We start from the raw sequence: 57,671 nt of genomic DNA, 5'->3' as shown, positions 1-57,671 counted from the left end.
CGACCAATGCAAGTCGCAGACATGGAAGTGACGCCGACCGTGGGCGTGATGGCCGGGGAAAAACGCGTTGGTGGCTACGCCAGCCTGAGCGCAGGCAACCAGCAATTGGGGTACCTGACCGCCTCGCAGTACCAGAATACCGCGGTATCCGAGTTCTACCCGGCTAACAACAGCACCGCATTTGGCTATAGCCGACAGTTCGGCCCGACCCGCCTGGGCTACAACTACAGCCGCTATAGCAACAGCGAACGACATCAGTTGCAGAGTACCTGGAACTGGCGTGGCAACGGGGTTTGGGCGGTGATCGCCATGGGTGTGCAGAAAGGTGGCTATGACAACAGCAGCAACAATTACGGGCTGTACCTGAATACCACCATCATGCTGGACCGCAATACCGGCACCCTGAACGCCGCCTACAACAACGGCAAACTCTATACCGGTGGGAGTTACACCCGTGAATTTGAGGACAGCACCGGTACCACCACCGCCGGTATTGACTTCAGTGACGTTGGCCGCACCAACGCGGTTGGCTTGAACGCCCGCCGCAACGGCACCCGTGGGGATGCTTCTTTACGCGTTGGGGTCGACGACCACATCACCAGCGGCAGCTTCAACTACAACGGCATGTTTGCCGCAAGCCAGGATGGATTTGCCTTGGGGCGCACCAGCCCGAGTGGTGCCGCTATGCTGGTTCGTACCCCAAAACTGGGTGACGCGAAATATGGCTTCAAAGTGGAAGGCAATCCGGTTGGTGGTGGCAGTACCTATGCGGTGCCATTGGCCAGCTATCAGGACGTGACTTTTGCCCAGGCGCAGTCGGTAGATGCTGACATGGACATGAATATTCGTCTGCCCGCCAACGTGGTACGCGCTCACCCTGGGCAGGTGTATCCGGTACAAGCCGAGGTGGAAATGAACCTGCTGTATAACGGCTTCCTGGTCAACAACCATGGGGGGCCGGTGAGCGGCACGGTAAGCGAGACAGGTGATACGGTCTATCCGAATGGCTTGTTCTCACTGGCGTCCACGACGTTGATTAAAGAAATCACCGTGACAGGTAAGCAGGGGCGATACCGCTGCGACATGACCAAACCAAAAGATAAACGCTATCTCTGTATAGCAGGTTGAAACGAATCTCCCTGAGGATGTCGCCTGCGGGAACAGCGAAGAATTGACGGGAATGAATAAGGAAAACCATGATTAAACAATTGCAGTCTGCGGTGGTAGTCAGCCTTCTGGCTCTAAGTTACCTGGCTCATGCTGATGGCCAACTGATGGTGATGCCTGCGCGCAGCACCGTTGAGGGGCAGCAACCCCGTACCGTACAGGTCAGCAACCTCGGCGATAAACCACTTTATCTGAAGGTGGATCTGATGCGTGTCGAGAACCCTGGTGAAACCCCGGAGCGCAAGACAGCCATTGGTGATATCACCGTCCCTGAAATGATGGCCAGCCCGGCCAAACTGACGCTGGGGCCGGGCCAGAAACGCGATATCAATCTGGTCGCGTTGAAAGCACCCGCCAGAGAGACGCTCTACCGGCTGTATATCGTCCCGGTGTCCAGCATCAAGGTGGTAGGAGATGAAAACAAAGAAAAAATTAGCGCCCCACTGACCTTCGGTGTGGCTTATGGCGTTTTGGTCCATCACTTGCCTTCTTCAGGGGGACAGACCCGGGCCTGGAGCCATCAATGCACAGCAGGCGGTTTGCAACTGACGTCCAGTGGTAGCGTGCACTCGTTATTCAATCAACTGCAAGCGACCCCGGCAAACAATATGGCAAAGGAACAAAAAGTGTTCCCAGGCACACCATTGGTGTTCCCGGTAAAAACCCTGAAAGGAAATGCCGATGGCCAGCCGTTTGACATCCGTTGCCCGTGAGGTCACAGCATTACTGCTGTGCATCCTCCCTTTTGGGGTGGCACAGGCACTGATTGATATCAGCCCGAAAATTGTTGAGATGCAGGGTGAACAGGCAGTGGTACAGGTCAGCAACACCGGCGATTCGCCGGAATTTGTTGGCATCACTCTGTTTGAGATCGGTAATCCCGGCGTGCCTATCGATGAGGAGCAGTTGATACCTCTGGGGATGAGCAAAGATCCTTATCTGTATGCTGCACCATTCAAACTCTCGCTGGGACCACGCCAGCAGAAACCGGTGCAGTTAACGGCGCTAAAAACGCCGGAAAGAGAGAGGGTGTACCGCCTGGCGGTTATTCCCCAGCAAAAAGCCAGCATTAGCGGTACCCGAGACAATGTAATGTTGGTCAGCCTGGGGTTTAACGGCCTGGTACGCCAGTTGCCGGTTAAGCAGGTTGCTACCTGGCAGCACAGTTGTGAAGCCAGCAGTCTACAGTTGCAGGCCACCGGCACGGTGCGAGTAGCATTCAGCGAACTGAAGCTGAATGGCCAAGCCGTGGATGATTTTAATGTCTACCCCGGCACGCCAAGGCAAATGGCAGGGAGCACATTGAGTGGTAATGTGCAGAACAAGCCCTTCAGCCTTCAGTGCAGCAAATGAGAGCAGACAATAAAGGGATGAACAGCATGAAGTTATGGCAGCAGGCAATAATGGCAGTCTTACTGCTGACAGGGAGCACGGTATATGCTGCTGACACCACGCTGGGCAGCGTGCCCATCAGCATTACCCTCACCAATCTGGTTCAGATCACGGTAGAGAAACCGGGCGGTGGTTGGTATGACATGTTAACACTCAGCAACAGCGTGGGCAGTGACATCACGCGCTATCAGGCTCAGGTACCGGTTCAGGTGAGCATCCGCAATGGACAAGACTTTAGGGTCTCATTGGTTAATCCGCTAATAATGAATCATGAAACCGACGCCGCGCTGGCTTTTACCACCGAACAAGTCGGGTTTGGCAGCAACGCAACCACGCTAAAACCACTGGGTGCTACGCCGGTAGATTTCAGAAATCCTACACAGGTAGGAGGCATCTCGACGGGCAGCTATCTGCTTTCCGTCTCCGCTCGCCAGCCTACAGGTGTGCTGGGGAAAATATCGGGCAATTACGTCGGTAAACTGATAATGATGTTTGAAGTTAAAGTTTAAGGAAAACTAAAACGCCCTTGCGAATACAGCAATGGCGTGAGTTGAAAAATCAATTGAAAGCTTACGCGCTAATCGCGAGAGAGATATGAAAATAATAGTAACCTTATCCCGCTTGATGGCTTGCTCTCTGCTGGCATTAAGCACGCACGCAATGGCGATTACCTATAATCAAACCATCACTGACTGCTCTATTACCAAACTGGGCACGAATAAATGGCAGGCAAAATTCAACTACGTAGTAACACCTGTGGCAGGGGCAAGTACATCTATTCGAAGCAACTTTTATGTAGAGGTCCCCACAACGATAGGTTCTAACCTTGCGGTTAATGCACAAGGTAACTCAACGACTTCTTTTAGTAATGTCTCCACCCAGGCAAGTATCGGTAACAATATAGGCACTCGTCTATTAAGTTTTTTTGGTATTCCTAACGCTAGCATAATTCAATTCAGTTCGCCTGTTTCCATCGACTTCACTACGGATACTGCGGGAGCTTATCCTGGTTTACGAGGCCGTCTTACAACCGAAAACATGAGTGGTTCTGGACAGAGTGGTGGGGCTCAGACCAGTGTGGTTTATATTTCAGCTATTGGCTGCATGCTTTCCATGACGGATCTACCTAGGACTGAAGATGTTGATATACCAGAACCAGTATTCAGCATGAGCTCAGCCGTGTGGCAACTAGACACTCTTGATTTGAGCAATTTACCCGATATTACTGTAGCGGGAAACGGTTATGCCGCATCAGTTAAGAATATCGCCAGCAATAATCTGTGTATCAACTATGTAACGGCAGGAGTAAAAAATAAAACCTATGCGTTAAGCGTAACAAATACCTCAAGCATACAGGGGGGACGTAGTTTATTTTCCCTACAAGGCACGGCTAGCCAGTTGTTTTATAACCTGCAGTTGGCCAGCAACGACGGGATGGCCGCAAACAACTTCAGTTTCCCGACGGCAAGCGCTAAATACATCACATTGACGCAGACTGCCAGTAGTACTCCTGATCGTAGCCAGATGTGTTGGACGCCAAAGATCAACCTGTTTAAAAGCGCGGCGACGAAAGAAGGGATGCACACGGGTAGCCTAAATTTTATCATCAGCCCCAAAGCATAACTCAATATTCACTTTATCTAGTTTTTATTGATTATTAACAAACCCCAGATGGGGAATCGGAACGATTTATCCTCATGTCACTTCAAGTTGCGGCTAGTCACCACTGCGGCAACTTGAAGGACGACGGGTAAAGCCATTGATTATTCAACCTCACTAGACCAAGGATAGATCTTACATTCCCTTTGCAGTTTATCTATCATGGTCCTGGCATGCATCGTCAACGGTAAACGATGAGAATAGATAAAACTGTAGGACGCATCGGGCAACTGCTCTTCGATCGGAATCATGCACAACTGCTGGCTTAGATAAGGTACCCGAAGCATCTCTTTCGCGGCCACGGTCAAAAAGCCAGCATTCATTACCATCTGCAACGTGATGGCCGCTGTGTCCCCCCGAATAATGGTCTGCGTGTTCTCTTCCCCTTCGGGGAACAGCAGTGCATCAAGTTCACCGAAGTAACCTATTTTCGCCGTGGGTAAATACCATTTGGCCTGTTTGAGCTGACTCAGCGAGGTACTCTTGGCCAATGGATGATCTCGGTGTGCCACCACGGCAAAAGGAGTGGTAAAGAATGGCTCTTCAATAAATTCGCTAGCCAGGATCGTTTCCGGCGACGTTGCACCGATGACGAAGTCTAATTCTCCCCCTCGCAGGGCAGGTAATAGCTCAGAAATTTGGCCTTCTGTGAGATTGATGTTGACCTGCGGAAAGCGTTTATTAAAACGCTGGATTGCCGCTGGCAACATGGTAAAAAAGGGTAACGACGAACTCCCCAACTCAATGGTTCCCTGAGAGGTGGCACTAAGCTGCTTTGCTTCATTGACTGCGCGCTCTAACTCTTTCAACACCAATTGAACTCGGGGCTCAAAAAGTTTACCTGCTTCGGTCAGTACCACGCCACGCGGCCCACGCATCAGAAGTGGAGTGCCTAACATTTTCTCAAGTTCATTCATTGATTGTGTCAATGCAGGCTGAGTCTGATGCAGGGCTTTGGCTGCAGCCCGAAAACTCCCGTGTTCGATAATCGACTGGAACACTTTAAGCTGGTTAGGTTTGGGCAGATTTTTCATAATGATGATATCTGTTTCTCACTATATTATTGATTTTTATATTCCATTATAGGGACATAAAACCCTCTTAAGACAAAACCGGTCAGGGAACGACGCTGCTATTAATTCGTTTTTATCTTAGTTAAAAACAGGCAATGACAAGATAAAGCGAGATATTGATGACTTATCCTGATGCCGATATGGCAACGTCCCACAAGATTGGTGGGTAATGAATTAAGGCACAGGCCGTTAATGCATCAGTAACGAACTACCACCAGCATTATGCTGTTTTCCTTCCCTTTTATATCCATGAATTTATCTTACTTTACGACTCGATTTGCTATATCGCTTACAGACTAATTTGACCCAATACCCTCTCCCAAGGCGAAGCGCTCTTGTTATATTTTCTTTTCCCCATCAGATTCACCAAGGGGCATAATGAACGAACCCCCAGCTTGGCCAAGGCTGCACGTTTATGATGGCTTACTGTTCTGAAATTTAGTTTCAAGTCGTCAGCTATCTTTCTCGCGGTGTCACCATCCAGCAGCATGCGCAGAATCTCTAATTCACGCGGTGTAAGCATTGTGGAACGTTTTCCGAAACCTGACTCTTTATTCACGGTCGTGCTCAGCAATTCCCTACTTAACTCATCAATCGTTATTGCCTTATCCAGTATCATACTGACGTTTCTCAACCCACTAAAGTAACATTTTAGTGGGTTGACATCGGCTATATCACCTATCAGTATCACTTTGCTGTTGGGATGCATTTTCGGCAAACGTTCTCCAACAAGTTGCAACAGTGAGGTCAGGTTATAATCACGGTTACAGACCGTTAGGATGACTAAATTCACTACTGGCAAGACATTTAAAGCGCCCTCGCATTCTAAAAAACTACCGCTACTGTCTACAATATCAAGAGAGACCGATAAATCCGTCTCTTTAATTAATGCTTCCAACCCTGCTCGCATAAAATTACAGGAACATTGTACAACGACCTTTTGCCTTCTCATTACTTCCTCATGGTTTTTTGGATATGATGCTTTTGGTAAGATTTTCTTCTTAAAACACCAGACGCGTTGATCTAGCTGTTACGATGTTTTGCTGTGAGATTGCCTCTCCCTGCAATGAATGGCATCTGAACATTTTGCAATGCTAATAGCTTTAGTTAAAGGTGATACCTATAGATATTAACAAGTGTAATCCCATCCTTATTTTCAGCCAGTATAGGATTTTACTTGATCGTTGTGAAGGAAGTATTTTCTATCGGTGATAATTTAAAGTAATAAACCCACCCTATAATAATAATCTTCAGGGGTATTAGAAAGAGTTATGAGTGCACTACCGTTGTTTTATAAGGTTTTTATTGCTTAAAATAACTTATTTTTATCACCCATAGAAAAAACTATATTTACAGAGGCTATATTTAATCCCTATAGTACACCTCGTTGAAAGGGCACTTCACTTAAAAGAGAACATCATTTCTTTCTTTATATAGGAAAGGTTAAACACAACCTTCTTATTACTGATAAGCCTGTGAGAGGTAACTCTATTTGGAAGAGCTACCACATCTTATTCAACAACTAACGTACTTATTCACAGCGTCTTTTTATAAACACGGCGCTTTGTTAACTGTAATTAAGGAATGTAAATGAACAAATTTATCCTGTCTGCTATTGCAGGTGTCATGCTCTCTTCTGGTCTGGCACAGGCTGCTTCTGGCGGTACCATCAATTTTCAGGGACAGTTAAGTAATAACACCTGCGAGGTCGTTGTCGACGGCCAAGCTAGCAACCCAACGGTTACCCTGCCAATTGTTAGTATTAGTCAACTAGGAAGTGCGGCACAGACGGCCGGGCTCACCGGTTTCACCCTGGCACTGGCCAACTGCAGCGGTAGTTTGAAAACCGCCTCCGCTTTCTTTGAAGCAGGCGCAGCGGTAGATGTGCTTACCGGCCGCCTTAAAAACACCGGTACGGCACAAAACGTCAGTTTGCAATTGCGTGACGGCACCAGTGCTTCTCAAGCGGTGATCAAAGCGGGTAACGCGGATCAGATCAACGGCAACTCATTTGTTAACGTCGAGGCTGGTAGCACTAACTTGCCCTATTTTGTTGAATATTATGCTGAAGGTGCAACCACCCCAGGCACCGTCGTCAGCAGTGTTGTTTACTCTATTCAGTACAAGTAATGCCTTGAGGGAGGGGCTCCCCCTCCCAAATAATCTACTTCAGGAGACTTTATGCGTTTTCCCTTTCAAAGCATTTTACGAGTAGCTGGCTTGGCCGTGGTGGCCCTATTCAGTACTCATAGTTTGGCAAGTATCGTGATTAATGGGACACGAGTTATTTACCCTTCGGATCAAAAAGAAGTCAGCGTCAGACTTGATAATACGGGTAATTCTCCCGTCTTGATCCAAAGCTGGTTGGATACGGGTGATATTAATGCCAAACCGGCAGCGATTAAGGTTCCCTTTATACTTAGTCCCCCAATAAACCGAGTTGAAGGAGGCAAGGGCCAGACGCTACGGATTAGTTACTCAGGGGGGTCGTTACCCATGGATAAAGAGTCGGTATTTTGGCTCAACGTACTGGAAGTACCCGCCAAGAAACAGGCAAAATCTGATGAAAACTACCTGCAAATGGCGTTTCGCTCACGCATTAAAGTGTTTTATCGCCCAGCAGGATTGGCAGGTAACGCGAATGATGCCGCTCAGGCAGTCACTTGGAGCGTAAAAGGCAGTAGCCTGCAGGCGTTCAACCCAACACCCTATTATGTGTCTTTTGTCAGCCTAACGGTAAATGGCAAAAAAATTGAGGGCGAGATGGTAGCACCGAAATCAACCCTAACCTTGGCAGTATCTGCTACTAAGGGGAATACAGTGAGCGGTGAATTTGTTAACGACTACGGCGCCATTAATTCATTTAACGCCGAAATTAAATAGTCTTGGTTTGAGTTATACGCGTAATTTCTTTAACTAGGCATCCATCAATATTCGGCAAGCAATCTTCAAGAGAGTTATCATGTTAAAAGCTTCACCCCACGGCTTGAAGAGTCAATTATCACCTTTAGCCCTGGTTATTTTGTCGACTTTTTTTGTTGGTAGTGCAAATGCTAATACTGTTGCCATAGCACCTCAGGAAGCCACCCAGGGTGTTGAGTTTGATGCTTTTTTTCTGAAAATGGATGACGAGGCGTCGGTTGACCTAAGCCGTTTTACCCACGGTGCCTCTGCACTACCAGGGATATACCGCACAGCGATATATGTCAACAATGTGCTAGTCGATAATAAAGAAATTGAATTTAAGTCACGTGAAGACAAATCTGTTTATCCATGCTTGACCACTGAAATAATAAAAAACATCGCCTTTGATTATGAGAAATTGCCGGCGGAAATGTTAAACGCTACGGATACTGGTGTGCAATGTGTCGATCTACAACGTAAATTACCTGACGCCCAAGTTAATTTTGACAGCAGCGAACAGCGCCTGGATTTACTGATCCCTCAGATTTATATGTTGAAATCAGCACGTGGTAGCGTCAGCACGGAATTGTGGGACAGCGGTATTGCTGCCCTGATGTTCGGTTATAACGTGAATGGATATTCCAGCGAGTCACAAGGCAAAACCTTTAACTCACTGTATGCCGGGGTGAATGCAGGGCTGAATATTGACGCCTGGTATTTACGGCATAACGGTGCTTACAACTGGATGGAGAACGGGCCTGCGCAATATAGCAACCGCAACACCTATTTACAGCGGGATATTCCACAAATCATGGGCCGCGCAGTCATTGGACAAGCCAATACGCACGGGCAGCTGTTTGACACCTTGCCGTTCACCGGCCTGCAACTGACCAGTGATGAACGTATGCTACCAGGCTCACAACGCGGCTATGCGCCAGATATCAGAGGGATTGCGCGTACCAATGCCAGAGTAACGGTACGCCAGAACGATCAGGTGCTCTATGAAACCACTGTCACACCCGGTGAGTTTCTGATCAACGATCTATACCCAACCGGGTATGGTGGCGACCTGGAGGTGACGGTGCGTGAAGCGGATGGCACTGAGCAACGCTTCCGGGTGCCCTATGCATCTGCGGCGCAACTGTTGCGCCCGGGCTCATCACACTACGCCGTTACCGCTGGCAGTTTACGCAGCGACAATCTGCGTAGTAACCCCGGGCTCTATCAGTTGACCTATCAGCGTGGGTTGACCAATACCATCACCGGTTACACCGGTTTGCAGGCAAGCCAGGGCTATACCGCATTGCAGTTAGGCGCTGCCGTTGGTACTCCCATCGGAGCCGTGGCTTTTGACGTCACCCAGGCGAGTGCTCAGGTAGAAAATAAGGCAGATGAGCAGCTTGGCAAAACCTTTAAGGGGCAGAGTTATCACCTCAGTTACAGCAAAGTGATTGCTGAAACCAATAGTAACCTGTCGCTGGCGGCGTCCCGCTTCTCCTCTGATGGTTATCTGGATTTTATGACCGCCATGGAAAGCCGTGATGCAGTAACCAGGGGAGACTCTCCGGAATCGGTATCACGTGCTAAAAATCGTTTCACCGTCACGGCAGGACAGGGGCTGGCTGAAGGCTGGGGGCAGTTGAATATAAGTGGTTCAATGCAGAACTATTGGAATAGAGAAGGTAGCGAGAAGCAATTTCAGGTGGGTTACAGCAACCAATACCAGCGCTTGAGCTATAGCATCAGTGCCAACCGCAGCTATTCCAGCCTGGGAAATAACCAGAATAATTATCTGCTCAGCTTTAGCTTGCCGCTGGGTCGTGAAGACAGGATGCATACACCTCAGTTGCGCACGGACCTTTCCCACGACAGCAGTGGCCGTTACGGTCAGCAGGTCAGTATTACCGGTACGGCAGGTGAGCAGAGTCAAATGGGTTATGCAGTAACGGCGATGAATGCCAACCAGGGAGTGGGTACCAGTGGCTCGGTCAGCGGTAGCTATAACAACTCAGCAACTGCGGTAAACGGTAGCTACGGCATCGGCAAAGGTTATCGCAGCATGGCAGCAGGTATGAGCGGGACGGTGATCGGGCATTCCGGCGGCGTAACCTTAACCCCCTATACCTCGGAGACTTATGCCCTGGTTGAAGCCAAAGGGGCGGAGGGGTCTGGCGTGTCGTCTTATCAGAACGTGACCATCGATTCCCGTGGTTATGCGCTAGTACCGTATCTGAATGCCTATCAGTTGAATGACGTCAGCATCGATCCGAAAGGCTCTTCTGCCAATGTTGAGCTGGATAATACCCGGCAGAGAGTAGTTCCTCATGCAGGTGCGGTAGTCAAAGTGAAATATGAGACCAAGAAAGGGACCCCTATCCTGATCGATGCCACATATCTAGGTGAACCATTGATCTTTGGCGCTGAGGTATTTGATAGCAAGGACAACAGTGTCGGTTCCGTGGGGCAAGGCGGGCAAGTACATGCGCGCGTGGCGCAGGATAAAGGGCAGTTGACAGTGAAATGGGGTGAGGGGCGTGCAATGCAATGCAGCCTGGGTTACCGATTAATACCACAGGCAAAGAGCAATGCGCAGAACGCTATTCAGCAGTTTAACTCGGTGTGCCAACCCAGCGCAGCACAGCCTCATAACAGCAGCGATAAAACTCTTGTATATAGCGGTTCGTAAGGTAGAGAAATGAGTAGATTAATCAATAAAATGAGTCTGGTAACACTGCTGCTGGGTATGGCGGCAATCTATGCGCATTGCGCGAGTGCGGCAACCTGTTCGTTTGCTGCAGGTAATAATAGGTATATCGCAACGGTGCCTCTGCAAACTCAGAATATTACCATAGGGCCAGATACGCCGAATGGAACCGTACTGCTTTCACATTATATCGGTGGTAACGCTACAGCAGGAAACTCACCTTCTCCCACGTTTACTTGTACTTCGTCACCAACCAGTTACAGCGTACTGGCAAGATACGTGACTACCAGCACGCCAAAACCTCTATCAGCCTGGAATGGTTCACCCTATCCAGGACAGGTTTATGAAACAGGTGTACCTGGTATAGGGGCTGTCGTGTCTTATTGGGGAAGGGCATTTCCAACTGACAGACAAACCATCCCTGTTGGCAGTAATGTGCCCTTTACGGGAACGGTTGGTACAGAATTTGATCTGACATTGATTAAGATTGGGCCGGTGTCACCAGGTACGATCAGGGGGAGTGATTTACCTAGCGTCGCTGTGCAAGCGACCCCAACTGGGGGCTCTCCACTGAGTTTAAACGCGATCAATTTTTCAGGTAGCATCAATATAGTGTCGCAAACTTGCCAAACGCCGGATGTGAATGTAGCGATGGGAACCGTCAATATCGCTCAGAACTTTAAGGGGCCAGCTTCTGCCTCTACCTGGCAAGATGCATCAATACGTTTGACTAATTGCCCACGCTTCCACGGCACTAAGTTTCAGTTAAGAACTTTTACCCGCGAGGGGAGTCCAACAAACAGTTCCACCCCTAATTCACTGGAGCTTAAATTGGCACCCAATACCGCTATTATTGATAGTGCCAAAGGGATTTTAGGGATTAAGACTGGAGCGGAAAGTGCTACGGGGGTAGGTATTCAAATGGCTTATGGTAGTGTCAATGATGCATCCCCTACCCTGGTCAATTTTGCTGGTAGCAGAAGCTTTAACATGGTCAATAATGATGCGACCACGCAGACGTTGCCATTGGTGGCTAGATACATACAGACCGGCGATCAAATAACACCGGGGAAAGCGGATGCGGCAGTGACCTTCATGATTAATTATTATTAAGCCACATAGGATTATCTTGGGCCACGTAATCGCGGTATGTGCCGAGTTGTAGGGATAACTGCCCCCAGTTCAAAGTGATTAGCCTTAAAATTACGGGTAATCCAGGTTGCGGAAACCATTGGCATTCGCGGGATGCTGGTGAATGCGTTATCCGTTGAAGTCAGAGAATTCTATCTACGAGTGGGATTTGAACCTTCCCCCCTCGATCCGATGATGCTGATGATAACGTTGGGGGATTTGATCGAGAGTCTTTAGTGGGGGAAAGTAACGGGATAATACGACCTAAGGTGAGGGGCGCTCGCAACTGATTTTTTGAAGCTTTATTGCGCTCCCTCCTCAGCGGACTACTCGGCGTAAGCGGGTTGAAAAACAGTGCGCCCGATCTGACACGCTGCATCGAGGTAAGCCTTTGGCTCCCCCAGTTCTGGCAGCAGTAGCATTTCAGATGTCTTAACCGAAGCGCCACAATAATCAAAAATACCGTGCGTTATCTGTGCGTTAAAGGCATCGGTAAAGCCGTGACGGTCATAAACGCCCTTGCTTGCCGCCCCAAGAGCAACCAAATGCACCGGTAAATGCCCCAATTTCTTGACCACCGCCCCATCTGCCGTCTCTTCATAAGCCCAGCCATTGGAAAATACGCGGTCTACCCAGCCCTTCAGTAAGGCAGGCATACTCCACCAGTAGATTGGGAACACCAGAACCAGGGCATCCGCGCTATCGATACGCTTCTGCTCGGCCAGAATATCCGCGGGAACGGTGGCCATTTTTAAAAATGCGGCGATATCAGCAGCACCGTACACCGGATCGAAACCTTCCTGAGTGAGATCGGCAATTTCAAACGTATTGGCAGGATCGGCGGCCGCTATCCCTTCGGCAATGGCGGCTGCAACGCCATGGGTTAATGACATATCGAGAGGATGGGAAACAACGATGAGTGCGTGCATTGGGGGTGGCTCCTATTGTCAGGGCGAGGTATAAAACGTACTCTATATACCAACAGTAAGTTACCACCGGTAAGTTACCTTTAGTATATAACGCTGTCAACGGGTAAACATGGCTATGGTCTCCAAACCACATTCGCGAGTTCGGCTATCGAGAGAAGAGCGTTATCAGCAGTTGCTGGCAACCGCATGGGAAATCATTCATGAAGAAGGCACCGAAGCGCTGACGCTCGGCCATCTGGCAGAACGCTCGGGCGTCACCAAGCCGGTCGTGTATGACCATTTCACCAACCGTTCGGGCCTGTTTGCCGCGCTATATCAAGAATTTGATTATCGTCAAACCGCGCGGATGGATGAAGCCATCCAAAATACCCAACCGGAGCTGGAGGCCTTAGCCTCGGTGATTGCCACTTCCTACATTGAGTGCGTGCTGCTGCAAGGCCGTGAAATGCCTAGCGTCATGGCTGCACTAGCCGGTACGCCCGAGCTTGAGAAAATCAGGAATGATTACGCCGTGGTGTTCATCGAGAAATGCCGCCAACTCTTTGCCCCCTTCTGCTGCGATAACCAGCTTCAGGACGCCGCACTATGGGGTATGCTCGGCTCTGCGGAAGGGTTGTCCTACGCCACCAGCTGTGGCGCGATTACGGCAGCCCAGGCAAAGGAAGAGTTATTCAGCATCATTATTTCGATGGTGCAGCGAAGTGGCGATCGGCCCGATATGGCTATGCCATAATAAGCACAGTGTTGCCCCTCATCATGGAAGAGAGTTATGCCGACGATCGTTACCCACGCCGCAGTGCCGTTATGTCTTGGTTTAGGGTTGGGCCAGAAAATCATACCGCCCCGCTTGCTGCTCGCGGGCGTGATACTGTCTATGCTGCCGGATGCCGACGTATTAGCGTTTAAATTCGGCGTGGCTTACGGCAATCAGTTTGGCCATCGCGGTTTCACGCATTCACTGCTGTTTGCGTTCCTGATGCCTAGCTTGGCACTGCTGTTCTACCGCTGGTTCAAGACTAACCCCGTCAAGACCTGGTTATTCCTGTTTATCTCGCTGTTATCCCACAGTTTGCTGGATTCGGTGACCACCGGGGGCAAAGGCGTCGGCTGGCTGTGGCCATGGAGTGATGAGCGTTTCTTTGCGCCTTGGCAGGTGATCCGCGTAGCGCCGTTTAGCCTCGAGAAATACCTGACTCCTGCTGGGCATGCGGTGATCATGTCGGAATTACTGTGGGTTTGGTTGCCAGGTGCCATCTTGATGACCGGCATGATAGCGCTGCGTAAGTTCATGCAGCGCCAGTGAGAGATTGATTAGATAGGCGGGCGCAGCATGCAGCGCCCCGCTGTGAGCCGGTTAAGGTTTGTAAGCGGCTTAACCGACAAAATCAATTCTGGTCAGCATCAACGTCCCTTGCTGTAGAGTAAACTCCACACGCATTCCCCCTTCACAAACCTCTGACAGCCCAGGGATCATCAGGTTTGAGCCAGTGCCGATAAATACAGCGAGCGTTCCACCCTCAAAATCCCCCGATCCGACCGAATCGCAGGTGCCTTCAACCAACACTTTCTTAGTCCCATCATTGTAATAGAACTGCCCGTCCTCCTCGGCTGGGAAGTATTTTCTGGCTTGCTCCAAAGGGGTTAATGAGTTCACCCGGAAATCAGTCACCTGCTTTTTAGCGAGATTGACACCCAGCAGCGGTATTTCCTTCAAGCCATCCCTGATTTGCTGCGCATAGTGGTCAAACAGTGCAGGGGTAATGCTCTGTTGATGTTCATCAGGCGTTCCTGCCAGAAAGGTATCAGCGACGTTCTCAAGCGGGAAGACAATATGCGCCTTTAAATAGGCCATATCCGCCGTCTTGACCGCCTGTTGGAATAGCTGGAACTGAGTGAGCATCTCAACCTTGATGCCATCATCGATCTCCTGAACGAGTGGCTGATTCACCGCTTCCAGCAACTTTTGTTCGGTGATCGCCGCGGCAGGCCCACTGAAGTTACACTTCTCCACGGTCTTGCTTTCAACCATCAGCGACTGCCACTCTGCCTTGCCATCTTTGGCCATAATGGCATCGTAGTAATTCATCCCTTGCCGATCCTGGCTCTCTTCCCCTTCCAGCCGCCCGCAGAAATAGGCCATCTTGCCGGTTGTGCACAGGTGAGAAACCACAAATCTGGGTTGGGTAATAGCCCCTTGATAACTGCGCCGGACCGCATCAAGCAACGGCTTACGCTCGGCATCATAAAGACCGACGTTTTGGCACCCGCTCGCAGCGGGTTCATCTTGAAGAGTACTATGGCATTGGGCCTGCGCTGGTGAGTCGACATAAGAGTCAAAATTGCTCACCGTCGTCCAGAAGCCTTCCGCTGACTGCTGCAATTCTCGATCGTAGACCACCGTCTTGCCGTTAATTTTGGCGCTACCGCTGCCATCATTGGTTTTGGCAGTGGCACAGAAATACGCCTGCGAGCCGGAAACGCTCAGTTGTTTAACCACAAACTGGATATCGGTGGGATAGCCGATATTGGCACGCATCTGATCCAGAATGACACGCCGTAGCGGATCGTTGGCATCCAGCGTCTGCCCTTGAACATAGGGGGATAACAACACCAGCAACAGCGCATATCTTTTCATTGGGTAAATCTCATCCTGAGCAGACCTTACAGAGAGCGCTAGTATTGGAACAATTTGGCCATCATTCAATAAAAAACCCGCCAACGGCGGGTTTTGAGAGAAAAAGAGGGAGTTACTTAAGCCTGATTGGCAGGGGTCACTTTACTGGCCAGGAACTCCTGTTCGTAGGCCAGCGACTTTTTACGGTCGAACTGATGTTCCCATTTGGCAATCACCAACACCGCCAGCGCATTGCCCACCACGTTCAGAGCCGTACGCGCCATATCGAGGATACGGTCAACGCCGGCGATAAACGCCAAACCTTCCAGCGGAATACCTACGCTGCCCAAGGTCGCCAACAGCACCACAAAGGAGACACCCGGCACACCGGCAATCCCTTTTGACGTCACCATCAGCGTCAGCACCAGAATGATCTCTTGCCCCAGCGACAGCTCAATACCGTACAGCTGTGCAATAAAGATGGCGGCAATACTCTGGTACAACGTAGAACCGTCCAGATTGAAAGAGTAGCCGGTAGGTACCACAAAGCTGGTGATGGATTTTGGCGCGCCGTAGGCCTCCATCTTTTCGATAATACGCGGCAACACGGTTTCCGAACTGGCCGTTGAGTAAGCCAGGATCAGCTCTTCTTTCAAGATGCGGATCAGCGTCCAGATACGCAGGTTACACAGCCGTGCAACGGCCCCCAGAACCACCAAACCAAAAAAGGCAATAGCGAAATAAACCAGCACTACCAGTTTGGCCAACGGCAAGAGCGAAGCGAAACCGAAGTTGGCAACCGTGACCGAGATCAGACCAAACACCCCAATAGGGGCGTAACGCATGATCATGTGTGTCACCTTGAACATGCTCTCGGCCACCGCTTTGAACACCTTCAGCAACGGCTCTTTGGTCTCTTTCGGCAAGGAAGACAAGCCCAGGCCAAATAGCACCGAGAAGAAGATGATCGGCAGCATGTCGCCTTTGACCATCGACGAGAACACGTTAGAAGGAATTAACGAAAGGATGGTGGCCACCAGGCTATGTGAGCCGCTTTGCACCTGTTCCGTCGTTTTTTCATACTGTGAGATATCGACCGCGGTCAGCGCCGACATGTCGATGCCGTGCCCGGGTTGAAAAACATTAGCCAATGTCACACCCACGATGATGGCGATGGTGGTGATCACTTCAAAATAGATAATGGTTTTCAATCCAATACGGCCCAGCTTTTTGGTATCACCAATACCGGCAATACCGACGATGAGCGTGGAAATAACAATAGGCACCACGATCATCTTGATCAAACGAATAAAGATATCACCGGCGGGGCTCAATATATTACTGACCATCCAGTCACGCGATTCCGTTTGATTATGCAGCACTGCGCCCAAGATAATACCCAATACCAACGCGATCAGGATTTGCCAGGCCAGGCTGATTTTTACATTTTTCATACCCAAAAAGTCCTCAAAGACTCCGTACCAACGTGTTAAACACACCTAGGCTCCGGAAGGAATACTTAATCATTTATTACAGGCTTATGTTTGTGAACCTCTACGCCAACTGCCCTTGGTGTAACGCAGTATAAATCTGTACCATCTGAAGGCGGGCTTCTGCAAGCCTTGTTTCATCTCGATTTTGTCCGTTTCACCAGCAAAAAACCAACAAACAAAAAACGAATCGCAACATAATTACTTGTTCTAAAAAACATAATTTTAGCTTGAGCAGAACAACAGCCCATTGGATAGGACGATTTTTAATCCAAATAAAAGTGCGTGATTTGTCATTGCATTTGCATATTTAGTCTGAAATTATGTTTATATATTGTTAACAAAAGGTTTTGTAAAAGAAAATAAAGTCCTCACATGCCCCCTTTAACAGACTAAGATAACTCTCAATATGATTCACAGAACTAATAAATGATTGCAAAATCATTCACCAAACATCTTATTTGTATTTTCAAGAAAACAGACATAATAAAGACAGATAAAATAAGCCTCCGATAGGTTGCTGCTAACAATGGCGCTAAGTATTTATAGCTGCCATTAATAAGATCAGATCTGCTGTAAAATATAACCTTGGCCTTATTGTTTCCGGCACCATCAAGCCGATATCTCGCGCTATATTTTTAGTTATCTAAAAACTTTTTTAACAGAAATACGCCCATTCCCGTCTTTTCACCGTCAACCAAACAGTTACACAACACAATTACGACAGTAACTATTACAAATCAACATCTTCGTTGCGTGATCTGCCGCCCAAAAAAGAAACAAACCCTCATGGCAAACTATACTTAACCATCAGTTGACATATCATTAACAATTCTAAGGAGAAAAACCATGAGCCAACTGCACAAACACGCCATTCCTTCTGCAATTGCAGATCGTGCCCTGATCAATCCGGAGCAATACCAGCAGTATTATCAACAATCTGTACAAGACCCAGCGGCATTCTGGGGCGAGCACGGCAAGATCCTCGATTGGATCAAGCCCTATACCTCAGTGAAGAACACCTCCTTCGATCCCGGCCACATCAGCATCCGCTGGTTTGAAGACGGTACCCTTAACCTGTCAGCGAACTGTCTGGACCGCCACTTGGCCGAACGCGGCGACCAAACCGCCATCATCTGGGAAGGTGACGATCCTACCCAATCAGCCAAAGTGACTTACAAACAGCTGCATCACGATGTCTGCCAGTTCGCCAACGTGCTGAAAAAGCTCGGGGTGAAAAAAGGCGATGTGGTGGCCATCTATATGCCAATGGTGCCTGAAGCCGCCGTCGCCATGCTGGCCTGTGCGCGCATTGGCGCCGTGCACTCGGTGATCTTTGGGGGCTTTTCCCCAGAGGCCGTAGCGGGTCGTATTATCGACTCCAACGCCAAACTGGTGATCACTGCTGATGAAGGGCTGCGTGCTGGCCGCGCGGTACCGCTGAAAAAGAACGTCGATGATGCGCTGAAGAACCCAGGGGTGAAAAGCGTCAACAACGTGGTGGTTTTCCAACGCACCGGCAAGCCGGGGTACTGGCAAGAAGGGCGCGATCTCTGGTGGCATGAGCTGACCGAAGGCGTATCTGCCGACTGCCCACCGGAAGAGATGAACGCGGAAGATCCGCTGTTTATCCTCTATACCTCAGGCTCAACCGGCAAACCGAAAGGCGTGGTGCATACCACTGGGGGCTATCTGGTTTACGCCGCACTGACCTTCAAATACGTCTTTGATTACCATGATGGCGACGTCTATTGGTGCACCGCCGACGTGGGCTGGGTTACCGGCCATAGCTACCTGTTATATGGCCCATTGGCCTGCGGTGCCATTACGCTGATGTTTGAAGGCGTGCCGAACTACCCAGGCGTAAACCGTCTGTCGCAGGTAGTGGATAAGCATCAGGTCAATATCCTGTATACCGCACCAACGGCAATCCGCGCCCTAATGGCCGAAGGCGATAAAGCAATCGAAGGCACCAAACGCGATTCGCTGCGCATTATGGGTTCCGTGGGTGAGCCGATCAACCCAGAGGCCTGGGAGTGGTATTACAACAAGATTGGTAACGCCAAATGCCCGATCGTTGATACCTGGTGGCAGACCGAAACCGGTGGCTTCATGATCACTCCACTACCGGGTGCTACCGAGCTGAAGGCTGGCTCTGCCACTCGCCCATTCTTTGGCGTGCAACCGGCATTGGTCGACAATATGGGCACCCCGCAGGAAGGCGCCTGTGAAGGCAACCTGGTGATCACCGATTCTTGGCCGGGTCAGGCGCGGACCCTGTACGGTGACCATGACCGCTTCGAGCAAACCTACTTCTCTACCTTTAAAGGTATGTACTTCAGCGGTGACGGCGCACGCCGTGACGAAGATGGTTATTACTGGATCACCGGCCGTGTCGATGACGTGCTGAACGTTTCCGGCCACCGTCTGGGCACCGCCGAAATTGAATCCGCATTGGTATCTCACCCCAAAATTGCCGAGGCCGCGGTGGTGGGTATTCCGCATAACATCAAGGGCCAGGCGATTTATGCCTATATCACCCTGAATCATGGGGAAGAGCCAACGCCGGAACTGTATGCCGAAGTACGTAACTGGGTACGTAAGGAAATCGGGCCAATAGCCACGCCTGACATTCTCCATTGGACCGACTCTTTACCAAAAACGCGGTCTGGCAAAATTATGCGGCGTATTCTGCGCAAAATTGCCGCCGGTGATACCAGCAACCTGGGGGATACCTCAACGCTGGCGGATCCGGCTGTAGTCGAAAAACTGTTGGAAGAGAAACAATCAATGAAAGTTCCATCCTAATCCGCGCTGCCTCCGGCCGTTCATCTGCCATACGCAGCTGAACGGCCTGTATACCTGAAAGCTTTCAACTGCAGTAAAGCCGATCCCAGACATTTGGCTGGGATGGGTCAAGGTGGCCCGCAGAGCGCCAATTTGCCAGCTGGAAGGGTATCGCGTGGCGTACTTGTTCAATACCTATTGGAGAAACTCGGATGAATGAAGATATTTATCAAAGGATTGAAGAAAACCCGCGCTTTCAGGAGCTGGTGCAAAAGCGCAGCCGTTTCGCCTGGCTCCTGTCACTGATCACACTCGCGCTGTACGTCGGCTTTATCTTGCTGATCGCCTTCGATCCTCAGTGGTTGGGGACTCCACTCGGTCCCGGATTAACCATTACCCGTGGGATCCCGGTTGGCGTGGGATTGATCGTGATTTCTTTCGTGTTAACCGGGATCTATGTTTATCGTGCCAACGGTGAATTCGATCGCCTGAATGCTGAAATCCTGCGCGAGGTGAAGCAATGAAGCGCCTACTTTCAGCTACCGCACTGTTGGCCCTGCCAGGCCTAAGCCATGCCGATGCCATTGGTGGTGCAGTACAGCGCCAACCGCTGAACATCCAGGCCATCATCATGTTCCTGCTGTTCGTCGGTGCCACTCTTTACATCACCTACTGGGCTTCCAAACGTACCCGCTCTCGTCAGGATTACTATACCGCTGGCGGGCGCATCACCGGGTTGCAAAACGGCCTGGCTATCGCCGGCGACTTTATGTCTGCGGCATCGTTCCTCGGTATCTCCGCGCTGGTTTATACCTCCGGCTATGATGGGCTGATTTATTCCATCGGCTTCCTGATTGGCTGGCCAATCATTTTGTTCCTGATTGCCGAGCGGCTGCGCAACCTTGGCCGATATACCTTCGCCGACGTGGCCTCTTACCGCCTGCAACAGAAGCCGATCCGCTCACTATCGGCCTGTGGTTCCCTGGTGGTGGTGGCGCTGTACCTGATCGCCCAGATGGTGGGCGCGGGCAAATTGATCCAGCTGTTATTCGGCCTCAATTACCACGTCGCCGTTATCTTGGTCGGCATATTGATGGTGCTGTATGTCCTGTTCGGTGGCATGCTGGCGACCACCTGGGTGCAAATCATCAAGGCCGTGCTGCTGTTGGCCGGTGCCAGCTTTATGGCGCTGATGGTGATGAAATCCGTCAACTTTGACTTCAATACCCTGTTTGCCGAAGCCGTGAAGGTGCATCCGAAAGGGCTTGCCATCATGAGCCCGGGTGGACTGGTCTCCGACCCTATTTCCGCCCTCTCCCTGGGTCTGGCATTGATGTTCGGTACCGCCGGTTTGCCACATATCCTGATGCGTTTCTTCACCGTTAGCGATGCCAAAGAAGCGCGTAAGAGCGTGTTCTATGCCACCGGATTTATCGGTTATTTCTATATCCTGACCTTTATTATCGGTTTCGGTGCGATCCTGCTGGTCAGTGCCAATCCGGCCTTCAAGGATGCCAGCGGCGCATTGCTGGGCGGTAACAACATGGCAGCGGTGCATTTGGCTAACGCGGTGGGAGGGAACTTCTTCCTTGGCTTTATCTCTGCGGTAGCATTTGCCACGATCCTGGCGGTGGTTGCCGGGCTAACCTTGGCAGGGGCTTCTGCGGTTTCTCACGATCTCTATGCCTGCGTCATCAAAAATGGCAAAGCAACCGAGCGTGATGAGCTGAAAGTTTCCAAAATCACCGTGGTGTTGCTCGGGGTGGTGGCTATTGCGCTGGGGATCCTGTTTGAGAAGCAGAACATTGCCTTTATGGTGGGGCTGGCATTCTCCATTGCAGCCAGCTGTAACTTCCCAATCATCATTCTTTCCATGTACTGGTCACGCCTGACCACGCGGGGAGCAATGATCGGCGGATGGCTTGGTCTGTTAACCGCAGTGATCCTGATGATCCTGGGCCCAACTATCTGGGTACAGATCCTCGGCCATGCCAAACCGATTTATCCTTACGAATATCCTGCGCTGTTCTCTATGCTCGTCGCGTTTATCGGCACCTGGTTCTTCTCTGTGACCGACAATTCGTTGGTTGGGCAGCAAGAGCGCGTGAAATTCCGCGCCCAGTTTGTACGTTCACAAACCGGGCTGGGGATTTCGCAGGGAAGTGCACACTAAGGCGTTCATTTGGGCTGAGGTTGACTCGGCCCTGCTTTAAAGAGTTAGCCTGCTGGGTCTTCTGGCAGGTTAATTTGTCAGAGCGAGTCATACCCTTACCCTCACCCTAACCCTCTCCCACAGGGAGAGGGAACCGATCGAGCTCGCGGATCTCTCTGTGTAATACTTCATCTTGAATCGCCACGGATAATCTAGACACTTCTGAGCCGTTGATAATATTGATTTTCATATTCCGTCGGTGACATCTGATCACTCGAACCATGCCGACGCTTACTGTTATAAAACATTTCGATGTAATCAAAAATATCACTGCGGGCTTCTTCCCGCGTTCCGTAGATCTTTTTCTTTATCCGTTCACGCTTCAGTAGCTGGAAAAAACTTTCTGCAACTGCGTTATCGTGACAGTTACCACGACGGCTCATACTGCCCTCCAGTCCATGTGATTTCAGGAATGACTGCCATTCATGGCTTGTATACTGACTACCTTGATCAGAATGAACCAGCACCTGTTTTTGAGGATTACGCCGCCACACGGCCATCAGAAGCGCATTCAGGACAATATCTTTTGTCATCCGGGGTTGCATTGACCAGCCGATAACTTTGCGCGAAAACAGGTCAACAACCACGGCCAGATACAGCCAGCCCTCGTGGGTTCGGATGTAAGTTATGTCCGTTACCCAACGTTCATCCGGTGCTTCCGAGTTGAACTGCCGCTGGAGCCTGTTGGGTGTCACGATACTGGCCTCCCCTTTACGAGCTCTTGGGCTTCGGTATCCGACCTGAGCCTTTATCCCGGCACGCTTCATCAGCCGCCAGACCCGGTTAATCCCGCACTGTTGCCCGCTATCTCGCAGGTCGAGATGGATCTTACGATAGCCATAAACGCAACCGGACTCCAACCAGAACTGTTTGATTTGTCCTGTCAGCCTCATATCTGTCTGATGCCGTGGTGAATGTGGCTGCTGAAGCCAGGTGTAAAACCCACTTGGATGAACATCCAGCACCCGACAGAGCAGACGAACAGGCCAACAACAGGTGTTATCACGGATAAAGGCGTACCTCAGTCGGACAGCTTTGCGAAGTACGCCGCGGCTTTTTTTAATATGTCCCGTTCGTCAGTAACTCGTTTCAGCTCTTTTTGGAGTCGGCGGATCTCGGCCTGAGCATCTGACTGTTCTTTGTTGGTGGAAGAGTCAGGCCCGTACTTCTTTATCCAGGCGTAAAGGCTGTGGGTGGTGATGTCGAGACGTGTTGCAACGCTGGAAACAGAATGGCCACGATCAACAACCTGTTTGACCGCTTCAATTTTAAACTCTTCAGGATAACGCTTACTGCTCATGTGCACCTCTCTTTAGGCCATTTTAAATGACTCTGAGGTGTCTGTTAAACCCGTGGCGATTCACCTTTCTACTTACTTCCAACGTCCTGAAGCAGTACGGGCAAACCCAACCTCTCCCCACTTTCCGAAGCAGTACGGGCTCATCCACAACGCCGGACAGCTCCCTCTCCCCGCGCACGGTGTTCAGGATGTTCTCGTCTGGTACTCTGGGAGAGGGTGGGGGTGAGGGGTATTTCTGTTTTCTGCGCATAGCAAAAAGGCCATCCTTGCGGATGGCCTCTTGGCTTAATTGATGCCTGGCAGTGTCCTACTCTCGCATGGGGAGACCCCACACTACCATCGGCGCTACGGCGTTTCACTTCTGAGTTCGGCATGGGGTCAGGTGGGACCACCGCGCTATTGCCGCCAGGCAAATTCGTTTCATTTCAACCGCTTCACTCTCGTGTCGCCATCGAAACCAATCTCGGAACGTCGCTGAAAATTGTCGTCTACTCTAAAACACCTTCGGTGTTGTAAGGTTAAGCCTCACGGATCATTAGTACTGGTTAGCTCAATGCATCGCTGCACTTACACACCCAGCCTATCAACGTCTTAGTCTTAAACGTTCCTTCAGGGACCTTAAAGGCCCAGGGAAGACTCATCTCGAGGCAAGTTTCGCGCTTAGATGCTTTCAGCGCTTATCTTTTCCGCACTTAGCTACCGGGCAGTGCCATTGGCATGACAACCCGAACACCAGTGGTGCGTTCACTCCGGTCCTCTCGTACTAGGAGCAACCCCTCTCAATCTTCCAACGCCCACGGCAGATAGGGACCGAACTGTCTCACGACGTTCTAAACCCAGCTCGCGTACCACTTTAAATGGCGAACAGCCATACCCTTGGGACCTACTTCAGCCCCAGGATGTGATGAGCCGACATCGAGGTGCCAAACACCGCCGTCGATATGAACTCTTGGGCGGTATCAGCCTGTTATCCCCGGAGTACCTTTTATCCGTTGAGCGATGGCCCTTCCATTCAGAACCACCGGATCACTAAGACCTACTTTCGTACCTGCTCGAGCCGTCACTCTCGCAGTCAAGCTAGCTTATGCCTTTGCACTAACCTCACGATGTCCGACCGTGATTAGCTAACCTTCGTGCTCCTCCGTTACTCTTTGGGAGGAGACCGCCCCAGTCAAACTACCCACCAGACACTGTCCTCACCCCGGATTACGGGGCCGAGTTAGAACATCAAACATTAAAGGGTGGTATTTCAAGGTTGGCTCCATGCAGACTGGCGTCCACACTTCAAAGCCTCCCACCTATCCTACACATCAAGGCTCAATGTTCAGTGTCAAGCTATAGTAAAGGTTCACGGGGTCTTTCCGTCTTGCCGCGGGTACACTGCATCTTCACAGCGAGTTCAATTTCACTGAGTCTCGGGTGGAGACAGCCTGGCCATCATTACGCCATTCGTGCAGGTCGGAACTTACCCGACAAGGAATTTCGCTACCTTAGGACCGTTATAGTTACGGCCGCCGTTTACTGGGGCTTCGATCAAGAGCTTCGCCTTGCGGCTGACCCCATCAATTAACCTTCCAGCACCGGGCAGGCGTCACACCGTATACGTCCACTTTCGTGTTTGCACAGTGCTGTGTTTTTATTAAACAGTTGCAGCCAGCTGGTATCTGCGACTGGCTTCAGCTCCGAGAGCAAGTCTCTTCACCTACGCGCCAGCGTGCCTTCTCCCGAAGTTACGGCACCATTTTGCCTAGTTCCTTCACCCGAGTTCTCTCAAGCGCCTTGGTATTCTCTACCTGACCACCTGTGTCGGTTTGGGGTACGATTTGATGTTACCTGATGCTTAGAGGCTTTTCCTGGAAGCAGGGCATCAACTACTTCTGCACCGTAGTGCATCGTCATCACGCCTCAGGGTTGGTAGCGTTCCGGATTTACCAGGAACACCCCCCTACACGCTTAAACCGGGACAACCGTCGCCCGGCTAGCCTAGCCTTCTCCGTCCCCCCTTCGCAGTAACACCGAGTACAGGAATATTAACCTGTTTCCCATCGACTACGCCTTTCGGCCTCGCCTTAGGGGTCGACTCACCCTGCCCCGATTAACGTTGGACAGGAACCCTTGGTCTTCCGGCGAGCGGGTTTTTCACCCGCTTTATCGTTACTTATGTCAGCATTCGCACTTCTGATACCTCCAGCAAACCTCACAGTTCACCTTCAACGGCTTACAGAACGCTCCCCTACCCAACAACGCCTGAGCGTCGCTGCCGCAGCTTCGGTGCATGGTTTAGCCCCGTTACATCTTCCGCGCAGGCCGACTCGACCAGTGAGCTATTACGCTTTCTTTAAATGATGGCTGCTTCTAAGCCAACATCCTGGCTGTCTATGCCTTCCCACATCGTTTCCCACTTAACCATGACTTTGGGACCTTAGCTGGCGGTCTGGGTTGTTTCCCTCTTCACGACGGACGTTAGCACCCGCCGTGTGTCTCCCGTGATAACATTCTTCGGTATTCGGAGTTTGCATCGGTTTGGTAAGCCGGGATGGCCCCCTAGCCGAAACAGTGCTCTACCCCCGAAGATGAGTTCACGAGGCGCTACCTAAATAGCTTTCGGGGAGAACCAGCTATCTCCCGGTTTGATTGGCCTTTCACCCCCAGCCACAAGTCATCCGCTAATTTTTCAACATTAGTCGGTTCGGTCCTCCAGTTAGTGTTACCCAACCTTCAACCTGCCCATGGCTAGATCACCGGGTTTCGGGTCTATACCTTGCAACTATTCGCCCAGTTAAGACTCGGTTTCCCTACGGCTCCCCTATACGGTTAACCTTGCTACAAAATATAAGTCGCTGACCCATTATACAAAAGGTACGCAGTCACACCACGAAGGTGCTCCCACTGCTTGTACGTACACGGTTTCAGGTTCTATTTCACTCCCCTCGCCGGGGTTCTTTTCGCCTTTCCCTCACGGTACTGGTTCACTATCGGTCAGTCAGGAGTATTTAGCCTTGGAGGATGGTCCCCCCATATTCAGACAGGATGTCACGTGTCCCGCCCTACTCATCGAACTCACAGTTAATGCATTTTAGTGTACGGGGCTATCACCCTTTGCTGCGCGACTTTCCAGACGCTTCCACTAACACAAGAACTGATTCAGGTTCTGGGCTGTTCCCCGTTCGCTCGCCGCTACTAGGGGAATCTCGGTTGATTTCTTTTCCTCGGGGTACTTAGATGTTTCAGTTCCCCCGGTTCGCCTCGTATGGCTATGTATTCACCATACGATAGTGTGTCGAAACACACTGGGTTTCCCCATTCGGGTATTGCCGGTTATAACGGTTCATATCACCTTACCGACACTTTTCGCAGATTAGCACGCCCTTCATCGCCTCTGACTGCCTAGGCATCCACCGTGTACGCTTAGTCACTTAACCTCACAACCCGAAGGTGTTTCTGTAAACAGAGACACTGTCGTGCTGTTTATTTGAGAGACTCTATGACAGGTTAATCCTTACCCCAGTACATCTACGGAGGGATAAGTTTCAGCTGTCATGTTTCAATTTTCAGCTTGTTCCAGATTGTTAAAGAGCAAAATACTTCGCAGCATACTGTTGCCAGTACACTCTGAAGTATTATCAAGGACCATATGGATATGGTGGAGCTAAGCGGGATCGAACCGCTGACCTCCTGCGTGCAAGGCAGGCGCTCTCCCAGCTGAGCTATAGCCCCATACAGTCACTTGCAGAAACCTTTATTTACCACTCGCTCAGGCAAGGCATGCTCACTGGACGTTTACGGTGTAAACGTATCGCGTGCAACGCAGCACAAGTGCGAATTTGGTAGGCCTGAGTGGACTTGAACCACCGACCTCACCCTTATCAGGGGTGCGCTCTAACCACCTGAGCTACAAGCCTATAAAGGTATTTCTGCTCGTTACTTTTTCATCAGACAATCTGTGTGGACACTGCACTCAACTGCATATCTTTAGGTAAGGAGGTGATCCAACCGCAGGTTCCCCTACGGTTACCTTGTTACGACTTCACCCCAGTCATGAATCACAAAGTGGTAAGCGCCCTCCCGAAGGTTAAGCTACCTACTTCTTTTGCAACCCACTCCCATGGTGTGACGGGCGGTGTGTACAAGGCCCGGGAACGTATTCACCGTAGCATTCTGATCTACGATTACTAGCGATTCCGACTTCACGGAGTCGAGTTGCAGACTCCGATCCGGACTACGACATACTTTATGAGGTCCGCTTGCTCTCGCGAGTTCGCTTCTCTTTGTATATGCCATTGTAGCACGTGTGTAGCCCTACTCGTAAGGGCCATGATGACTTGACGTCATCCCCACCTTCCTCCGGTTTATCACCGGCAGTCTCCTTTGAGTTCCCGCCATGACGCGCTGGCAACAAAGGATAAGGGTTGCGCTCGTTGCGGGACTTAACCCAACATTTCACAACACGAGCTGACGACAGCCATGCAGCACCTGTCTCACAGTTCCCGAAGGCACCAATCCATCTCTGGAAAGTTCTGTGGATGTCAAGAGTAGGTAAGGTTCTTCGCGTTGCATCGAATTAAACCACATGCTCCACCGCTTGTGCGGGCCCCCGTCAATTCATTTGAGTTTTAACCTTGCGGCCGTACTCCCCAGGCGGTCGACTTAACGCGTTAGCTCCGGAAGCCACGCCTCAAGGGCACAACCTCCAAGTCGACATCGTTTACAGCGTGGACTACCAGGGTATCTAATCCTGTTTGCTCCCCACGCTTTCGCACCTGAGCGTCAGTCTTTGTCCAGGGGGCCGCCTTCGCCACCGGTATTCCTCCAGATCTCTACGCATTTCACCGCTACACCTGGAATTCTACCCCCCTCTACAAGACTCTAGCTTGCCAGTTTCAAATGCAGTTCCCAAGTTAAGCTCGGGGATTTCACATCTGACTTAACAAACCGCCTGCGTGCGCTTTACGCCCAGTAATTCCGATTAACGCTTGCACCCTCCGTATTACCGCGGCTGCTGGCACGGAGTTAGCCGGTGCTTCTTCTGCGAGTAACGTCAATGAACAGTGCTATTAACACTGAACCCTTCCTCCTCGCTGAAAGTGCTTTACAACCCGAAGGCCTTCTTCACACACGCGGCATGGCTGCATCAGGCTTGCGCCCATTGTGCAATATTCCCCACTGCTGCCTCCCGTAGGAGTCTGGACCGTGTCTCAGTTCCAGTGTGGCTGGTCATCCTCTCAGACCAGCTAGGGATCGTCGCCTAGGTGAGCCATTACCTCACCTACTAGCTAATCCCATCTGGGCACATCCGATGGTGTGAGGCCCGAAGGTCCCCCACTTTGGTCCGAAGACGTTATGCGGTATTAGCTACCGTTTCCAGTAGTTATCCCCCTCCATCGGGCAGTTTCCCAGACATTACTCACCCGTCCGCCGCTCGTCACCCAGGAGCAAGCTCCTTGTGCTACCGCTCGACTTGCATGTGTTAGGCCTGCCGCCAGCGTTCAATCTGAGCCATGATCAAACTCTTCAATTAAAAGCTTGATTTGCTGACACTGTTCATTAAAGAACGGTGCAGCGATGCTCGAAAATTAACTTTCGTAATCATTCATTCGCATGAATGACTGCTTGGTCACTCTTCAAGACTTGATATTTTTTTGCTACCGAAGTAGCTGGATATCGTCTTGTGAGTGCCCACACAGATTGTCTGATAAATTGTTAAAGAGCAGTGAGTTACGCGCTTTCGCTTGCTAACTCGAGGTGGCGTATATTACGCTTTCCTCTTTCAGAGTCAACCTTAATTTCAGGTTTTTTCTCTGCGACCCCCGGAGACTCTGTGAAGTTGTTCACATGTTCCGTGTCGATGGAGGCGCATTATAGGGAGTTCCACGCAGGCCGCAACAGGTATTTTCAACAAAAAACACCGTTTGCTGCATTCCACAGCAAAACCCGTCCTTATACCCGGTTATGCACTAACTTATCCACAGAACGCATTTGGTCGGAAAATTTACGAGCGCCACGCAAACGTTTTCGCTACAATTCCCCGCGACGAAACAATCCCCGTTTTTATCGGGGCGCTACCTGAATCTGTTCCTGTCCTTCTTTATATAGGAAGAAATCCCCTCTATATAAGAAGCAACAAGGTGGAGATCCACGTAACGCTCTTTTATTGCGACTCAAAGCCAAGGGATAAAACCATGCAACAACCTCGTCCAATCCGCCGGGCCCTGCTCAGCGTGTCCGACAAAGCCGGAATCGTTGAATTCGCCGAAGCCCTCTCCCAGAGAGGCGTCGAATTACTCTCCACCGGAGGCACTGCCCGCCTGCTGGCCGATGCCGGTCTGCCTGTTACCGAAGTTTCCGACTACACCGGCTTCCCGGAGATGATGGACGGACGAGTCAAAACCCTGCACCCGAAAGTGCACGGTGGCATTCTGGGCCGTCGCGGCCAGGATGATGCCATCATGGACCAACATGCGATCCAACCGATCGATATGGTTGTGGTAAACCTGTATCCCTTCGCGCAAACCGTCGCTCGCCCAGATTGCTCGCTGGAAGACGCCGTAGAGAATATCGATATCGGTGGCCCAACCATGGTGCGCTCGGCCGCCAAGAACCATAAAGACGTGGCCATCGTGGTCAAGAGCAGTGACTACGCCGCAGTGATCACCGAGATGGATAACAACAACGGTTCACTGTTGTACCCAACCCGTTTCGACCTGGCGATCAAAGCGTTTGAGCATACCGCCGCCTATGACAGCATGATCGCCAACTACTTTGGTACCCTGGTGCCAGCCTATCACGGTGAAACCGAACAACCTTCCGGCCGCTTCCCACGTACGTTGAACCTGAACTACATCAAGAAGCAGGATATGCGCTACGGTGAAAACAGCCACCAGCAGGCCGCCTTCTATATAGAAGAGAATGTGCAAGAGGCCTCCGTGGCCACCGCCGACCAGTTACAGGGTAAAGCGCTTTCCTACAACAACATCGCCGATACCGATGCGGCGCTGGAATGTGTGAAAGAGTTTGCCGAGCCGGCCTGCGTGATCGTCAAGCATGCCAACCCTTGTGGCGTCGCAATCGGTGAAAACCTGTTTGCCGCCTATGAGCGCGCCTACCAAACCGATCCAACCTCAGCCTTTGGCGGCATTATTGCCTTCAACCGTGAACTGGATGCCAAAACGGCACAGGCGATCATCAGCCGTCAGTTTGTTGAAGTCATCATTGCGCCAAGCATCAGTGCAGATGCCCGCACTCTGCTGGCGGCGAAACAGAACGTACGCGTGCTGGCGTGTGGCCAATGGCAACATCGCGTCGCAGGGCTGGACTTTAAACGCGTCAACGGGGGTCTGTTAGTACAGGATCGCGATCTGGGTATGGTGACCGAAGCCGATTTGCGCGTGGTATCCGAACGCCAGCCAACCGCTCAGGAGCTGCGTGATGCGCTGTTCTGCTGGAAAGTGGCCAAGTTCGTCAAATCCAACGCCATCGTCTATGCGCGCGACAACATGACCATCGGCATAGGCGCCGGGCAGATGAGCCGCGTTTACTCCGCCAAGATCGCCGGGATCAAAGCCGCTGACGAAGGGCTGGAAGTCAAAGGCTCCGCCATGGCGTCTGACGCCTTCTTCCCGTTCCGTGACGGCATTGATGCGGCTGCAGCGGTTGGTATTACCTGCGTGATCCAGCCGGGTGGGTCGATTCGTGATGATGAGGTGATTGCAGCAGCCAACGAACACGGCATCGCGATGATCTTCACCGACATGCGCCACTTCCGCCATTAATCCTTTTTGCTGCGTGCGCTCAATGCGCACGCCGTTTATGGAGCACCTGATGAATATTTTAATTATTGGCAACGGCGGGCGTGAACATGCGCTGGCCTGGAAAGCGGCCCAATCGCCATTGGCAGACAAGGTTTACGTGGCCCCGGGTAATGCGGGTACCGCATTGGAAAGCAATCTGACCAACGTCGATATCGCCCCAACAGATATCCCGGCGCTGGTTGCCTTTGCCAAGGATAACGCCATCGATCTGACCATCGTTGGCCCGGAAGCGCCGCTGGTGATCGGCGTGGTAGATGCCTTCAAGGCCGCCGGGTTGAAAATCTTTGGCCCGTCACAGGCCGCAGCACAGCTTGAAGGCTCCAAAGCCTTTACCAAGGATTTCCTGGCTCGCCACGCTATCCCAAGCGCTGCCTACCAGAACTTTACCGAAGTGGAACCTGCCTTGGCCTACGTACGCAGCCAAGGCGCGCCGATTGTTATCAAGGCAGACGGCCTGGCGGCAGGCAAAGGCGTGATCGTCGCGATGACGTTACAGGAAGCCGAGGACGCCATTCAAGATATGCTGGCAGGTAATGCGTTTGGCGACGCCGGGCATCGCATCGTGATCGAGGAGTTCCTGACAGGCGAAGAAGCCAGCTTTATCGTCATGGTCGATGGCGAGAACGTGGTGCCAATGGCCACCAGCCAGGATCATAAACGTGTCGGTGACGGCGATACTGGCCCGAATACCGGCGGCATGGGTGCCTACTCGCCAGCGCCAGTGGTGACGGATGAAATCCACCAGCGCGTAATGGACCAGGTGATCTGGCCAACCGTGCGCGGCATGGCGGCTGAAGGCAACACCTATGTCGGCTTCCTGTACGCTGGCCTGATGATTGCTGAGGATGGTCAACCCAAGGTGATCGAATTCAACTGCCGCTTTGGCGACCCGGAAACTCAGCCGATCATGCTGCGCCTGCGCTCCGACCTGGTTGAACTCTGCCTGGCTGGGGCCGAAGGCAAGCTGGATGAGATGACTTCCGAGTGGGATGAACGCCCTGCTCTCGGCGTGGTGTTGGCGGCTGGCGGCTATCCTGCGGATTATCGCCAAGGGGATGTGATCCACGGCTTGCCTCAGCAAGAAGATGCCAATGGCAAAGTGTTCCATGCCGGAACGCGTATGCAAGGGAATGACGTCGTGACCAACGGCGGGCGGGTGCTATGCGTTACGGCTTTGGGCACAACGGTGGCTCAGGCTCAGCAGTTAGCCTATCAGCTAGCGGAAAGTATTCAGTGGCAAGATAGTTTCTGCCGCAAGGATATCGGCTACCGCGCTATCGCACGCGAGCAATAACAACTCTTTGAGATACCAGCAGGCTCTGTTCGCAGGGCCTTTTTTATGCGCTAAAGGGTATCTTTGGTGGGTTCCCAACTGCAGAAGTCATTATTTGCCACCAATAACAGCTCACGACCTTCCGGCCCATCCAACCAGGCTACGTTCACTGGCTGACTGCTGTTGGCCGCACGCCGCATGATCCACTCTTCAGCCTGTTGGTCCAAACCCGGCTTCACGACTTCGCCGTTGCACAGCTTCACCGCGCCTTGCTGCCAGTGCCCTTGTAACAGCCGTACTCGACCGGCATTTAGCGCATCGCTCAATTCCAGTATCCGCCGTGCCTGATATTGATAGAGCACAACTTCATCGTTGGAGAGTTTCTGGCGCTGAGTGGCCAGTTGGCGCTGCATAAAGCTGACGGTACCGTTGGCGGTGAAACGCAGTTGAATAGAGTCGCGATCGCCATCCGCATCGTTGCGTTTGATTTGATACAACACGCCGCGTTGATATTCATACAACGTTGTGACGGTACCCGGCCCGCGATAAGGGCTGTAGACACTCAACAGCACCACTGGCCGCTGCTGGCCGTCATCTATCCGCCACACCCGCATTACCCCTTGATCGGCCACAAAGCCGCTGGCGGTAAAGGTTGGCGGGGCTGAACGGAAACTACAAGCACTCAAGGCAGCAACAACCGTAACCGCCATGAGTGCCCGTTGAATAAACAAAAGGGGCGCCAACGCCCCCCTGTTTAAACCTTTCTGGAACACGCGATTAAGACTTGACCGCGTCTTTCAGTGCTTTACCAGAAACGAACGCAGGCACGTTAGCTGCTGCGATTTTGATTTCTTTACCAGTCTGTGGGTTGCGGCCAGTGCGCTCGCTACGATGGTTTACCTTGAAAGTACCGAAACCAACCAATTGTACTGCATCACCTTCTTTCAGGGACTCAGTAATGGCAGCCAGGGTAGATTCCAGAGCCAGCTTAGCTTGAGCCTTGGAAAGGTCAGCCTTCTCTGCGATTACGTCAATCAGTTGAGTCTTGTTCATAAGTTATCCTTACAGTGTGTTTATCGTTTGCAAAGCATCGAGTGCGACGGATATGCCGATGGACAGCACTCTCCTGCATACACGCACCGATAGCCACTTTTTTTTCGCCCCCCAAATGTAGACCAGACAGGGTGCGGATGTGAAGCCTTAAGGCACGACAAATCAGACGTTAAATCACGTTTTCTTGCCTTATTGCGTTAAATTTATCCCAATGTTACTCACCGCGGCCTCGCGCAGGTCAGATCGTAACCCTTTGATCAGATCCAGATCACGCTCTTCGCAGGCGGCCAACAGGCGGAAAATCTCCCATTGAATGTCCCATTCTTCCTCAACGGCAGGCAAAATTTTCAGCTCTTCGTCGGTCATTTCTTTGCCAGCCTGGGTCATTTCCAACATCGCCACGGTGCGAATTGAGGTTTCGCTGATGGCAATGGCGTGCTCCAACGTCTCTCCGCTGAGGCGCGAATGGATCAATTCCCCTAATGCGATGCAGGCATCGATCGCTGGGTAAACGCCATAAAGATCGTAATCTTCTGCCGACGGGATCGCCTCTTCCAACTTTTCCAGCTGGCTGTCAAAGTTGACCTTGGCGTCTTTCACCACCAGCGTTTCCCAGACCAAGTCCAGGATACGGCGATAAACCGCCGGGTCGCCAAATTCCGTCTGTAGACAGAACATCTGGTAATTCGGGTACATACGCTCGCACAGGCAGGCCATAAAGGTCAAATGCTGCCAGCTTTCCAGCTTTTCCAAGCGTAAATGAATCGGGTTACGTAGCATTGTCTACTCTCTTACTCATTATCTGCCGCGCAGTGTACCCGAAATCGCTCATTACGACACCTCTGGATGCTGCTGTAACCAGCGTACAAAGGCCGGGCGGCGTGAGGCAATGGCATCGGCCCAACGCGTGGGCTCCGGCAAGCGGTAGCCAGCCATGCAGCGTTGTACCCAGGCCAAGGCGCTGTCGGTGCTCACGCGATGGCCCGTGGCGATAAATAACGGATTACAACGCTCTTTGCTTCTCCATACCCATCCCAGCTGTTCGCCCTTGTCCTCCAGCGCGGCCAGCGAGTCAACGGTAGCGTCCAGCGGGGAAAATTTACCACATAAACGCTTCTTGGCCACGCCAATGGTCGGCACGTTGACCAGCAGGCCAAAGTGGCTGGCAACCCCCAGGCGTCTTGGATGGGAAATGCCATGGCCATCGACAAAGATCAGGTCGGGCTTCTGTTGCAGCTGCTCCCAGGCAGCAATCAGCGCAGGGTACTCGCGAAACGAGAGAAATCCGGGGATATAGGGCATGGTGGTGCTGATGCGGGCGATCTGATACTCCACCAGCTCGAGTGAAGGATAGCGCAGGATTGCAATAGCGGCGCGTGTTACCGCGCCTTCTTGTTCAAAACCGACGTCCGCACCGGCGATAAACGCCGGTGGGTCTTGCAGAAAATCATCGTGACGAATGACTTCCCCGGCGCGCCTTAGCTGTTCGGCGCGCAGAGCCTGAGTATCGATCACAGCGTCTCCTTGCGGTTTAGCGGTGGTATTTGGCCGACAGCGCATGCACCGCTTCAACGAAGGCCCCGGCATGTTCCGGTGGCACGTCTTGATGAATACCGTGGCCAAGATTGAAGACATGACCTTCGCCCTGGCCAAAACCGGCCAGAATGGTTTCCACTTCCTGGGCGATGCGTTCCGGTGCGGCGTATAGCATGGAAGGATCCATATTCCCCTGCAGCGCGACTTTATCGCCCACACGGCGGCGCGCATCGGCAATATCGGTGGTCCAATCCAGGCCCAACGCATCGCAACCGGTGGCCGCCATCGCTTCCAGCCACTGGCCGCCGCCTTTGGTGAACAGCGTCACCGGCACCCGGCGTCCGTCATTTTCACGCAGCAGGCCATCGACGATTTTATGCATATAGTGCAGTGAGAATTCGCGATAATCACGGCCCGTCAGCACGCCGCCCCAGGTATCGAATACCATTACGGACTGCGCCCCGGCTTTGATTTGGGCATTGAGATACAGGATCACGCTGTCTGCCAGCTTATCCAGCAGCAAATGCAGCGTCTGCGGCTCGGCGTACATCATTTTCTTCAGCTTGGTGAATGCCTTGCTGCTGCCGCCTTCAACCATATAGGTCGCCAACGTCCATGGGCTGCCGGAGAAACCGATCAGTGGCACTTCACCCTTCAATTCACGGCGGATGGTACGCACCGCGTTCATGACATAGCCCAGCTCGTCTTCCGGATCAAATGCAGGCAGCTTCTCTACGTCGGCACGGCAGGTGATTGGCGAAGAAAAACGCGGACCTTCCCCGGTTTCGAAATAGAGCCCAAGCCCCATGGCATCGGGAATGGTGAGAATGTCGGAGAACAGGATGGCGGCGTCCAGCGCATAACGGCGCAGGGGCTGTAATGTCACCTCACAGGCCAGTTCGGCATTTTTGCACAGCGACATGAAATCCCCTGCCTGAGCACGGGTGGCTTTGTACTCTGGCAAATAACGACCGGCCTGGCGCATCATCCATACAGGGGTGAGATCCACCGGCTGGCGCAGCAGCGCACGCAGATAGCGATCGTTCTTCAACTCATTCATTTCTTGGGCTCCCTTGATTATCTGCCGCCATTGTACCTTATTCTGCCCGACACAGCGCCACGGTGTCCTCGATCAGGCGGCGCGCCACGGTACCAGGCGGTGGCAGCAGCGGCAGTTGGTCATAGCGATACCAGCCCGCATTGAGCAACTCTTTCGGATCGTGGCGCAGTTCACCGCCCTGATACTCGGCCATAAACGCCATCATCAGCGAATGAGGGAACGGCCAGGGTTGCGAAGTCACGTAACGCAGGTTGGTAATAGCGATATTACTTTCTTCCATCACCTCGCGCGCTACGGCCTGCTCCAGGGTTTCCCCCACCTCCACAAACCCCGCCAGCACGGTATGGATCCCCCCACGGTGGCGCACATGCTGTGCCAGCAGGATCTCATCATTGCGGCGGATAGCGACAATGACGCAAGGGGCAATCTGCGGGTAATAACGTTCGCGGCAGTTGTCGCACAGACAAGCGCTTTCGGTGCGGCTAAGGTGCATCTCATGACCGCAGTAGCCACAGAACCGGTGCGAGCGATAAAAGTCGGCCAGCTGTACGCCGCGCCCGGCCAGTTGGAACAGGCCGCGATCGAGACTGAGCAGTTGCCGCACCGATCCCATCTCTTTCGGCATCGGCTGGCGCACCAGCCAGACCGGTGCCCCCTCCCATTCGCCAATTTGCCGAGCCGATCGGCCTTGCAAGGAAAATAATGCGGCAGAACCAAACGGCAATTCACCGTTTGGTAACCAAATTTTGCTTTCATGGCTGACGATCCACCAGCCATTTTCGTTACCCGTTAATGCAAGTTCCATATGTTGTTGCACAACCTCTGCTTCACTGGCAATCTAGGAATGCTCTTTGTTACATTTTATTAACTTACCACTTTTTCTTTCTCTTACACACGGAGTCAACCATGCTCAACCGATTGGAAAGCCTGACTCAGCGCGTTGGTGGCAGTAACGAATTAGTCGATCAATGGTTGCAGGCACGCAAACAGCTACTGGTGGCCTACTGCAGTTTAGTCGGCATTAAACCCAACAAAGAAAAGCATACGCCGCTCAATGAAAAAGCGCTGGAGAACTTTTGCCAGAATCTGGTGGATTATCTCTCTGCCGGGCATTTTCACATTTATGACAAAATTATCAAACAAGTGGAAGGATCCGCCAGCCCCAAAATGGCGCTAGCCACCAAGTTCTACCCAAAATTACAGGCCAATACCGAAGCCGTGATGGCGTTCCACGACCGCTACACCGAAGTCGTTATCGATCAGGACGTGTGTGAAGAACTCAATCAGGCGCTGTCAGATATCGGCGAAGCCCTGGCATCACGTTTCGCCTTGGAAGATCAGTTGATCCAGCTGGCGGCAGAAACCTGGCAGCAGGGCCAACCGGGCCCCACGAACACTGAATCTATGTCTCATCCAGCCTAATTATCCCCCCATAGATTTCAAGCCGTAGCTAGGCAGCCAACAACGCTACGGCCTGAAAGATGATGGGGGATGGCTTGTAGTTTTTGTTTACCCTCTTATACTGAGGGCTCTTGTCGGAGTGCCTAGCGCTGATTTTTCATTAAATTGGCCAGGCTGAGACCGTTAATTCGGGATCCGCGGAACCTGATCGGGTTAATACCCGCGAAGGGAACAAGAGTAATCTATCGCCATAGGCAAGATGCTCCCGCCAGGGGCTGTGCCTGCCTTACCGGCTACCATCATTACTCCCTCCGAGCTCCAGACAAGCAATTTTCCACACATCACTACACTGATAGGAATTTGCTATGTCTACCGTGAACCAACCTCGTGCCCGTAAACAGCAGCGTGACCAAGCGCAAGATTTTATCGACTCTCTGCAAGGCGTTACCTTCCCTAACTCACAGCGGATCTATCTCGCAGGGTCGCGCAGCGATATTCAGGTACCCATGCGTGAGATCCAGCTCAGCCCGACGCTGATTGGCGGCAACAAAGACCAGCCCCAATATGAACAGAACGAAGCCATTCCGGTGTATGACACCGCAGGTCCGTATGGCGATCCGCAAGCGTTGATCGACGTACATCGTGGCTTGGCCAAGGTACGAGCGAACTGGATCGCCGAACGTGCCGATACCGAAGCGTTAAGCGGCGTCAGTTCCGGCTTCACCCAACAACGACTGGCGGATGTTGGGTTAGACCATCTGCGCTTTGAGCACCTGCCGCTGCCCCGCAAAGCCCTGCCGGGTAAATGCGTTACGCAATTGCATTACGCTCGCGCCGGTATTGTCACCCCAGAGATGGAATTTATCGCCATTCGCGAAAATATGGGCCGTGAGCGCATTCGTGGTGAAGTGCTGCGCCACCAGCATCCCGGCCAAAGCTGGGGCGCCAATCTACCGGAAAATATCACGCCGGAATTTGTGCGCCAGGAAGTGGCCGCTGGCCGCGCCATCATCCCCGCCAACATCAACCACCCGGAATCCGAGCCGATGATTATTGGTCGTAATTTCCTGGTGAAGGTGAATGCCAATATCGGCAACTCGGCGGTCACCTCTTCGATCGAAGAGGAGGTCGAGAAGTTGGTGTGGTCAACCCGCTGGGGCGCTGACACCGTGATGGATCTCTCCACGGGCCGTTATATCCACGAAACCCGTGAATGGATCCTGCGTAACAGCCCGGTGCCGATTGGTACGGTGCCGATCTATCAGGCGCTGGAAAAAGTGAACGGCGTAGCGGAGAACCTGACCTGGGAAATGTTCCGCGATACCCTGCTGGAACAGGCTGAGCAAGGCGTCGATTACTTCACCATTCACGCCGGGGTGTTGCTGCGCTATGTGCCGATGACCGCCAAACGCCTGACCGGCATTGTCTCCCGTGGCGGCTCGATCATGGCGAAGTGGTGCCTGTCGCATCATCAGGAAAACTTCCTCTATCAGCACTTCCGCGAGATCTGCGAAATTTGCGCCGCTTACGATGTCTCGCTGTCACTCGGCGACGGCCTGCGTCCAGGCTCGATCCAGGATGCCAATGACGAAGCGCAATTCGCTGAACTGCATACCCTGGGCGAACTGACCAAGATTGCCTGGGAATATGACGTACAGGTGATGATCGAAGGCCCAGGCCACGTGCCGATGCAGATGATCCGCCGCAACATGACCGAGGAGCTGGAACATTGCCATGAAGCACCGTTCTACACGCTGGGGCCATTGACCACCGATATCGCACCGGGTTACGACCATTTCACCTCCGGGATCGGCGCGGCAATGATCGGCTGGTTCGGCTGTGCGATGCTTTGCTACGTGACGCCGAAGGAACATCTGGGGCTGCCTAACAAAGAAGACGTGAAACAGGGGCTGATCACTTACAAGATCGCCGCTCACGCCGCCGACTTGGCAAAAGGCCATCCGGGCGCACAGATCCGCGATAACGCCATGTCCAAGGCGCGCTTTGAGTTCCGTTGGGAAGATCAGTTCAACCTGGCGCTGGATCCACAAACCGCCCGCGCCTATCACGACGAAACGCTGCCGCAAGAATCCGGCAAGATCGCCCACTTCTGCTCCATGTGTGGGCCGAAGTTCTGCTCCATGAAAATCTCCCAGGAAGTGCGTGACTATGCTGCCGCACAGGAAGCCGCCAAGCCGATCGAAGTGCAACTGACCGGGATGGAGAAAATGTCGGCTGAATTCCGCTCACGCGGCAGCGAGCTCTACCACAGCGCGGCCAATTTGCAGGAGGAGATAAATAATGACTAACCTCACCTCTCCCTTCCCTGCAACACCGCACAGGCTGGGTTTATACCCGGTTGTCGACAGCGTTGAATGGATCGCCCGCCTGCTGGAGGCAGGCGTTACCACCATCCAACTACGCATCAAAGATCTGCCAGACGAGCAAGTGGAGGCGGACATTGCCGCCGCCATCGCTCTTGGCAAGCGCTATCAGGCCCGGCTGTTTATCAATGATTATTGGCGGTTGGCGATTAAGCATGATGCCTACGGCGTCCACCTGGGGCAGGAAGATTTGGACACCACCGATCTGGCAGCTATCCATCGTGCAGGATTGCGCCTGGGCGTTTCCACCCATGACGATGCCGAGCTGGCGCGGGCGATCGCCGTCAAACCTTCCTATATCGCACTGGGACATATCTTCCCAACGCAAACCAAGGAGATGCCCTCTGAACCGCAAGGTTTGGCCGAGTTGCAACGCCACGTCGCCGGATTACAGCAGTATCCAACAGTAGCCATTGGCGGGATCAGCATCGAGCGCGTCCCCGCCGTTCTGGCTTGCGGGGTTGGCAGCGTGGCGGTGGTCAGCGCCATCACCCAGGCACCAGACTGGCGCGCCGCTACGGCAACGCTGCTGCAACTGATTGAAGGCAAGGAGTCGCGCGATGCTCAATGACCAAGAGTTCTTGCGCTACAGCCGGCAGCTACTGCTGGAAGATGTCGGTCCCGAGGGGCAGGAAAAGCTGAAACAAGCCACGGTGCTGATCGTCGGGTTGGGGGGATTAGGCTCTCCGGCGGCGCTATATCTCGCTGCCGCTGGCGTTGGTATCTTGCTGTTGGCCGATGATGACCACCTACACCTCACCAATCTGCAACGGCAAATTCTGTACCGCACTGGTGATATCGCCGCCAACAAGGCTCAGTTGGCAAAGCACCACTTGCAAGCACTGAACCCTCTGGTGGAGTCGATCGCGCTGGAGCAACGCCTGCAAGGGGCTACGCTGAGCGATGCGGTCGCCCGTGCCGATCTGGTGCTCGATTGCAGCGACAACATGGCCACCCGTCATGCGGTGAATGCCGCCTGCATCCAAGCCAGCGTGCCGTTGATCAGCGGCAGCGCGGTAGGGTTCAGCGGCCAGTTGCTGGTTATCGAGCCGCCGTATGCCCACGGCTGCTATGCCTGCCTCTACCCGGAACAAACCGAACCGCAGCGCAACTGCCGCACGGCGGGTGTGCTCGGCCCGGTCGTCGGTGTGATCGGAACGCTGCAGGCGCTGGAAGCGATAAAAATGCTGGCTGGGTTACCCTCCTCACTTAGCGGCAAGCTGCGCCTGTTCGACGGTAAGCAGCAAAGCTGGAGCACCCTGCAATTGAGCAAAGCCAGCACCTGCCCCCTCTGCGGAGAGCCAGCATGAAGATCACCCTCAACGATCAACCGCTGGAGCTGGAGCAGCCGTTAAGCATTGGCGCACTGCTCGAACGGCTGGAACGCCACCAGCCAGGCAGCGCATTGGCGATCAACCAGGTCATCATTCCACGCAGCGACTGGGCCACCCGTCAGGTGCAGGACGGTGATGACATCTTGCTGTTTCAAGCGATTGCCGGAGGCTGACATGCTGCAAATCGCCGATACCACCTTTACCTCACGCCTGTTTACCGGCACGGGGAAATTCGCCACGCCCGAGTTAATGCTGGCTGCGCTACAAGCCTCCGGCTCACAACTGGTCACTATGGCGATGAAACGCGTCGACCTGCGCGGCGGGAATGACGCCATTCTGGCACCGCTACAACGGTTGGGCGTGAAATTACTCCCCAACACTTCAGGGGCAAAAACGGCAGATGAGGCGGTGTTTGCCGCCCGCCTGGCGCGTGAAGCTCTGGGGACTCACTGGGTCAAACTGGAAATTCACCCAGAGGTGAAGTACCTGCTGCCAGATCCGATCGAAACGCTCAAGGCGGCGGAAACCCTGGTCAAACAGGGCTTTGTGGTGCTGCCTTACTGCGGTGCCGATCCGGTACTGTGTAAGCGGCTGGAAGAAGCGGGTTGTGCCGCCGTGATGCCACTCGGCGCGCCGATCGGTTCTAACCGTGGCTTACTGACCCGTGATTTCCTTGAGATCATTATTGAACAGGCCAAAGTGCCGGTAGTCATTGATGCCGGGATCGGTGCCCCAAGCCATGCGTTAGAGGCGATAGAACTGGGAGCCGATGCGGTACTGGTCAATACCGCCATCGCCGTGGCGCGGGATCCGGTGCAAATGGCCCGTGCTTTCCGGCTGGCACTGGAGGCCGGAGAGTTAGCACGCAACTCAGGGCTAGGCAGCCGCCAGTCTATCGCCGCCGCATCCAGCCCGCTGACGGCGTTCCTCAGTCATTCAGAGGAGACACGCTGATGGCCAGTGATTTTAGCGAGCGCCTGCTCGGGTGGGATTGGGATGACCTGACGCTGCGTATTAACAGCAAAACGGCGCGTGACGTTGAGCAGGCACTGAATAGCCCCAAGCTGACGCGGGAGGATTTTATGGCGCTTATCTCCCCTGCCGCCGCTCCCTATCTGGAGCCCCTGGCGCAACGAGCACAGCAGCTCACCCGCCAGCGTTTCGGTAACGTGGTGAGCTTCTATGTGCCGTTATATCTTTCTAACCTGTGTGCCAACGATTGTACCTACTGCGGCTTTTCGATGAGTAACCACCTCAAGCGCAAAACGCTGGATGCGGCAGAGATCGAACGGGAATGCGCGGCTATCAAAGCATTAGGATTTGAGCACCTGCTGCTGGTGACCGGAGAACATCAGCGCAAAGTCGGCATGGATTATTTCCGCCAGCATCTGCCCGCCATTCGCCGTCATTTCAGTTCGCTGATGATGGAGGTGCAGCCTCTGGCACAACAAGACTACGCCGAGCTGAAAACCCTTGGGCTGGACGGCGTATTGGTCTATCAGGAAACCTATCATCCCGCGACCTATCAGCAGCACCATCTGCGTGGCCAGAAACAGGATTTTCATTGGCGACTGAGTACACCGGATCGTCTGGGGCGCGCCGGGATCGACAAGATCGGGCTAGGGGCGCTGATTGGGCTTTCCAGCAGTTGGCGCACGGACTGCTATCTGCTGGCAGAGCATCTGTTTTACCTGCAACAGACTTACTGGCAGAGCCGTTACTCGATCTCGTTCCCTCGCCTGCGGCCCTGTGCCGGGGGTATTGAGCCGGCCTCGATCATGAGTGAACCGCAACTGGTACAGTTGATCTGTGCTTTCCGGTTATTCGCTCCTGACGTGGAGCTTTCATTATCTACACGAGAGTCGGCCTTCTTCCGCGACCATATGATCCCGGTAGCCATCAACAGCGTCAGTGCCGGTTCCAAAACCCAGCCGGGCGGTTATGCCGACGATGTGCCGCCAGAGCTGGAACAGTTCGAACCGCACGACAGCCGAACGCCGCAGCAGGTGGCACAGGCAATCGGTGCCGCGGGGCTACAGCCGGTGTGGAAAGATTGGGATGATTATCTGGGACGCGCTACGCAACTGCCTGCAACGGTTGCACCATCAAGCCAATAGGTCTGGAAACACTACGCAAAGCCGCCAAGGCGAGCTGGCAGGGAAAAATGGCCTGGTTATAGTGGCGGTGTTAGCAGGCGTTTCTAAGCCAACCAAGGTTATCTCCCCCTCTTGATAACCTTGCTTACCAAACGCCGGAGCGTGCGGGGACTGGCCGCACGCTTCCGGTTCCTCTGCTTTATTCGGCCGTCTGGGGTTTCATACGCATACCTACAATGGCCGAAAGCAAACATCCCAGCGCCAGATAGGCGGCAACCAGATGCCAGGAGCCGTCCATCAACTCCACCAGCAACACGGCAATAAACGGCGTGAAGCCCCCGCCGACCACGCTTGCGACCTGATAACCCACTCCAGCACCGCTATAACGATATGTCGTGCCGAACAGTTCGGTAAACATTGGCTGCTGCACGCTAACCAGCATGTCGTGCGCCATATTTCCCAGCATGATGGCAAAGAAGATAATCATCACCGTGTTACGGCTCTCGAGCGCCATGAAAAACGGTACCGTGCTGGCAACACCAATCAATGCTCCCGTCACGTAGATCCGGCGTCTGCCAAAGCTATCGGCCAAATAGGCAAAGCAAGGGATCGAGACACAGCTCACCGCTCCCACCAACAAGCCGATATTCAGGAACAGATCCCGTGACAGGCCAAGATGGGTGGTCGAGTAGTTCATGGCAAAGGCCGTGACGATATACATCGTCAGCAGTTCGCCAAAGCGTAGGGCAATGATCAACAAGAAGGCTTTGGGATTCTGGCGCAGCGCCTCAAAGATTGGGAACTTGCGGATTTTCTCGGCCCGTTCGTGCAGCGTTTTATTGGCTTCAAACTCCTGAGACTCGTCCATGCCGTTACGGATCCACCAGGCAATGGCGACCAGCACCAGGCTGAACAGGAACGGCAAACGCCAGCCCCAGCTAATAAAGTCCGCATTGCTGGTGAAATGGCTGACCAGGGAAACCGAGCCGGTAGCCAACAGCAACCCGACGCCAAAACCAATCTGTACGCCGCTGCTGTAAAAGGCTTTTTGCTTCTTCGGCGCGCTTTCCACCGCCAGCAAGGCGGCACCGCCCCATTCGCCCCCCACGGCAAACCCTTGCACCGCTCGTAGCAGTACCAGCATCACCGGGGCCCACCAGCCGACTGAATCGAAAGAGGGCAACAGGCCAATCAACGCCGTAGAGATCCCCATCATCCAGACGGTGATCATCAGCATGCGCTTACGGCCCAGCTTATCGCCAAAGTGCCCGAATACCATGCCACCTAGCGGGCGGAACAGAAAACCGACGCCAAAGGTGCCAAAGGCGGCCAGCGTGCCCATCGTTGGGCTGACCTGCGGGAAAAACTCGGTGTTAAAGACTAAAGCGGCAACTATTCCGTACAGTAAGAAGTCGTACCAATCGACTACGGCGCCAACAAAGCTTCCCCAGGCGGCACGCCGCGCCCGGCTTTGAGAGTACTGGGTTAGTGAGGTTATTTCGCTGTTGGCAGCGCGGCTGCCACTGACTGAAGTTGAGGTGTCCATGCCTGTTCCGTTATTTTAACTTTACAGCACTGTACAACAAAAAGCCCCGGCTAGGATAGCCAGGGCTTTAGTCATTCACTGCAAAACGTACAGTCAGGGATCAGGTGACTTATTCGTCACTGCCACCCAGGTTGCCAGCGTTGAGCAATTCGGCCAGGTTGGCTGTCGCTTCTTCCGCACTCACCAGCGGAACAACCGGAGTTTCACCCAGAGCCTTACGGCGCATACGATCCTGGTGATAAGCGTAACCGGTACCGGCTGGGATCAGACGGCCCACGATCACGTTCTCTTTCAGGCCGCGCAGTTCATCACGCTTACCGGCAACAGCCGCTTCGGTGAGAACGCGCGTCGTTTCCTGGAACGATGCAGCAGAGATGAAGGACTCGGTCGCCAAGGAAGCCTTGGTGATACCCAGCAGATCGCGTGAGAAGGTTGCTTCGATCTTGCCTTCAGCAGCAAGTTTACGGTTAGCAATCTTAACGCGTGATACTTCAGCCTGTTCGCCTTCCAGGAACTCGGTGCTACCAGCGCTAACGATGGTCCCTTTACGCAGCATCTGACGAACGATAACTTCGATGTGTTTATCGTTAATCTTAACGCCTTGCAGACGGTAAACTTCCTGCACTTCGTTGGTGATGTAGCGGGTAACCGCATGCACACCACGCAGACGCAGAATGTCATGTGGAGATTCTGGGCCGTCAGAAACAACGTCACCACGTTCCACAATTTCACCTTCGAACACGTTGAGCTGACGCCATTTAGGGATCATCTCTTCGTAAGCATCGCTACCGTCCAGTGGAGAGATTACCAGGCGACGTTTGCCTTTGGTCTCTTTACCGAACGAGATAATCCCGCTGATTTCAGCCAGGATTGCCGGCTCTTTCGGACGACGTGCTTCGAACAGATCCGCAACGCGTGGCAGACCACCGGTAATATCCTTGGTACCGCCGGATTCCTGAGGAATACGCGCCAGGGTATCACCCGCACCGATCTGAATGCCGTCTTCCAGCTGCACAATCGCTTTACCCGGCAGGAAGTATTGAGCAGGCATATCAGTACCTGGGATCAATACGTCGTCGCCTTTGGCATCAACGATTTTCAGTGCCGGACGCAGGTCTTTACCGCTACCGGTACGTTCTGCGCTGTCCAGTACCACCAGAGAAGACAAACCGGTCAGTTCGTCGGTCTGGCGGGTAATGGTCTGGCCGTCAACCATATCGGCGAAGCGAATGAAACCGCTCACCTCGGTCACAACCGGCATGGTGTGTGGATCCCAGTTAGCAACGGTTTCGCCGCCGTTAACTTCTGCACCATCACCTTTGCCCATTACGGCACCGTAAGGCACTTTGTAGCTTTCTTTGGTACGGCCGAATTCGTCGATCAGCTTCAGTTCGGTATTACGCGAGGTAATGACCAGCTTGCCTGAGGCGTTCATAACGAACTTCACGTTGCTCAGCTTCAGGTTACCTTTGTTCTTCACCTGGATGCTGGATTCTGCTGCCGCACGAGATGCCGCACCACCGATGTGGAACGTACGCATCGTCAGCTGTGTACCCGGCTCACCGATGGACTGGGCCGCGATAACGCCGATAGCTTCACCTTTGTTGATGATGTGGCCACGTGCCAGGTCGCGACCATAGCAGTTGGCGCACACGCCAAAGTCGGTTTCACAGCTAACTACGGAACGGACTTTAACGCTGTCGACAGAGTTCTCTTCCAACAGGTCACAGGTCTTCTCGTTCAGCAGGGTGTTACGTGGCACCAGGATGTCAGCCGTACCCGGCTTGATGACATCTTCAGCGGTCACACGACCCAGAACGCGTTCACGCAGTGGCTCTTTAACGTCACCACCTTCGATAACCGGAGTCATCATGATGCCGTTGTGAGTACCACAGTCGTCTTCGGTCACTACCAGGTCCTGCGCCACGTCAACCAGACGACGGGTCAGATAACCGGAGTTTGCCGTTTTCAGTGCGGTATCCGCCAAGCCTTTACGAGCACCGTGCGTGGAGATGAAGTACTGGAGTACGTTCAGACCTTCACGGAAGTTCGCTGTGATTGGCGTTTCGATGATGGAGCCATCTGGCTTGGCCATCAGGCCACGCATACCCGCCAACTGACGGATCTGAGCGGCAGAACCACGAGCACCGGAGTCGGCCATCATAAAGATGCTGTTGAAGGAAACTTGTTGTTCCACCACGCCGTCACGGTTAACCACGTCTTCAACCGACAGGTTTTCCATCATCGCTTTAGCAACACGTTCGTTCGCCGCAGCCCAGATATCGATCACTTTGTTGTAGCGTTCGCCCGCGGTAACCAGACCAGACTGGAACTGCTCCTGGATCTCGGCAACTTCGGTTTCCGCTTCTTCGATGATCTCTGCTTTCTTGGCTGGGATAACCATGTCATCGATACCTACGGATGCGCCTGAACGGGCAGCGTAAGCAAAACCGGTGTACATGATCTGGTCAGCGAAGATTACGGTCGGCTTCAGGCCCAGGATGCGGTAACAGGTGTTCAGCATCTTGGAGATCGCTTTCTTGCCCAGAGGCTGGTTAACGATCGAGTATGGCAGACCTTGCGGTACGATCATCCACAGGATGGCGCGACCGATGGTGGTATCAATAATCGAAGTCTGGTGAACAGATTCACCTTCGGTATTCTTGATCTCTTCTGTAATACGCACTTTTACGCGTGCATGCAGAGAGGCCAGACCGGCGCGGTAAACGCGTTCAGCTTCTTTAGGACCCGTCAGAACCATGCCTTCGCCTTTGGCGTTAACACAGTCACGAGTCATATAGTACAGACCCAATACAACATCCTGAGAAGGAACGATGATTGGCTCGCCGTTCGCTGGTGACAGGATGTTGTTGGTAGACATCATCAACGCACGCGCTTCCAGCTGGGCTTCCAGCGTCAACGGTACGTGAACAGCCATCTGGTCACCATCGAAGTCGGCGTTGTAGGCCGCACAAACCAGCGGGTGCAGCTGGATCGCTTTACCTTCGATCAGAACCGGTTCAAACGCCTGGATACCCAAACGGTGCAAGGTTGGTGCACGGTTCAGCAGTACCGGGTGTTCGCGGATCACTTCGTCCAGGATATCCCAAACGACAGCTTCTTCGCGCTCAACCATTTTCTTGGCGGCTTTGATCGTTGTGGCCAGGCCACGCAGTTCCAGCTTGCCGTAGATGAACGGTTTGAACAGCTCCAGTGCCATTTTCTTCGGCAGACCGCACTGATGCAGACGCAGGTATGGACCTACGGTGATAACAGAACGACCAGAGTAGTCAACACGTTTACCCAACAGGTTCTGACGGAAACGACCCTGCTTACCTTTGATCATGTCGGCCAAAGATTTCAGAGGACGCTTGTTGGAACCGGTGATCGCACGACCGCGACGGCCGTTATCCAGCAGGGCATCTACCGCTTCTTGCAGCATACGCTTTTCGTTGCGCACGATGATGTCAGGCGCAGCCAGATCCAGCAGGCGTTTCAGACGGTTGTTACGGTTGATCACGCGGCGGTACAGATCGTTCAGATCTGAAGTCGCGAAACGGCCACCATCCAGTGGAACCAATGGACGCAGATCTGGCGGCAGTACCGGCAGCACGGTCAGGATCATCCACTCTGGCTTGTTACCAGATTGCACGAACGCTTCCAGCAGCTTGATACGCTTGGTCAGCTTCTTACGCTTGGTTTCGGAGTTGGTTTCGTTCAGCTCTTCACGCAGCTGCTCACACTCGGCTTCCAGATCCATGTTTTTCAACAGGGCCTGAATAGCTTCCGCACCCATCTTGGCGTCGAATTCGTCACCAAACTCTTCCAGCGCATCCAGATACTGCTCTTCAGTCAGGATCTGACGACGCTCGAGGTTGGTCATACCGCCTTCTACTACCACGTAGGATTCGAAGTACAGTACACGTTCGATGTCACGCAGCGGCATATCCAGCAGCAAACCGATGCGCGAAGGCAGCGATTTCAGGAACCAGATGTGCGCAGTCGGAGAAGCCAGTTCGATGTGGCCCATACGCTCACGGCGTACTTTGGTCTGGGTCACTTCAACGCCGCACTTCTCACAGATCACGCCGCGGTGTTTCAAGCGCTTGTACTTACCGCACAGGCACTCGTAATCTTTTACCGGCCCAAAGATACGGGCGCAGAAAAGGCCGTCACGCTCAGGTTTGAACGTACGGTAGTTAATGGTTTCCGGCTTTTTAACTTCACCGAACGACCATGAACGGATCATGTCTGGCGATGCCAGAGCAATCTTGATCGCATCAAACTCTTCGGTCTTAGTTTGCGCTTTCAGAAACTTTAATAAGTCTTTCACGGATTGGCTCCTGTCGGAGTTAAACCTGTTGGGAGCACGCTGACAAATCGTGCGCCCGTGTGACCTGAACAACCACCCTCTGGCTCCCTAAGGTCGGGAGCCAGAGCTGGAATAGCGATTAGTCGCCTTCCAGTTCGATGTTGATACCCAGCGAGCGGATTTCTTTCAACAGTACGTTGAAGGACTCCGGCATGCCTGGTTCCATACGGTGATCGCCATCCACGATGTTTTTGTACATCTTGGTACGGCCGTTGACGTCATCCGACTTAACGGTAAGCATTTCCTGCAAGGTGTAAGCTGCGCCGTATGCTTCCAGCGCCCACACTTCCATCTCACCGAAGCGCTGACCACCGAATTGCGCCTTACCACCCAGCGGCTGCTGAGTAACCAAGCTGTAAGAACCGGTAGAACGCGCGTGCATCTTATCGTCAACCAAGTGGTTCAGTTTCAGCATGTACATATAGCCGACGGTTACCTGGCGCTCGAACTGCTCGCCGGTACGGCCATCAAACAGCGTAATCTGACCTGAAGTCGGGATACCGCCCATTTCCAGCAGTTGCTTGATTTCTGACTCTTTCGCACCATCGAAGACTGGGGTTGCGATCGGCATACCTTTTTTCAGGTTCTCTGCCAGACGCAAGACTTCGTCGTCGGTGAAGGTGTTCAGGTCAACTTTCTGGCAAACGCCGTCACCCAGATCGTAAGCCTTCTGGATGAATTCACGCAGCTTGGCCACTTCCTGGTGCTGCTTGAGCATTTGGTTGATCTTCTCACCAATGCCTTTCGCCGCCATACCCAGGTGAGTTTCCAGGATCTGACCGATGTTCATACGCGATGGAACGCCCAGCGGGTTCAGAACGATGTCAACCGGCGTACCGTTTTCATCGTAAGGCATATCTTCGATCGGGTTGATCTTGGAGATAACACCCTTGTTACCGTGGCGGCCTGCCATCTTGTCACCCGGTTGGATCTGACGCTTAACGGCCAGATACACCTTGACGATTTTCAGCACGCCTGGTGCCAGATCGTCGCCTTGGGTGATCTTACGACGCTTGGCATCCAGCTTCTTCTCGAAGTCGGATTTCAGTTCGTCGTACTGCTCTGCCAGCTGCTCCAGCTGGTTTTGCTTGTCTTCGTCGGTCAGGCCCAGTTCCAACCAGCGATCGCGTGGCAGTTTGCTCAGCTTCTCGGCTTCGATACCACCAGAAACCAGTACCGCATGGATACGAGCGAACAGGCCAGCTTCCAGGATCTGCAGTTCTTCAGTCAGGTCTTTCTTCGCCTGCTTCAGCTGCATCTCTTCGATTTCCAACGCACGCTTGTCTTTGTCCACGCCATCGCGGGTAAAGACCTGCACGTCGATAACCGTACCGGAAACGCCGTTTGGTACGCGCAGAGAAGAGTCTTTAACGTCAGACGCTTTCTCACCGAAGATCGCACGCAGCAGCTTCTCTTCTGGCGTCAGCTGGGTTTCACCTTTCGGCGTTACCTTACCAACCAGAATGTCGCCACCGGTCACTTCTGCACCGATATACACGATACCGGACTCATCCAGCTTGGAGAGCGCTGCTTCACCCACGTTAGGGATGTCGGCGGTGATCTCTTCCGGCCCCAGTTTGGTGTCGCGAGACACGCAAGCCAGTTCCTGGATGTGGATGGTGGTGAAGCGATCTTCCTGTACTACACGCTCGGAGACCAAGATGGAGTCTTCGAAGTTGTAGCCGTTCCAAGGCATGAACGCGACGCGCATGTTCTGACCCAATGCCAGTTCACCCAGGTCTGTAGACGGGCCATCTGCCAGCACGTCGCCGCGCTCGATTGGCTCACCCAGATTCACACAAGGCATCTGGTTGATACAGGTGTTCTGGTTAGAACGGGTGTACTTGGTCAGGTTATAAATATCGATACCTGCTTCGCCCGGGTACATCTCGTCTTCGTTAACTTTGATAACGATACGGGAAGCATCCACGTACTGGATCACACCACCACGTTTGGCTACGGCAGTAACACCGGAGTCAACCGCTACGGCACGTTCCATACCGGTACCTACCAGCGGCTTGTCAGCACGCAGGGTTGGCACCGCTTGACGTTGCATGTTCGCACCCATCAATGCACGGTTGGCGTCATCGTGTTCCAGGAATGGGATCAGTGAAGCACCAACAGAAACAACCTGCTGGGTTGATACGTCCATATAGTCAACCTGGTCGCGGCTAAACAGGCTTGATTCGCCTTTGCTACGACAGGTAACCAGGTCTTCTTCGAAGCGGCCTTCTTCGTCCAGGTTGGAGTTCGCCTGAGCGATAACGAAGTTGCCTTCTTCAATAGCAGACAGATAGTTGATTTCATCGGTCACCACGCCGTCACGCACGCGGCGGTACGGGGTTTCCAGGAAGCCATACTCGTTGGTCTGTGCGTACACGGACAAGGAGTTGATCAGACCGATGTTTGGACCTTCCGGCGTTTCGATTGGGCACACGCGACCGTAGTGAGTCGGGTGTACGTCTCGAACTTCAAAGCCGGCACGTTCACGGGTCAGACCGCCTGGGCCCAATGCAGAGATACGACGTTTGTGCGTGATCTCGGACAACGGGTTGTTCTGGTCCATAAACTGGGACAGCTGGCTTGAACCGAAGAACTCTTTCACCGCCGCCGAAATTGGCTTGGCGTTGATCATGTCCTGAGGCATCAGGGTATCCAGATCGCCCAGGGACAGACGTTCTTTCACCGCACGCTCAACACGTACCAGACCGACACGGAACTGGTTCTCGGCCATTTCGCCAACGGAACGGATACGACGGTTGCCCAAGTGGTCGATATCGTCCACTTCGCCTTTACCGTTACGGATATCGATGAGCTTCTTCATCACTTCGATGATGTCGTCTTTGCTCAGGATGCCCGAACCTTCGATCTCGTCACGCAGCAGAGAACGGTTGAACTTCATCCGGCCAACCGCAGACAGATCGTAGCGGTCTTCAGAGAAGAACAGGTTCTCGAACAGGCTTTCCGCCGCTTCACGCGTTGGTGGCTCACCAGGGCGCATCATGCGGTAGATTTCTACCAGAGCGCTCAGACGATCGCTGGTTGGGTCGACACGTACGGTTTCAGAGATGTACGCACCGTGGTCCAGATCGTTGGTGAACAGCGTTTCGATACGCTTGTGGCCTGACTGGCTCAGCTTGGCCAACAGATCCAGTGACAGCTCCATGTTGGCTGCACAGATCAGTTCGCCGGTATTGGTATCGATATAGTCCTTCGCGACCACTTTGCCAGCGATGTACTCAACCGGTACTTCAATGCTGCGAATTTCGTCTTTTTCGAGCTGACGGATATGACGAGCGGTGATACGGCGTGCTTTCTCAACGTAGATCTTACCGTTGGCTTCGATATCGAAGGACGCAGTTTCACCACGCAGACGCTCTGGAACCAGCTCCATCTGCAGCTTGTTATCACGGATCTCGAAAACAATTTTCTCAAAGAACAGGTCAAGGATCTGCTCAGTGGTGTAGCTCAGCGCGCGCAGAATAATGGTCGCAGGCAGTTTGCGGCGACGGTCGATACGCACGAACAGGTTGTCTTTCGGGTCAAACTCGAAATCCAGCCATGAGCCACGGTAAGGGATGATACGTGCGTTATACAGCACTTTGCCCGAGGAGTGGGTTTTGCCCTTATCGCTGTCGAAGAACACACCAGGACTACGATGCAGCTGGGATACGATAACCCTCTCAGTACCGTTAATGACAAAGGTACCGTTTTCGGTCATGAGCGGAATTTCGCCCATATAGACTTCTTGTTCCTTGATGTCTTTGACCGTACCTTCTGGTGCTTCACGTTCGTAGATGACCAGGCGCAGTTTTACGCGCAGCGGTGCAGAGTACGTCACACCACGGATCTGGCACTCTTTAACGTCAAACACCGGCTCACCAAGACGGTAGCTAACGTATTGCAGCTCCGAATTGCCACTGTAGCTCTGGATCGGGAAAACAGAACGGAATGCGGCTTCTAAGCCGTATTGCCCTTCTGGATCTTGCTCGATAAATTTCTGGAACGAGTCAAGCTGGATAGAAAGGAGATAAGGTATGTCCAAAACTTGTGGACGCTTACCAAAATCCTTACGAATACGTTTCTTCTCGGTATAGGAGTAAACCATAGGGTTCCTCAGCTCGCTGGAAAGTCGAACCTATTGTCCGTCCGGGTAGGGGACGGTTCATGCAACACCGTTTTGTTGACCGGAAAGCGAGAACACTTTCCGCAATACTCGTTTCTATCACGCTTAAATCATTTCATTGCCGTGGCGGCAGATTCGGCTGCGGCGCAGAGGGCAGTATATTAAGTCGTCGATAGAAAGAAATATTGGGGTTAGCCAGTAGTCAAACAGTGTGAAACTCTACTGACGCCCTACAGCGCAAAAAGGCTGGTGACCAAAAAGTCACCAGCCATCAGTCTGTTAGTTAAAACAGACTGCACTCCAAAAGCAGTGGCTTATTTAACTTCAACTTCAGCGCCAGCTTCTTCCAGAGCTTTTTTCAGTGCTTCAGCGTCGTCTTTGCTGATGCCTTCTTTCAGTGCTGCTGGTGCAGACTCAACCAGGTCTTTAGCTTCTTTCAGACCCAGGCCAGTTGCGCCACGTACTGCTTTGATTACTGCAACTTTGTTCGCGCCGATACCTTTCAGTACAACGTCGAATTCAGTTTTTTCTTCAGCAGCTTCAACAGCAGCAGCAGGACCTGCAGCTACAGCAGCAGCAGAAACACCGAACTTCTCTTCCATAGCGGCGATCAGTTCAACGATTTCCATTACAGACAGGGCTGCAACGCCTTCGATAATTTGGTCTTTAGTGATAGACATAACAAAAGTTCCTAAAATTCAGAAATAGTTTAAATACGTAAGCAAAGGCTAAGAAAGAGAAAGGCTTATGCCGCTTCTTTCTGATCGCGTACTGCAGCCAGAGTGCGAACCAATTTGCCGGCAGCGGCTTCTTTCATGGTTGCCATCAGGCGTGCGATTGCTTCTTCGTAAGTAGGCAGCGTTGCCAAGCGGTCGATTTGTGCCGCAGGGATCAGCTCACCTTCAAAGGCCGCAGCTTTAACCTCAAATTTTGCATTCGCTTTCGCGAACTCTTTGAACAGACGAGCAGCAGCGCCCGGGTGTTCAGTAGAGAATGCAATCAAGGTAGGACCGACAAACGTGTCTTTCAGGCATTCGAACGGAGTGCCTTCAACTACGCGACGCATCAAGGTGTTGCGAACAACACGCATGTAAACGCCAGCTTCACGACCTGCTTTACGCAGTTCAGTCATTTTATCAACGGTAACGCCACGAGAATCCGCAACTACCGCAGACAGCGCGCCTTTGGCTACTTCGTTGACTTCAGCAACAATCGCTTGTTTGTCTTGAAGATTTAATGCCATTAGCTTTTTGCTCCTGGATTTAGCCGGGGAAATCCCCGGAACTCACTTCACTCAACAGCTTGTGCGAACACGCGCCGTTGAGCGGCTTAACACGGTGAGCAGAATCCAGCAAAGACCATTCTTTTTAAAAAAGAAAAAATTTCTTTAGGCTCTGTCACCGTCTACGCAGGAAGGATTAAGTGCCTTGCGGCACACCTGCGGTCTTGGACGGAGGCCTGGATAGGCCAGGCTCCAACCGAAAAATCTGTTGTTCCGCACGTAGCAGAACCTTGGGGGATAAGATTCTAGATGAATCCCACCCCCAAGTCAAAGCGATTAATCACCAGGTGATTAGTTCGCTACAGCACTCAGACCGCTTTGATCGATAGCAACGCCAGCACCCATGGTGGTGGAGAGGCTAACTTTCTTGATGTACATGCCTTTTGCCTGAGATGGTTTGGCTTTTTTCAGCGCAACCAGCAGAGACTCCAGGTTTTCCTTCAGCTTGTCTGTGTCGAAATCAACCTTACCGATAGTGGTATGGATGATACCGTTTTTGTCGTTACGATAACGAACCTGACCTGCTTTAGCGTTCTTCACAGCTTCTGCAACGTTAGGAGTAACGGTACCCACTTTCGGGTTAGGCATCAGACCACGTGGACCCAGAACCTGGCCCAGTTGACCTACAACGCGCATTGCATCCGGGGAAGCAATAACCACGTCGAAGTTCATCTCGCCTTTCTTGATCAGGTCAGCCAGATCTTCCATACCTACCAGCTCTGCGCCTGCAGCTTTAGCAGCTTCAGCGTTAGGGCCCTGGGCAAATACGGCAACGCGAACGCTGCGACCGGTGCCGTGTGGCAGAACGGTAGCACCACGTACGTTTTGGTCTGATTTACGAGCGTCGATGCCGAGGTTAACGGCAACGTCAACGCTTTCTACGAATTTAGCGGTGGCCAGCTCTTTCAGCAGAGCAACAGCTTCGAGGATGTCATACTGTTTAGTAGCATCAACTTTGTCACGGATCACGCGCATGCGCTTGGTCAGCTTAGCCATTTCTTAATCCTCCACTACCAGGCCCATGGAACGAGCAGTACCTTCGATGGAGCGAATCATCGCTGCAACGTCAGAACCAGTCATGTCCGCAGCTTTGGTTTCTGCGATTTCACGAACCTGTGCACTAGTCACTTTGCCAACTTTATCTTTGTTCGGCTTGCCAGAACCAGATTTAATACCAGCCGCTTTCTTCAGCAGAACTGCTGCTGGCGGGGTTTTGGTGACGAAAGTGAAGGAGCGATCAGAATAAACTGTAATAACAACCGGGATCGGCAGGCCTTTCTCAACGCTGTCAGTTTTAGCGTTGAATGCCTTACAGAATTCCATGATGTTAACACCTTGCTGACCCAGAGCTGGACCAACTGGTGGACTTGGGTTAGCCATACCGGCTGCAACTTGCAGCTTAACGTAGGCTTGTACTTTCTTGGCCATTGAAATTTCCTCGTTTGGGTAATATCGCCTCCTGAGAGGCTCCCCGTGTTTCGTCCCGCTGCAAGAGCAGGACATCTAAAAACAAAAGGCGCGAAATTATAGTTCAATCTCGCGCCTCTGACAAGCTACAAACCCGCTCGCCTTGCTGATTATTTGATCAGCCTTTTTCTACCTGGCTAAAGTCCAGTTCCACCGGCGTTGCACGGCCAAAGATGGAGACAGACACTTTCAGGCGGCTCTTCTCGTAGTCCACTTCTTCAACGACGCCGTTAAAGTCAGCAAATGGACCATCGTTGACGCGCACCAGTTCACCCGGCTCGAACATCGTTTTCGGACGTGGCTTATCACCAGCCTGCTGCAGGCGGTTCATAATCGCGTCCACTTCTTTATCGCTGATCGGTGCAGGACGATCGGAAGTTCCACCGATGAAGCCCATAACACGAGGAACACTGCGCACCAAGTGCCAGCTGGCGTCATTCATCACCATCTGAACCAGTACATAGCCAGGGAAGAATTTACGCTCACTCTTACGACGCAGACCACCACGGATCTCCACCACTTCTTCGGTGGGAACCATGACTTCGCCGAACAGCTCTTCCATATCGTGCAGTTTGATATGTTCACGCAGCGATTGCGCTACGCGACCTTCAAAACCGGAAAACGCCTGAACGACGTACCAGCGTTTTTTTGGGGCTTCAGACATTTTAGAACCTCAGGCCAGTAATAAACGATACCAGACGGACCAATATACCATCCAGGCCCCACAGAATCAGTGACATCACGGCGGTTACCGCGGCAACGATCAACGTGGTGTGTAACGTTTCCTGACGAGTTGGCCAGATCACTTTACGTACTTCAGTACGCGCTTCGCGCGCAAACGCAACGGTGGCTTTGCCTTTAGTGGTCATCAATGCCACTGCACCAGCAACGGCAATAACCACGACAACGGCCAACGCACGCAGCGGCAGGCTGAAATCACGGTAGTAATAGTTACCGACGATAGCCACAACCAACAGAACGGCGACGATTGACCACTTGGCCGCTTCAAGGCCGCGCCCGCTCCCTTGAGCCTCGGTATTCGCACTCATAAACCAACCTGTCACTAATGATTCGAACAAACAACTTTGCCTCGCAATGCGAGGCAAACCAAACCGAACAGATGCCGCTTGGCAGCATCCCGGTGTTTTACGCCATGACGTATTTCAGTCAATACCGTTTAAGAGCCCATCTCACCAATGATTATGACTGCAAAATCGCTGATGAGATAGGTTCTAGTTCACAGCGTAGAAAAAGGGCATCAAATGATGCCCTTTTATCGCATGTCGCGTCAAATATTATCCGCGATTAAGCGATAACTTTGGCAACAACACCAGCGCCAACGGTACGGCCGCCTTCACGGATTGCGAAACGCAAGCCTTGGTCCATAGCGATTGGGTGGATCAGGGTAACAACCATGTTCACGTTATCGCCTGGCATTACCATCTCTACGCCTTCTGGCAGTTCGATGGTACCGGTCACGTCAGTTGTACGGAAGTAGAACTGTGGACGGTAGCCTTTGAAGAATGGAGTATGACGACCACCTTCTTCTTTGCTCAGGATATACACTTCTG

At 52.7% G+C, this 57,671-nt stretch carries 45 protein-coding genes, 2 tRNA genes, 3 rRNA genes, 1 pseudogene and 1 riboswitch (2 of these 52 cut by a window edge); of the genes and pseudogenes, 24 read left to right on the top strand and 27 right to left on the bottom strand.

What is annotated here, in order from left to right; translation table 11 throughout:
- The 5 genes from KGP16_RS01795 to KGP16_RS01775 all read left to right on the top strand — a co-directional run.
- Positions 1-1,128, top strand: the 3' portion of a protein-coding gene (locus tag KGP16_RS01795) for a TcfC E-set like domain-containing protein (RefSeq protein WP_223498748.1). 993 nt of this gene lie to the left of the window's left edge; the window shows 1,128 of its 2,121 coding nt (coding positions 994-2,121); its start codon lies off the left edge, out of view; its stop codon occupies positions 1,126-1,128.
- Positions 1,129-1,199: 71 nt separating this feature from the next.
- Positions 1,200-1,880, top strand: a complete 681-nt coding sequence (locus tag KGP16_RS01790) for a pilus assembly protein (protein ID WP_371822703.1) — start codon at positions 1,200-1,202, stop codon at positions 1,878-1,880.
- Positions 1,849-2,520: a hypothetical protein gene (locus KGP16_RS01785; RefSeq protein WP_218519962.1), complete on the top strand. Its 672-nt coding sequence runs from the start codon at positions 1,849-1,851 to the stop codon at positions 2,518-2,520. Before KGP16_RS01790 ends, KGP16_RS01785 begins: the two co-directional genes overlap by 32 nt.
- A gap of 50 nt (positions 2,521-2,570) precedes the next feature.
- Positions 2,571-3,068 (top strand): hypothetical protein, encoded by a 498-nt coding sequence (locus KGP16_RS01780; RefSeq protein WP_196482503.1) that lies wholly within the window; start codon positions 2,571-2,573, stop codon positions 3,066-3,068.
- An 85-nt stretch (positions 3,069-3,153) separates the two neighbouring features.
- Entirely contained in the window at positions 3,154-4,182 is a 1,029-nt protein-coding gene (locus KGP16_RS01775) for a hypothetical protein (RefSeq protein WP_155621697.1), read from the top strand.
- A 140-nt stretch (positions 4,183-4,322) separates the two neighbouring features.
- Here KGP16_RS01775 and KGP16_RS01770 read toward each other — a convergent pair whose 3' ends face one another.
- Complete coding sequence (locus tag KGP16_RS01770) at positions 4,323-5,252, bottom strand: LysR substrate-binding domain-containing protein (protein ID WP_059199497.1); 930 nt, start codon at positions 5,250-5,252, stop codon at positions 4,323-4,325.
- Positions 5,253-5,580: 328 nt separating this feature from the next.
- Complete coding sequence (locus KGP16_RS01765; protein ID WP_223500689.1) at positions 5,581-6,189, bottom strand: LuxR C-terminal-related transcriptional regulator; 609 nt, start codon at positions 6,187-6,189, stop codon at positions 5,581-5,583.
- A 692-nt stretch (positions 6,190-6,881) separates the two neighbouring features.
- Between KGP16_RS01765 and KGP16_RS01760 the strand changes: the two genes are divergently transcribed.
- The 5 genes and pseudogenes from KGP16_RS01760 to KGP16_RS01740 form a co-directional block, all read left to right on the top strand.
- A complete protein-coding gene (locus tag KGP16_RS01760) occupies positions 6,882-7,421 on the top strand; it encodes a fimbrial protein (protein WP_223500688.1) in 540 nt (179 codons plus the stop codon).
- A 51-nt stretch (positions 7,422-7,472) separates the two neighbouring features.
- Positions 7,473-8,174, top strand: coding sequence for a fimbria/pilus periplasmic chaperone (locus KGP16_RS01755; RefSeq protein WP_223500687.1), 702 nt, complete (start codon positions 7,473-7,475; stop codon positions 8,172-8,174).
- A gap of 79 nt (positions 8,175-8,253) precedes the next feature.
- Positions 8,254-10,881, top strand: a complete 2,628-nt coding sequence (locus tag KGP16_RS01750; RefSeq protein WP_223500686.1) for a fimbria/pilus outer membrane usher protein — start codon at positions 8,254-8,256, stop codon at positions 10,879-10,881.
- Positions 10,882-10,890: 9 nt separating this feature from the next.
- Positions 10,891-12,012 carry a fimbrial protein gene (locus KGP16_RS01745; protein ID WP_223500685.1) on the top strand — a complete coding sequence of 374 codons (1,122 nt, stop codon included), beginning with the start codon at positions 10,891-10,893 and terminating at the stop codon, positions 12,010-12,012.
- 90 nt (positions 12,013-12,102) lie between these two features.
- Positions 12,103-12,267 (top strand): annotated as a pseudogene (locus tag KGP16_RS01740) (GNAT family N-acetyltransferase); the annotation flags it as partial.
- A gap of 89 nt (positions 12,268-12,356) precedes the next feature.
- On the opposite strand, the gene KGP16_RS01735 reads toward KGP16_RS01740, so the two are convergent.
- Positions 12,357-12,959, bottom strand: coding sequence for an NAD(P)H-dependent oxidoreductase (locus tag KGP16_RS01735; RefSeq protein WP_218519966.1), 603 nt, complete (start codon positions 12,957-12,959; stop codon positions 12,357-12,359).
- A gap of 109 nt (positions 12,960-13,068) precedes the next feature.
- On the opposite strand from KGP16_RS01735, the gene KGP16_RS01730 reads away from it, so the two are divergent.
- Positions 13,069-13,692, top strand: coding sequence for a TetR/AcrR family transcriptional regulator (locus KGP16_RS01730; RefSeq protein ID WP_223500684.1), 624 nt, complete (start codon positions 13,069-13,071; stop codon positions 13,690-13,692).
- Positions 13,693-13,728: 36 nt separating this feature from the next.
- A complete protein-coding gene (locus KGP16_RS01725; protein ID WP_059199491.1) occupies positions 13,729-14,262 on the top strand; it encodes a metal-dependent hydrolase in 534 nt (177 codons plus the stop codon).
- 69 nt (positions 14,263-14,331) lie between these two features.
- Here KGP16_RS01725 and KGP16_RS01720 read toward each other — a convergent pair whose 3' ends face one another.
- Both KGP16_RS01720 and gltP read right to left on the bottom strand, forming a co-directional pair.
- Positions 14,332-15,594 carry a hypothetical protein gene (locus KGP16_RS01720; RefSeq protein ID WP_218519967.1) on the bottom strand — a complete coding sequence of 421 codons (1,263 nt, stop codon included), beginning with the start codon at positions 15,592-15,594 and terminating at the stop codon, positions 14,332-14,334.
- Between the two features lie 116 nt (positions 15,595-15,710).
- A complete protein-coding gene (gene gltP, locus KGP16_RS01715) occupies positions 15,711-17,027 on the bottom strand; it encodes a glutamate/aspartate:proton symporter GltP (protein WP_021808073.1) in 1,317 nt (438 codons plus the stop codon).
- Positions 17,028-17,912: 885 nt separating this feature from the next.
- Between gltP and acs the strand changes: the two genes are divergently transcribed.
- The 3 genes from acs (at position 17,913) to actP (ending at position 22,023) form a co-directional block, all read left to right on the top strand.
- A complete protein-coding gene (gene acs / locus KGP16_RS01710; RefSeq protein WP_094982063.1) occupies positions 17,913-19,871 on the top strand; it encodes an acetate--CoA ligase in 1,959 nt (652 codons plus the stop codon).
- A 191-nt stretch (positions 19,872-20,062) separates the two neighbouring features.
- Positions 20,063-20,374 (top strand): DUF485 domain-containing protein, encoded by a 312-nt coding sequence (locus KGP16_RS01705; protein WP_021182245.1) that lies wholly within the window; start codon positions 20,063-20,065, stop codon positions 20,372-20,374.
- On the top strand, positions 20,371-22,023 hold the full coding sequence (gene actP / locus KGP16_RS01700) for a cation/acetate symporter ActP (RefSeq protein ID WP_021808071.1): 1,653 nt from the start codon (positions 20,371-20,373) through the stop codon (positions 22,021-22,023). Before KGP16_RS01705 ends, actP begins: the two co-directional genes overlap by 4 nt.
- Before the next feature lie 191 nt (positions 22,024-22,214).
- Here the strand turns inward: actP and KGP16_RS01695 are convergent.
- The 6 genes from KGP16_RS01695 to KGP16_RS01670 form a co-directional block, all read right to left on the bottom strand.
- Positions 22,215-23,362, bottom strand: a protein-coding gene (locus KGP16_RS01695) for an IS3 family transposase (RefSeq protein WP_223500153.1) whose coding sequence is annotated in 2 segments (ribosomal slippage) — positions 22,215-23,125 and positions 23,125-23,362 — 1,149 coding nt in all. Because the reading frame shifts where the segments join, the coding sequence is not laid out codon by codon here.
- 294 nt (positions 23,363-23,656) lie between these two features.
- Positions 23,657-23,772 (bottom strand): 5S ribosomal RNA (gene rrf / locus KGP16_RS01690).
- A 104-nt stretch (positions 23,773-23,876) separates the two neighbouring features.
- Positions 23,877-26,784: ribosomal RNA gene (locus KGP16_RS01685) — 23S ribosomal RNA — on the bottom strand.
- 219 nt (positions 26,785-27,003) lie between these two features.
- Positions 27,004-27,079: transfer RNA gene (locus KGP16_RS01680), tRNA-Ala, on the bottom strand.
- Between the two features lie 108 nt (positions 27,080-27,187).
- Positions 27,188-27,264 (bottom strand) — tRNA-Ile (locus tag KGP16_RS01675).
- 75 nt (positions 27,265-27,339) lie between these two features.
- Positions 27,340-28,880 (bottom strand): 16S ribosomal RNA (locus tag KGP16_RS01670).
- Together the 16S, 23S and 5S rRNA genes with 2 tRNA genes alongside form the textbook arrangement of a ribosomal RNA operon.
- Positions 28,881-29,541: 661 nt before the next feature.
- Here KGP16_RS01670 and purH point away from each other — a divergent pair.
- Together purH and purD are read left to right on the top strand one after the other, a co-directional pair.
- The gene (gene purH, locus KGP16_RS01665; RefSeq protein WP_179249379.1) at positions 29,542-31,131 is read left to right on the top strand and encodes a bifunctional phosphoribosylaminoimidazolecarboxamide formyltransferase/IMP cyclohydrolase; all 1,590 of its coding nucleotides are present in this window, start codon (positions 29,542-29,544) and stop codon (positions 31,129-31,131) included.
- A 49-nt stretch (positions 31,132-31,180) separates the two neighbouring features.
- Positions 31,181-32,464, top strand: a complete 1,284-nt coding sequence (gene purD, locus KGP16_RS01660) for a phosphoribosylamine--glycine ligase (protein WP_037376699.1) — start codon at positions 31,181-31,183, stop codon at positions 32,462-32,464.
- 50 nt (positions 32,465-32,514) lie between these two features.
- Here purD and KGP16_RS01655 read toward each other — a convergent pair whose 3' ends face one another.
- The 6 genes from KGP16_RS01655 to nudC form a co-directional block, all read right to left on the bottom strand.
- Positions 32,515-33,153: a DUF1481 domain-containing protein gene (locus KGP16_RS01655; protein WP_021808055.1), complete on the bottom strand. Its 639-nt coding sequence runs from the start codon at positions 33,151-33,153 to the stop codon at positions 32,515-32,517.
- A 67-nt stretch (positions 33,154-33,220) separates the two neighbouring features.
- Entirely contained in the window at positions 33,221-33,496 is a 276-nt protein-coding gene (gene hupA / locus KGP16_RS01650) for a nucleoid-associated protein HU-alpha (RefSeq protein WP_021182173.1), read from the bottom strand.
- A 189-nt stretch (positions 33,497-33,685) separates the two neighbouring features.
- On the bottom strand, positions 33,686-34,276 hold the full coding sequence (locus KGP16_RS01645; RefSeq protein ID WP_021808056.1) for a YjaG family protein: 591 nt from the start codon (positions 34,274-34,276) through the stop codon (positions 33,686-33,688).
- A 51-nt stretch (positions 34,277-34,327) separates the two neighbouring features.
- The gene (nfi, locus tag KGP16_RS01640) at positions 34,328-35,011 is read right to left on the bottom strand and encodes a deoxyribonuclease V (RefSeq protein ID WP_223500683.1); all 684 of its coding nucleotides are present in this window, start codon (positions 35,009-35,011) and stop codon (positions 34,328-34,330) included.
- A 16-nt stretch (positions 35,012-35,027) separates the two neighbouring features.
- On the bottom strand, positions 35,028-36,092 hold the full coding sequence (gene hemE / locus KGP16_RS01635) for a uroporphyrinogen decarboxylase (RefSeq protein ID WP_021808058.1): 1,065 nt from the start codon (positions 36,090-36,092) through the stop codon (positions 35,028-35,030).
- 37 nt (positions 36,093-36,129) lie between these two features.
- Positions 36,130-36,897: an NAD(+) diphosphatase gene (nudC, locus tag KGP16_RS01630; RefSeq protein ID WP_223500681.1), complete on the bottom strand. Its 768-nt coding sequence runs from the start codon at positions 36,895-36,897 to the stop codon at positions 36,130-36,132.
- 101 nt (positions 36,898-36,998) lie between these two features.
- Here nudC and KGP16_RS01625 point away from each other — a divergent pair, with 101 nt between their 5' ends.
- The 7 genes from KGP16_RS01625 to thiH all read left to right on the top strand — a co-directional run bounded on the left by KGP16_RS01625 (position 36,999) and on the right by thiH (position 43,328).
- Positions 36,999-37,514, top strand: a complete 516-nt coding sequence (locus KGP16_RS01625) for an Rsd/AlgQ family anti-sigma factor (protein WP_021808060.1) — start codon at positions 36,999-37,001, stop codon at positions 37,512-37,514.
- A gap of 104 nt (positions 37,515-37,618) precedes the next feature.
- A riboswitch (TPP riboswitch) is annotated at positions 37,619-37,741 on the top strand.
- A gap of 117 nt (positions 37,742-37,858) precedes the next feature.
- Positions 37,859-39,802, top strand: a complete 1,944-nt coding sequence (gene thiC, locus KGP16_RS01620) for a phosphomethylpyrimidine synthase ThiC (RefSeq protein ID WP_223500679.1) — start codon at positions 37,859-37,861, stop codon at positions 39,800-39,802.
- Positions 39,795-40,448: a thiamine phosphate synthase gene (thiE, locus tag KGP16_RS01615; protein ID WP_059199054.1), complete on the top strand. Its 654-nt coding sequence runs from the start codon at positions 39,795-39,797 to the stop codon at positions 40,446-40,448. The genes thiC and thiE overlap by 8 nt, the downstream gene beginning before the upstream one ends.
- Positions 40,438-41,187, top strand: coding sequence for a HesA/MoeB/ThiF family protein (locus tag KGP16_RS01610; RefSeq protein ID WP_218519970.1), 750 nt, complete (start codon positions 40,438-40,440; stop codon positions 41,185-41,187). Before thiE ends, KGP16_RS01610 begins: the two co-directional genes overlap by 11 nt.
- Complete coding sequence (thiS, locus tag KGP16_RS01605; protein WP_021808064.1) at positions 41,184-41,384, top strand: sulfur carrier protein ThiS; 201 nt, start codon at positions 41,184-41,186, stop codon at positions 41,382-41,384. Before KGP16_RS01610 ends, thiS begins: the two co-directional genes overlap by 4 nt.
- 1 nt (position 41,385) lies before the next feature.
- Positions 41,386-42,165 carry a thiazole synthase gene (locus KGP16_RS01600; RefSeq protein ID WP_059199056.1) on the top strand — a complete coding sequence of 260 codons (780 nt, stop codon included), beginning with the start codon at positions 41,386-41,388 and terminating at the stop codon, positions 42,163-42,165.
- Positions 42,165-43,328 carry a 2-iminoacetate synthase ThiH gene (thiH, locus tag KGP16_RS01595; RefSeq protein ID WP_059199057.1) on the top strand — a complete coding sequence of 388 codons (1,164 nt, stop codon included), beginning with the start codon at positions 42,165-42,167 and terminating at the stop codon, positions 43,326-43,328. Before KGP16_RS01600 ends, thiH begins: the two co-directional genes overlap by 1 nt.
- Before the next feature lie 178 nt (positions 43,329-43,506).
- Here the strand turns inward: thiH and shiA are convergent, their stop codons facing one another.
- From shiA to tuf, 10 genes are all read right to left on the bottom strand, one after another.
- A complete protein-coding gene (gene shiA / locus KGP16_RS01590; protein WP_218519971.1) occupies positions 43,507-44,853 on the bottom strand; it encodes a shikimate transporter in 1,347 nt (448 codons plus the stop codon).
- A gap of 109 nt (positions 44,854-44,962) precedes the next feature.
- Positions 44,963-49,186, bottom strand: a complete 4,224-nt coding sequence (gene rpoC, locus KGP16_RS01585) for a DNA-directed RNA polymerase subunit beta' (protein ID WP_021808068.1) — start codon at positions 49,184-49,186, stop codon at positions 44,963-44,965.
- Between the two features lie 118 nt (positions 49,187-49,304).
- Positions 49,305-53,333: a DNA-directed RNA polymerase subunit beta gene (gene rpoB / locus KGP16_RS01580; protein WP_021182159.1), complete on the bottom strand. Its 4,029-nt coding sequence runs from the start codon at positions 53,331-53,333 to the stop codon at positions 49,305-49,307.
- A 332-nt stretch (positions 53,334-53,665) separates the two neighbouring features.
- Positions 53,666-54,031 carry a 50S ribosomal protein L7/L12 gene (gene rplL, locus KGP16_RS01575; RefSeq protein ID WP_021182158.1) on the bottom strand — a complete coding sequence of 122 codons (366 nt, stop codon included), beginning with the start codon at positions 54,029-54,031 and terminating at the stop codon, positions 53,666-53,668.
- 65 nt (positions 54,032-54,096) lie between these two features.
- A complete protein-coding gene (gene rplJ, locus KGP16_RS01570) occupies positions 54,097-54,594 on the bottom strand; it encodes a 50S ribosomal protein L10 (RefSeq protein ID WP_021808069.1) in 498 nt (165 codons plus the stop codon).
- Between the two features lie 330 nt (positions 54,595-54,924).
- Positions 54,925-55,629, bottom strand: a complete 705-nt coding sequence (rplA, locus tag KGP16_RS01565; RefSeq protein ID WP_021182156.1) for a 50S ribosomal protein L1 — start codon at positions 55,627-55,629, stop codon at positions 54,925-54,927.
- Between the two features lie 3 nt (positions 55,630-55,632).
- A complete protein-coding gene (gene rplK, locus KGP16_RS01560; protein ID WP_021182155.1) occupies positions 55,633-56,061 on the bottom strand; it encodes a 50S ribosomal protein L11 in 429 nt (142 codons plus the stop codon).
- Positions 56,062-56,218: 157 nt separating this feature from the next.
- Positions 56,219-56,764, bottom strand: a complete 546-nt coding sequence (gene nusG / locus KGP16_RS01555; protein ID WP_021182154.1) for a transcription termination/antitermination protein NusG — start codon at positions 56,762-56,764, stop codon at positions 56,219-56,221.
- Between the two features lies 1 nt (position 56,765).
- Positions 56,766-57,149: a preprotein translocase subunit SecE gene (gene secE / locus KGP16_RS01550; RefSeq protein WP_021182153.1), complete on the bottom strand. Its 384-nt coding sequence runs from the start codon at positions 57,147-57,149 to the stop codon at positions 56,766-56,768.
- 256 nt (positions 57,150-57,405) lie between these two features.
- Positions 57,406-57,671 carry the 3' portion of an elongation factor Tu gene (tuf, locus tag KGP16_RS01545; RefSeq protein WP_046808053.1) on the bottom strand. The gene runs 919 nt beyond the window's last position, so only the last 266 of its 1,185 coding nucleotides appear in the window; its start codon lies off the right edge, out of view; it ends in the stop codon at positions 57,406-57,408.

It is taken from the genome of Serratia sp. JSRIV006, from assembly GCF_019968685.1.
GTDB classification, from domain to species: domain Bacteria; phylum Pseudomonadota; class Gammaproteobacteria; order Enterobacterales; family Enterobacteriaceae; genus Chania; species Chania fonticola_B.
The sequence above is the reverse complement of the archived record's forward strand: the minus strand, read 5'-3'. Positions and strand labels throughout refer to the sequence as shown.

Excerpts from the sequence above, each read along its gene's own strand:
- KGP16_RS01785 (WP_218519962.1), top strand. The coding sequence starts at position 1,849 with ATGGCCAGCCGTTTGACATCCGTTGCCCGTGAGGTCACAGCATTACTG.
- KGP16_RS01780 (WP_196482503.1), top strand. The coding sequence starts at position 2,571 with ATGGCAGTCTTACTGCTGACAGGGAGCACGGTATATGCTGCTGACACC.
- KGP16_RS01775 (WP_155621697.1), top strand. The coding sequence starts at position 3,154 with ATGAAAATAATAGTAACCTTATCCCGCTTGATGGCTTGCTCTCTGCTG.
- KGP16_RS01770 (WP_059199497.1), bottom strand. The coding sequence starts at position 5,252 with ATGAAAAATCTGCCCAAACCTAACCAGCTTAAAGTGTTCCAGTCGATT.
- KGP16_RS01760 (WP_223500688.1), top strand. The coding sequence starts at position 6,882 with ATGAACAAATTTATCCTGTCTGCTATTGCAGGTGTCATGCTCTCTTCT.
- KGP16_RS01755 (WP_223500687.1), top strand. The coding sequence starts at position 7,473 with ATGCGTTTTCCCTTTCAAAGCATTTTACGAGTAGCTGGCTTGGCCGTG.
- KGP16_RS01750 (WP_223500686.1), top strand. The coding sequence starts at position 8,254 with ATGTTAAAAGCTTCACCCCACGGCTTGAAGAGTCAATTATCACCTTTA.
- KGP16_RS01745 (WP_223500685.1), top strand. The coding sequence starts at position 10,891 with ATGAGTAGATTAATCAATAAAATGAGTCTGGTAACACTGCTGCTGGGT.
- KGP16_RS01735 (WP_218519966.1), bottom strand. The coding sequence starts at position 12,959 with ATGCACGCACTCATCGTTGTTTCCCATCCTCTCGATATGTCATTAACC.
- KGP16_RS01730 (WP_223500684.1), top strand. The coding sequence starts at position 13,069 with ATGGCTATGGTCTCCAAACCACATTCGCGAGTTCGGCTATCGAGAGAA.
- KGP16_RS01725 (WP_059199491.1), top strand. The coding sequence starts at position 13,729 with ATGCCGACGATCGTTACCCACGCCGCAGTGCCGTTATGTCTTGGTTTA.
- KGP16_RS01720 (WP_218519967.1), bottom strand. The coding sequence starts at position 15,594 with ATGAAAAGATATGCGCTGTTGCTGGTGTTGTTATCCCCCTATGTTCAA.
- gltP (WP_021808073.1), bottom strand. The coding sequence starts at position 17,027 with ATGAAAAATGTAAAAATCAGCCTGGCCTGGCAAATCCTGATCGCGTTG.
- acs (WP_094982063.1), top strand. The coding sequence starts at position 17,913 with ATGAGCCAACTGCACAAACACGCCATTCCTTCTGCAATTGCAGATCGT.
- KGP16_RS01705 (WP_021182245.1), top strand. The coding sequence starts at position 20,063 with ATGAATGAAGATATTTATCAAAGGATTGAAGAAAACCCGCGCTTTCAG.
- actP (WP_021808071.1), top strand. The coding sequence starts at position 20,371 with ATGAAGCGCCTACTTTCAGCTACCGCACTGTTGGCCCTGCCAGGCCTA.
- purH (WP_179249379.1), top strand. The coding sequence starts at position 29,542 with ATGCAACAACCTCGTCCAATCCGCCGGGCCCTGCTCAGCGTGTCCGAC.
- purD (WP_037376699.1), top strand. The coding sequence starts at position 31,181 with ATGAATATTTTAATTATTGGCAACGGCGGGCGTGAACATGCGCTGGCC.
- KGP16_RS01655 (WP_021808055.1), bottom strand. The coding sequence starts at position 33,153 with ATGGCGGTTACGGTTGTTGCTGCCTTGAGTGCTTGTAGTTTCCGTTCA.
- hupA (WP_021182173.1), bottom strand. The coding sequence starts at position 33,496 with ATGAACAAGACTCAACTGATTGACGTAATCGCAGAGAAGGCTGACCTT.
- KGP16_RS01645 (WP_021808056.1), bottom strand. The coding sequence starts at position 34,276 with ATGCTACGTAACCCGATTCATTTACGCTTGGAAAAGCTGGAAAGCTGG.
- hemE (WP_021808058.1), bottom strand. The coding sequence starts at position 36,092 with ATGAATGAGTTGAAGAACGATCGCTATCTGCGTGCGCTGCTGCGCCAG.
- nudC (WP_223500681.1), bottom strand. The coding sequence starts at position 36,897 with ATGGAACTTGCATTAACGGGTAACGAAAATGGCTGGTGGATCGTCAGC.
- KGP16_RS01625 (WP_021808060.1), top strand. The coding sequence starts at position 36,999 with ATGCTCAACCGATTGGAAAGCCTGACTCAGCGCGTTGGTGGCAGTAAC.
- thiC (WP_223500679.1), top strand. The coding sequence starts at position 37,859 with ATGTCTACCGTGAACCAACCTCGTGCCCGTAAACAGCAGCGTGACCAA.
- thiE (WP_059199054.1), top strand. The coding sequence starts at position 39,795 with ATGACTAACCTCACCTCTCCCTTCCCTGCAACACCGCACAGGCTGGGT.
- KGP16_RS01610 (WP_218519970.1), top strand. The coding sequence starts at position 40,438 with ATGCTCAATGACCAAGAGTTCTTGCGCTACAGCCGGCAGCTACTGCTG.
- thiS (WP_021808064.1), top strand. The coding sequence starts at position 41,184 with ATGAAGATCACCCTCAACGATCAACCGCTGGAGCTGGAGCAGCCGTTA.
- KGP16_RS01600 (WP_059199056.1), top strand. The coding sequence starts at position 41,386 with ATGCTGCAAATCGCCGATACCACCTTTACCTCACGCCTGTTTACCGGC.
- thiH (WP_059199057.1), top strand. The coding sequence starts at position 42,165 with ATGGCCAGTGATTTTAGCGAGCGCCTGCTCGGGTGGGATTGGGATGAC.
- shiA (WP_218519971.1), bottom strand. The coding sequence starts at position 44,853 with ATGGACACCTCAACTTCAGTCAGTGGCAGCCGCGCTGCCAACAGCGAA.
- rpoB (WP_021182159.1), bottom strand. The coding sequence starts at position 53,333 with ATGGTTTACTCCTATACCGAGAAGAAACGTATTCGTAAGGATTTTGGT.
- rplL (WP_021182158.1), bottom strand. The coding sequence starts at position 54,031 with ATGTCTATCACTAAAGACCAAATTATCGAAGGCGTTGCAGCCCTGTCT.
- rplJ (WP_021808069.1), bottom strand. The coding sequence starts at position 54,594 with ATGGCATTAAATCTTCAAGACAAACAAGCGATTGTTGCTGAAGTCAAC.
- rplA (WP_021182156.1), bottom strand. The coding sequence starts at position 55,629 with ATGGCTAAGCTGACCAAGCGCATGCGCGTGATCCGTGACAAAGTTGAT.
- rplK (WP_021182155.1), bottom strand. The coding sequence starts at position 56,061 with ATGGCCAAGAAAGTACAAGCCTACGTTAAGCTGCAAGTTGCAGCCGGT.
- nusG (WP_021182154.1), bottom strand. The coding sequence starts at position 56,764 with ATGTCTGAAGCCCCAAAAAAACGCTGGTACGTCGTTCAGGCGTTTTCC.
- secE (WP_021182153.1), bottom strand. The coding sequence starts at position 57,149 with ATGAGTGCGAATACCGAGGCTCAAGGGAGCGGGCGCGGCCTTGAAGCG.